Raw genomic sequence first — 55,976 nt, 5'->3', positions numbered from 1 at the left:
GGTCGCCGGAGACGGCGGACGAGATGTCGGCGAAGAGTGCGGCCGTACCGCCCACGTGGACCTCCGTGCCGTCGGGCCGGTGCGCGGCCGCCGCGTCCCTGAGCGGTCCGGACACCAGGTCGCGGGCCTGCTGCCCCTGCGGGTCGGCGGTCAGGAACACGTCGATCCGCGCCGCCCTGCCGTCCGCGCTGGGTACGGCCGGGGCGACCTGGCCGACGCCGTCGACCGCCGAGAGGGCCTTCGAGAGCCCGCCCAGCGCCCCGGTCGCGACCTTGCCGCCGTCGGAGGCGGTGACGAACACGGTGGTGGGGTCCGACACCCCGGCGGGCAGGGAACGCGAGATCTCGGCCGCCGTGCGCGCCGCCGCCGTACTCGTGTCGCCTCCGCCGCCCGGCCCGTAGTCGGTGTGCATCCCGGTCAGGCCCGCCGCCAGCGCGCCGAGCAGTGCGAGCGAGGCAAGCACCATCGTCACCGGACGCGCGGCCACCCGGCGGCCCGTCCGCCCGGCCAGCCCCTCCGGGGGTTCACGGCGCAGGGCGCGCGAGGGCCAGAACATCTTCCGCCCGGTGACGGCCAGCAGCGCCGGCATCAGGGTGAGACTGCCCAGCAGCATCACGAGGACGGACACGGCGATGGCCGGGCCGAGCACCCGGAACTGGCCGAAGGACGCGACCGCGAGGGTGGAGAACGCGGCGACGATCGTCAGCGCCGCGGAGGTGACCGCCGTGCCCACCCGGCCGGCGACCTCGGCCGCCGCGGCGCGCCCGGTCTGCTCGGGCCGGCTGCGCAGCTGCTCACGAAAGCGGAACAGCAGGAAGAGGAAGTAGTCGATCCCGATCCCGATCAGCACCACGCCGATCAACTGCGGGGTCGAGGCGTCGAGTCGGATGCCGGTGAGCAGCGAGACCCCGACCACCACCCCGGCGGCCGCGCCGCCGATCACCGACACCACGAGCAGCGGCAGCAGTGCCGCGAGGAGACTGCGGAACACCACCACGTGCAGCAGCACGATCACCATGAGCATGGCGATGCCGACGATCGTCGAACGGGTCTTCTCGGCGTCGGCGGTGTCCACGCTGTCCGCGAGCCCGGCCGTGAACCCGGTCCGCAGCCCGGCCTCGGTGAACCCGGCCCGGGCCTGGTCCCGGAAGGCCCGGTACAGGTCCTGCATCCCGGGGTCCAGCGGATTGCCGGTCAGTTCGACCGACAGCAGCCGGAAGCTCCGGTCGGGGGCCGTCATCGCCGGGCTGACCCGGGGGACCTGCGTATGGTCCTCGGCCAAGGGCGGCGTGTCCTTCGTCCTCGGCATCGCCACCTCGCGCCGTGCGAGCTTCGCGGCCTCGGCGTCGATGCTCCGCTCGTCGGACTCGGTCAGCTTCGCCCCGTCCGCCCGGGCCACCAGCATGGTGAGCGGGTTGGCCTCGGGCTTGAAGCCGAAGTGCTCCTCGGCGACCTTCAGCGCGGCCGCCGAATCGTAGGTGGCGGGCAGGAACTCGCCCGCACTGGGCTGGGTGGCGCGGAAGAGGAACGCCTGGCCGAGGACTGTCATGGCAATGCCCAGCACCGCCCACAGGGCGATGACCTTCCAGGGACTTCGAGTGGCGAAGCCGGTCAGGGCGCGGATCACAGGGTCCTCCGTAACTCGATCGACCGGGTGTTCCCGGACGTTGTCCAGCTCATCAGCGCCCGCACCGCGAAACGTCGTGACCAGGGAGGAACCCGCACCCGGGACCGGGGGCCGGCACACCCCCCGGACCAGGACCGGAGTCCTGGTCCGGCCTCCCCCTGCGGGTCGGGGGTCCGCCGCACCGGCGCTGCGAGAATGGTTCCCGTACGCGAATCGCGGTGCCCCGGTACGGATCCGGCGGGCCGGTGACGGAGGGGGACCGGCGGGTATGCCGATACGCAGTGGGGGCCGGGCCGGCGAAGGCGGGGCGAAGGCGCGCGGGCCGGTATTCGACTGGACCCGCAATGACGCGCTCGTGGCCATCGGGGCGGCCGTCAACGACCTGATCGGCTATTCGCTCGGCGCCGCGGACGACGGCCGGCCCCTCACCGTGCCGGCTCTCGTCCTCGTGGTCCTCGCCGCGCCCTGCCTGCTGGCCCGCCGGGCCAGGCCGGTGACCGTGCTGTGCGCCGTCCTCGCGCTCGGCGCCGCGCTGAACCTCACCACCCCGCAGGGCCCGCACTTCTCCGCCGCCTACATGGTCGCGCTGTACACCGTGACCCGCCTGCGCAGCCCTGCGGTCACGGCTGTGGCCGCCGTCGCGACCGTACCGGTCACGATGATCAGCGGCGGCTACGGTGACTCGTCCGTCCTGACGGGCGTGCTCGGCAACACGGTCGCGGTGGTGCTCGTCGTCGGCTGCGGAGTGCTGGTGCGGCGCTGGCAGCGCGAGGCCGAGGCCAGGCGCACCCTGCTGGCCGACCGGGCGGTGGCCGAGGAACGGCGCCGGATCGCGCGCGAGTTGCACGACATCGTCGCGCACCACATCACCACCATGCAGCTGATGGCCGGCGGCGCCCGGGCCAACCTGGCGCACGACCCGGGTGCGGCCCGCGAGGCGCTGGTCACGCTGGAGGGCTCCGGGCGGATGGCGCTGCGGGAGATGCGGCAGCTCCTCGACGTCCTGCGGGCCGGGGAGGAACCGGAGCGGGTCCCGCCGGCGCCGCAGCCCGGGACCGGGGACCTCGGCCGCATCATCACCGAGTCCCGGCTGGCCGGTACGCCCACCGAGTTCACCGTGCGCGGGGCGGCCCGCCCGCTGCCGCCGACCGTCGGCCTGACGGTGTTCCGGATCGTCCAGGAGGCCCTGACCAACGCCCGTAAGCACGCTGTCGGCGCGCGGGCGCACGTACGGCTGACGTACGGTCCGGACGGCGTCGAGGTGGAGGTACGGGACGACGGCGCGGGCGGCGCCCGCCCGGGGGCCTCGCGGCCGGCGGCTTCGCGGCACGGCGCCGGCAGCGGGTACGGTCTGATCGGAATGCGGGAACGCGTCGCGCTGCAGGGCGGCACCCTGGAGACCGGCTCGTGCGACGGCGGCGGATTCAGGGTGGCGGCCAGGCTCCCGGCGGGCGACCCGGGGGGACACCGAGAGGACCTGCGCGGATGATCCGTGTGCTCATAGCCGACGACCAGCCGCTGGTACGGCGGGGCCTGGCCCTGATCCTGGCGCCCGACCCGGCGTTCGAGGTGGTGGGCGAGGCCGAGGACGGTGCGCGGGCCGTCGCCCTGGCACACGAGCTGCGGCCCGACGTGGTCGTCATGGACATCCGGATGCCGGTCCTCGACGGGGTCCGGGCCACCGAGGAGCTGGCGCGGACGCTGCCGGAATCCCGCGTTCTGGCCCTCAGCACCTTCGACATGGACGAGTACGTGGTCGCCGCCCTGCGCGCCGGCGCGTACGGCTTCCTCCCCAAGGACGTCTCCCCGGAGGAGCTCATCGCCGCGGTCCACACCGTCCACACCGGCGAGGCCGCCGTCGCGCCCCGGCTGCTCAGCCGGCTGATCTCCACTTACGTACGGGCCTCCCCCGCCCGGCCGCGCCCGGCGGCGACGGCCCCGGCCGGCCTCACGCCGCGCGAGCTGGAGATCTGGCAGCTACTGGCGACCGGGTTCGACAACGCGGAGATCGCCGGGAACCTGGAGATCAGCGTCTCCACGGTCAAGAACCACATCACGGGCGTCTTCACCAAGCTGGGCGTCCGCGACCGCGCGCAGGCGGTCATCGCGGCGTACGAATCGGGCCTGGTGGCGGCGGGGCCCGGAGGAAAATGAACCCGGGCGGGGGCGGCCGCTCATATGATCTTCGGATGACGGATCCTCTCCACCCCGCGAAGCCCCGTCCCGGCGACCGGGTCGCGGTCCTTTCCCCCTCGTCAGGTCTGCCCGGTCTCCTCCCCCTGCCCTACGAGTTGGGGCTGCGCAGGCTCCGGGACGACTTCGGGTTGAAGACGGTGGAATACCCGACGACCCGCACGATGGGCGCGAGCCCCGAGGCGCGGGCCGCGGACATCCACGCGGCCTTCGCGGACCCCGACATCAAGGCAGTGATCGCCACCATCGGCGGCGACGACCAGATCACCGTCCTCCCCCATCTCGACGGCGACCTCCTGCGCGCGAATCCCAAGCCGTTCTTCGGCTACAGCGACAACACCAACCTGCTGCTCTTCCTGCGGAACGCGGGCATCGTCGGATACCACGGCGGCTCGGTGATGGTCGAGCTCGGACGCCCCGGCGCACTGCACCCGCTGACCGCGGATTCCCTCAGGGCGGCGCTGTTCACCTCCGGGGAGTACGAACTCACCGCGGCCGGCGCCTTCGGGGACGTCAACCGCCCCTGGGAGGACCCCCGTACGTTCGAGTCCGAACCAGAGCTGGAGCCCGCCGACGGCTGGATCTGGCACAACGGCGGCCGCGTGGTCGAGGGGATCGGCTGGGGCGGCAACCTGGAGATCATCTCCTGGCTGCTGATGGCCGACCGGGCCGTACTGCCGGTCGACGCGTACGCCGGCAACGTGCTCTTCCTCGAGACGTCGGAGGAGATGCCGCCCGCCGAAGAGGTCTACCGCATCCTGCGGAACATGGGGGAACGCGGGCTGCTCCGGCAGTTCCCCGCACTCCTGATGGGCAGGGCCAAGGCGTGGTCGTTCGAGAACCCGCTCGGCAGCCCGGAGAGGGACGGCTACCGCCTCCGACAGCGCGAGGCCGTGCTGCGGGCCCTGCGGCAGTACGCACCCGACACCATGGCGGTCTTCGACGTCGACCTGGGCCACACCGACCCCCAGCTCGTGATGCCCGTCGGAGGGCGCATCCGCGTGGACGGGCTGGAGCGCCGGATCACCGTCACCTACTGAGCCGGATCGCGGACCGGACGCCGGTGCCTACTTGTTGAGGCAGTTCTGGCGGAACGCCTCGTCGTACGCGGTGTCGTAGCCGACCGCGTAGCCGTTCTGGAAGGCGAGGATCAGCGGGTCGGGCTGCTTCGGCGGTATCAGGCGGGCGTGTGTGCGCGCCGTCACGCACGCCTTGCCCTCGTCGCGCCCCCAGTTCTCGCCGGCGGCCTGGCCCGCGGCCGCCATGCTCTGCTGGGTCTGGGCGGGCGGCTTGGGTGCCTGCGGCGTGTTCATGGCGGCGCACGCGGCCTTGTTGGCGGCTGCGGACTTGGCGTACGACTGGTTGTAGCCGTAGGTGTAGCCCTCGGCCTTGCCCTGGACGAAGGGGCTGGGGTTGGGCGGGACCAGCGGCGGAAGGGTCTTGCGGCAGATGGGCGGCTTGCCGTCGCGGTTGCCGACGCTCGAACCCTGGAGGTAGCCCTCCCGGCACCCGCGGTGGTACGGGTCGTTGCCCTGCGTCAGACCGTGGCAGATCGACGGAACGGCCGCGGGAGCCGGCGCCGTCTGACGGGCGGCGGCGGGGACGACCGCCAGCAACACGAGCGCGGGAGCGGACAGCAGGGCGAGCGGGGTGAGCGCCCGGCGTCGGACGTGGCGGGTCATGGGTCATCCTCCCGGACGGGTGGGTGGGTCCGGCCCCGGGCGGTCTGCCGGGCGCGCGGCCCACGGGCGGAGTACCTGGGCCCGCCCTCAGGCCTCCGGCGGCCCGCCGGAGCCCTTCCGGGCCGGTCCCCTTGCCGGGCCCGTACGCGGGCGGCCGACGCAGCCTGGGCTGAGCGCAGGACGTACATCCTCACTCTATTCCCGGCCACCGCAAGGCGCCTGTCCGGTCGGATCGCGGCTGCTGGATCCGACCGGATCCGGCGACGCGGCACGGGACTCGCCGCGGTGGGACCGGCTCGCGGCGGCGCGGGCGGGACATACTGGACCGGCTTTCAACGACTCGCCCGACAGCAAGTGGCGGCATGCGCGAACTCACCTTCACGGCTTCGAGGAGTCTCACGGCCGGGGGCCTCCTCTGGGCTTCGCTGGCCCAGGTCTTCGTGGTGAACAACGCCGTCGTCCTGCCCCGTGCTTCGAGCCGGAACGTGACGGAACACATCATCTCGGCGCTCGGCGTCACCCATTGCGGTCGTATCGGGGGGTTCCGCTTCTGTTCTCCCTGGCACGAGGCCGCCGACATCGCCTGGATCGTCGCGGGGGTCTGCCTCGTCGTGGGCGCGGGACTCAATGCCGCGGTCTTTCCGCCGGACCGTCTCAGGAACCTGGCGTTCGCCATCCTGGCCGTCAGCGGGCTGGGACTCGTGTCGACCGGCTTCAACCCCTACAACCTCCGTCCGTCCGTGCACCTGCTGTCCGCCGGAACCTGCTTCTTCTGCGGGGCCGTGGGCGTCCTGCTGCTGGGCTGCATGCTGCGACAGGCGCAGCGGCCGTTCTGGGGCACGATGGGCATCCTGTGCGGGGTCGTCTCGATCGCCTCGGCCACGCTCACGGCGCTCAGGCCGGACCCCTACGTCCAGGGCCTGTTCGAGCGGATCGCCGCCTGGCCCAGCGTCGTATGGATCATCTGCGCGGGGGCGTACATCGCGCTCTGCGCGCGGCGGGCGTCCCGCGGCCGCCGTCCGTGACCCGCGGGCCCGGGGCCGGGGTCACGTGGTCACCGTGGTCACGGACGAGTTCGCCTCTGTGAGGGTCCTTCCGGCTCCGCGGTCCCCTCCGTCGCCGCCGCCGTCACCCGCGTCCCCGGGTGCAGCAGCGTGCACAGACATGCCAGGCCCAGCGCTATGGCCATCCCGTAGAACACCCACTGGTTGGCCTCGGCGAAGTCCATGTGGACGGCCTGCAAGGAGTTCCGCATCAGCGTGGCGGTCGGCCCGGCTCCGGCGGGCACGCGGTCGTCCGGATGGCCGATGACCGACTCCGCGATGCCGTGGGCGGCGCCCTGGACTTCCGCCTCCGGCAGGCCCTTCGCCGTGAGCGTCTGCGCGACCCGGCCGGTGGTGACATGGGTGAGGAGCGTGCCGAACACCGCCATGCCCAGGGCTCCCGCGTAGTTGCGTACGGTCTGGGTGATGCCGGTGACCTCTCCGTACGAGGCGTCGATCGCGCGGTTCACGGCGTCGGTGGAGGCCGGGGAGAGCACGAGGCCCATGCCCGCGCCGGCGAGGCAGGCGTACGGCCACTGGTCGTGGGCCGACAGGTCCGTCAGTTTCCACGCCCACAGGGCGAATCCCGCGCAGGCGAGCGCCGTGCCCAGCTTCATCGTGGGCCGGGCGCCGTGCTTGTCGAGGATCCGGCCGCCCCACTGGGCCGAGAGGCCGAAGCCGGCGAAGAAGTAGAGCACGTAGAGCGCGGCCTGGTGCGGCGAGGAGCTGAGCGAGATCTGCGCGTACACGGATGCGAAGAACAGCACGGGGATGAACGCCAGCATCGAGAAGAAGAGCACCAGCGCGTCGGCCGTGAACGCCCGGTCGCGGAAGACGCGCAACTTGATGAGCGGTTCGTCGGTGCGCAGTTCGTACCGGCAGAAGAACGCGAGGACGAGGAGTCCGCCGATGATGCACGCCCAGGTGGCGGGGCTGGTCCAGCCCCAGGTGGACGACTGCTGGATCCCGAAGACGCTCAGTGCCATGCCGGTGGCGACGAGTACGGCGCCGGGCACGTCGAGGCGTTCGGGCCGCCGGGCGTCGTGGATGTGGGCGAGGGCGATCAGGACGAGCGCGATGACGGCCACGGGGACGTTGATCCAGAAGACGGCCCGCCAGGTCCAGGAGGTCAGCCAGCCGCCGACCAGCGGTCCGAGGGCGGTGAGCGCGCCGGCGAGGACGAAGAACAGGGCCAGCGCCCGGCCCCGTTTGCCGACGGGGACGACGCCGACGACCACGGCGAGGGCGGCGGGGAACACCAGCGCCGCGCCCACGCCCTGGGTGGCGCGGAAGACGACGAGCCAGCTCTGGGCGAAGTCCCCGGACGGCACCGAGCCGCACAGCACGGACGAGACGACGAAGACGAGCGTGCCCGCGACCACCATCCGGCGGTGCCCGAGGACGTCCGCGAGGCGCCCGCCGAGTGCGAAGCACGCGGCGAGCGCGAGGAGGTACGCGTTGACGACGCGCTGCATTCCGGAGGCCGAGAGGCCGAGTTCCCCGACGATGCTGGGGGCGGCGATGCTGACGATCGTCTGGTCCACGAAGACCATCCCCACCGCGAAGACCATGGCCGCGAGGGCGAGGGCCTGCCGGTGTGTCCCGCCTTGGCGGCCGGACTCCCCCGGCGGAGCACCGGTGCCGACCGGAGCACCGTGGGAGGACTCCCCGTAGGACTCCCCCGTAGCGCTCCCTCTGTCCTGCACAATCCTCATCCTCCCCGCCGGTGATCCGTTCCGCACGCCGGTACGGTCGGGGCCCCCGTTCGTTGGGAATCAGGTGTCGCCTCCGCATCGCCCTTCGCCCGAAGTCCCTCCTCCGCCCCGCAAGCACTTCGTCCTCGCGGCGATGGGGTGCGCCGGGGGGATGGTCCTGCTGGACCAGACCGTCGTCGCGGTCGCACTCGACCCGATGGCGCGGAGCCTGGGCCTGACCACGTTCGCGATGCACGGTGTGGTGCTCGTCTACGTGCTGTCGCTCGCCGCGTTCGCGCCGGTCGGGGCCATGGCGGCCCGCAGGTTCGGCATTCTGCGCGTCTTCCGGTTCGGGACCGCGCTCTTCGTGATCTCCTCCGCGGTCTGCGCACTCACGCCGTCCGGTGGCGCCGCCGAACCCTTCCTGCTCACGGTGCGGGCCGTCCAGGGCGCGGGGGCCACGCTGATGATCCCGGTGGCCACCACGGTGATCACCGACGTGTACGGGGAGCGGGAGCGCGGCAGGGCGCTGGCTGTGTACGCGGGGCTGGCGCAGGTCTTCTTCGTCCTCGGCCCCGTCGTGGGGGCGGTCCTCACCCAGTTCCTCGGGTGGCGCTCGGTCTTCCTCGTCAACGTGCCCGTCGGCGTGGCGATCCTGTGGGTGATCGCCCGGGCACGGCTGCGCGGGGAGGCGGAGGGCGGCGCGCTCATCGCGCTCCAGCCCCTCGTCGTGGTCTTCGCCCTGGTCGTACTCGTCTTCGGGCTCTACCAGTGCGGTGTATGGGGCTTCACCGACCCCAGGACGTTCGCCGCCGTCATGTCGGGCGCCCTGGCACTGGTCCTGGCGGTGCGGCTCGTCCTGCGCTCCCGCCGGCCGCTCGTCGATCTGCGGCTGCTGGGGATCCGCCCGTACGCCGTGGCGGTGGCGCTCACGTTCATGGTGCAGGCGCCGCAGCTGATCGTGGTGGTGCACGGCACGCTGTTCCTGCGGCAGGCGATGCACCTGTCGCTGCCGGCCACCGGGCTCTCCCTGCTCCCCCTGGTCACGGCCCTGGCGGTGGGCACGTTGTCGTCCGGGTACCTGTTGGAGCGCTCCGGGTCCGTCCGGGTGCCCGTACTGCTCGGCCTGGCGGCCGCCACGCTCGGCCTGGCGGCCTGGACGGCCGCCCTGCCCTCGCGCGAGTACCTCTGGCAGGTCCCGGGGATGGTCTTGGCGGGGATCGGGATGGGCATCCCGATCCCCGCGCTCAGCGCCGAACTCATGCGCGCGGTTCCACTCGCCAAGAGGGCCGACGCGTCCGTTCTCCGGCAGACGCTGCGGCAGTTGGGCGGGGCGGTCGGGCTGGCGGCGGCCGGGGCCGTCGTACTGGCCGCCAATGACGACGTGGCCGACGCATCGGGCACCGTCACCGCCGCGGCCGCCCCCGCGGGGTTCGTTGTCGCGACCATCGCCCTGGCCGGCGCACTGCTCCTCGCCGGCGTCATGCTGCCGCGCAGGGCGGGTACGGACGGAGACCAGACCTGGCCGGCATGAGAGGGGCGGCGTTCGCCGAAGATCGCCGAGCAGTGAGCTCGTTCCGCGACACGACTCGAGGCTGGAGGCACGTCGCCACCCACGTCGACCGGATCGAAGGCGGACCCCGTCGACTACCACACGCGGACGGCGCAGGCCCTCCGCTCCGCCCGTGGTTCGACGCTCAGGTGGCGGCCGAGTCACCGGCCGGCCGCCCGCCCGCCCGGACTTCTCGCCCCGGCACGAGGGCCCGACCCGAGACCTGTGGGACGCGGTCGTCATGCCCTGAGCGTGGCCATGCCCGGCCCGGCCGGGGCGCAGGTGCACGCCGCGTCCCAGGAGGGGTGGCCCGTGACCGGGAGCGTAATTCCGAGCCGCTCCGGGCAGCGGACGTGCAGACTCCCTCCATGGAGGACATGTGGGCGTTCCGGGACGCGGTCGGACGCTGGGCGGCCGGCGGGCCGGGCGGACCGGCGGGTGAACTGGCAGTACGACTGGGTTTGCGGACGGCGGTGTTGCTGGAAGGGCTGAGTGACCTGGCGGCCGTCGAGGCGCTCGCCGCGCGGCGCGGCCGGGACCTCGCCGCCGAGGGGGTGTGCGTCGTGTCGATGGGCGGCGCGATGAACGTCGGCCGCTACGCCGGCCTTCTCGGGCCTCCCGGGCTCGGCCTGCACCTGACCGGACTGTGCGACGAGCGGGAACGGCCTTTCTACGAACGGGGCTTGAAGCGGGCGGGGGCGCGCGGTTCGGGGTCCTTCGTGTGCGCGGCGGATCTGGAGGACGAGCTCATCCGCGCGCTCGGCACGACGGCGGTCGAGGAGATCATCCGTGTCGAGGGCGACCTGCGTCCCTGGCAGACCTTCCTGCGGCAGCCCGCACAGGACGGCCGGCCCCGGCAACAGCAGTTGCGGCGCTTCCTCGGCACGAAGAAGGGCCGCAAGATCCGCTACGGCGGTCTCCTGGTGGACGCCCTTGCCGCCGGTCGGGTCCCGGCCCCGCTCGAGGACCTCCTCACGAGCCTGTGAGGCTCAACGGGCCGACGCGACCGGGGACCACACGCCGAACCACTGCTCGGCGCCGTACTCCTCGAACCGCTCCACCTCGGTGAACCCGAGGCCTCGGACTGGCGGAGCACGAGCCGTTCGGTACCCAACGGGGCAGGCGCCCGGGCGACGGGTCCGATTTCGGTCATGGCAGGCGACTCATCGCACGCCCGCGAGAGCGATCGATCGAGGAGAAGGCCGGAAGCCAAGCGGCTCTGCTCCACAGCGGGTTGGCGCTGCCGCGTCGGCCGGTGCAGGTCGTCCCGGACCTACTGGGGGGCTGCTCGGCAGGCCGTTGCCGCGGTCGTGTCGGTCACGCCGCTTGCCGCCAGGCCCTTCACGCACTGGTTCTGGTCCCCGGTCAGCCCGACGTAGCAGGCCATGCGTACGGAGTCCGAGGCCTCGCCACCGTGGAGCTCCTGCTCGACCTGGTTGATGCAGGACGAGAGATCCGCGTGCGCGGCCGGGGCCGTGAAGGCCGCGCCCCCCAGTGCGAGGGTCAGGCCGGTGAGGACGCTTGCGATACGAGTGGACGCGCGCATGAGACGCACCTGCTCTCCGGGTCTTGCGTTCCGGTCCCCCCATCGACGCTAGAACAGCCCCCCGCACCCCGCACCCGCTGGGGCCGGCCCCGGGCTTTCCCGGCAAGCCCGGCCGGCGGCCGTACTGCGCCGGACGGCAGCGGCGGCGGTCAGGTGGCGGTGGGCCAGGTCCGCAGCAGTGCGGAGATCCTCCCGGCGGAGCAGGCGGGGCTGAGGAGGAGATCCCGGAGGGCGATGGCATCGTCCCGGGTGGGCTTGACACGGATCCCGGCGGCTTCGAGGTACATGACGCCGGTGGCCGCCGCGACGGCCAGGTTGGAGCGCTCCAGCCAGCGGCAGCGGGCAAGGGTGTGGACGAGGGCTGCCGCTTTCGCGTACGGACCGTCGTACAGCGGCTGCTCGAACAGCTCGGCCCGGTGGCGGGCGACCGCCGAGACGGGCACGCCGTAGTCGTCCGGGGCCGGGTCGCCCACCCCGGCCGCTTCGGCGACCTGCAGGATCCAGGCGACGTCGATGTGCAGTTCCATCAGGCGGCACGCGCCCCCGGCGAAGACCGCTCCGCATCCTCGGCCTCGTCGAAGACGCCCTGGTGCTCGGCGAGGAAGCGGGCGGCGGCGTCCACCGCCCGGGCCCGCAGCCCGCTGGCGTCGTCCTGCACGAGGCGTGCGAGGTAGTCGCCGATGCTCAAGCCCAGGTCGGCGGCGCGCTTCTTCGCCAGTTCCGCGATGTCCGCGTCGACGCGGGCACCCAGCTGTGTTTTCGCCATGCGCCGATGGTAACAGCTGTTACCAGCCGGTGGCGAGCGATGCGGACACCCCCCTACGACCGCGGGAGGGCCCGGGGGTCGGCCGGGCGGGGCACGAAGACCGGGGAGTCCGACTGGTAGAAGAGGTCGATGTCCGCCTCCTCCCCGCCGACGATCAGGGTGTCCCAGGCGCCGCTCTCCCGCAGGGTGCGCAGGGTGACGGGGGCGATCGAGGCGAGGTGGGAGCGGAGTTCCGCGTCCGTGGGCAGGCCGGGAAGCCGGGGCGCGAGCCGGTCTCGGATCCCGGACATACGGTCCAGCATCGCGTCCAGATCGCTCCCGCCTCCGACACCGGACGCGACAGCCGGTGCCGGCCCGGGCGCCGCACCGGATGCGCCGCCGCCGGCCTCCGCGCTGCGCGCGATGATGTCCCTGATGGCGCGGGTGACGCCCTGCTCGTCGGTGGTCACCATGGCGTTCCATGCCCGGCTCTTGTGGCGGTACTGGAGCATGGACATCGCCGCCTCGTGCCGGATGAAGTCGGCGTCCCGCAGGGGCTTGCCCTGCCAGGCGCGGCTGAGCGAGCGGGCCAGTGAAGTCGCGGAGGCGAGACCGCTGTTGAGACCGCGGCCCGGCCAGAAGTGGATGGCGTTGGCCGCGTCCCCGAGCAGGAATCCGTACGTACCGGGCCTGGTCGCGGTCGGGCGGTGCAACTGCGCGGTGAACCGCGGGCGCTGCACCATGTCCAGCCGGAACGAGGTGATCGCGGACAGGTCGTCCTCGGCCACGCCGAAGAGGCCGAGGCCCTGCCGGATCTCCTTCCACAGCGGGGAGCTGCGCAGCAGGGCGGGCAGGAACAGGGTGCCGTGGGTGGGGCAGCGGAACTCGTTGTCCTCCTCCTGCCGGCTCATCAGGCAGGGGCGGGTGGCGATGCACTCCTCGAACACCTGGCGCACCGGGTCGATGCCGATGACGTTCCTGGCCTCTTCGCGGGTGAGCCGCATGTTCAGGAAGCCCTCGCCGCGCAGCGAGTTGAGGAGGAACCGGTTCTGCGACACGGTGAGCAGTACGCTCATCGGGTCGGGCAGCTTCGACTTGACGCGCAGGCCCAGGACGATGTCCTGGAGGTGCTCGCCGTCGAGGGAGTAGATCGAGGCGTCGGCCGCGCCGAAGCGGTCGGCGTAGTGCTCGCGGGTGCGGGAGCGGCCTCCCTCGCTGACCACCAGGACGTGTTCCTGGGTGAGCCGGTTCTGCTGCTCCTCCACGTCGAAACGCCTGGGGACGAGGCGGATCGCCGACCGCCGGTTCGCCAGGTCCAGCAGTCGGTCCTCGATGTGGGCGATCCGGATGTTGCGGGGCGGGCGGCCGTCGACGGAGTCCGGGCCGACGGGCCACATCTCGGAGTAGGCGCCGTCGTCGTCGAAGAGCGCGGTGAGCACCTCCTCGGACAGGGCGAGGTACTGCCGGCTCTGGACGGTCACCACCTGCTGTCGGCGGAAGTTGCCCTGCGTCTCGTCCTTCCAGACGACCGAGGCGCCCTTCCTGGTCCACCGGCCGTCGTAGAGGGTGATGGCGGTGCGGCCGGGCATCATCTCGTCGAGCGCCAGGGCGAAGGCGAGTCCGACCGGTCCGCCACCGGTGACGGTGACCCGCAGCGTGCCGGGGTCCGCGGCGCTCGGCCGGGGGACGTCCAGGAGGGAGAGGTCCATGACCGTCTCCATGGAGTCCTGCGCCTCGTAGAGGAAGGTTTCGTCCCCGATGCGGATGCAGTCGTTCGCACGCAGGACGTGCCGGGTGACGCGCTGGTCGTTGACGAATGTGCCGTTGCGGCTGTCCCGGTCGTAGAGGACGAACCCGCCGTCCTCCGCGAGGACCTCGGCGTGCAGCCGGGAGGCGCTGGGGCTGACGATCACGACGCTGTTGTCGCTCTTGCGCCCGAAGCTGAGGGGCTCACTGTCCAGGACGACGCTCTGCCCGGTGAAGGGACCCGTGCGCCCGACGATGACCGATGGCACTGCACACTCCTCGAAAAAGCGATGCTGCTGACTGTTCCTACGACAGCAACACGCCATCGAGAAGGTGTTCGGTTCGGGCATCCCCGAAAATTTCCCCGCGCCCGGCTGAACCGGGGGTCCGGCCGGTACGTGATGTTCACGTCGGCCGCCTTGAGAGGAAGAACCGCCCCCATGCGCTACGAGGAAACCGAGACCGTGACGGAGACCGTGCTCGCGGGCACTCCGGACGCGTCGGCCGCACCCGGCGGCGAACGCCTGATCGCGGGCCGCTACCGGCTGCTGTCCCGGCTCGGCGAGGGCGGCATGGGCACCGTGTGGCGGGCCCGCGACGAGACCCTGCAGCGGGAGGTCGCCGTCAAAGAGGTGCGGCCGCCGGCCGGCCTGGGGGCGGGCGACATCGCGCGGATGTACAGCCGGCTCGAACGTGAGGCCTGGGCGGCGGCCCGGATACCCGACCGCCACGTGGTGACGGTCTACGACGTGGTCATGGACGAGGACCGGCCCTGGATCGTGATGGAACTGATCCGCGGGCAGTCGCTGGCCGATCTGCTGCGGGCCGAAGGGCCGCTCACCCCGCGGCACGCCGCGCACATCGGCGCGGAGGTACTGGGCGCACTGCGTGCCGCGCACGCCGTCGGGGTGGAGCACCGGGACGTGAAGCCGGCGAACGTGCTGCTCGCCGAGGACGGGCGGGTGGTGCTCGGGGACTTCGGCATAGCGATGGTCGAGGGCAGCACCGCCCTGACCATGACCGGCGAGGTGGTCGGCTCCCCCGAGTACTTGCCGCCGGAGCGGGCGCTGGGCCGCCCCTCGGGTCCCGAGTCGGACCTGTGGTCGCTCGGGGTGATGCTGTACGCGGCCGTCGAGGGCATATCCCCCTTCCGGCAGGACACCGCACTGAGCACGCTGCGGGCCGTGGTGGACGAGGAACCGCCGGTGCCCGCCCTGGCAGGCCCGCTCGCCCCGGTCATCGCCGGGCTGCTCCGCAAGGAGCCGGCCGAGCGGACCCCCGCCTTCGAGGTCGCCGAAGCCCTGCGGGCCATCGCCCGCGGACCGGGCGCCACCACGACGGCCGCCCCGGTGCTGCCGACTCAGGCGGAACAGGTGGCGGCGGCCGCCGCGGCCGGGGCGCTTCCGGAGCCGGAGCCCCACGTACCCGGCACCCCGCTCCGCAGGCGCCGTACGGCGGCCTTCGTCACGGCCGGCGCGGCCGCCTGCGTGCTGACCGCCGCCGGGCTGGCCTACGCCTTCACCGGCAACGACGGGGACACCGCCGCCGGCTCGGGCCTACGGATGTCGGTGGTGGGCGCGAACACGACCTACACCGGCCGCTGCCCGAGCCCCGAGAGCAAGGCCCCGGCGTTCACCGCGACCTTCACCGCCTCCGAGCCGACCCTGATCTCCTACCGCTGGGTGTCCGGCGACGGCTCGGTGGTGGACCCGCACTGGCGCACCATGAAGATCGGGGACAGGGCCACCCCCACGGGACAGGACACGGTGCACCTGACGGCCTACGCGAGGGCCGGCACCCTCACCACCGGGATGGCAGTGGAACTCCAGAGCCCCACACACGCCACCTCCAACCCGGTCCCCTTCTCGATCACCTGCACCGGTTGACCCCTTCCGTGCCGGCGCGGAGTTCAGGGGACGGGCTCACGCTTCGGGGCCGTTCTGGAGTTGATCGGCGATGGCACGGGCGATCGAGTCGGTGATCGAGCCGGGTTGCCATGCCCACTGGCCGTTGGGGTTGCACTCGAGGAAGTACCAGTCGCCGGCGGGCGTGACGGCGAAGTCGAATGCGCCGAAGGTGAGTCGGCAAGCGGTGAGGTAGGCGCAGACCCCGCGCGCGACCGGATCGGGGACCGCGATCGGCGCGCACTCCATCAAGGACTGCCGCTGCCTCCAGTCGAGATCGGGACTGTCGATCCGGACCGCGAACAGCCGGTTGCCGACGGCCGTGAGGCGTACGTCGAACGCCTTCTCCACCTTGGCCTGGAAGAGGTGCGGGCAGGCGGCCACGGCGGCGGTGATCTCGTGCGGGCGCACCTCCCGTACCCACACCTGCTGCGCTCGGCCGTCCACCGCATAGGGGGTGTTCCACAACGGCTTGTAGACCACTCCGCCGGCGTGGAGGGCGGCGAACTCCCGCGCTTGTCGCGGGTCGTTGGTGATCAGCGTGCTGGGGACCGGGAGGCCGCTGCGCTGAGCGGCGGCCAGCTGGGCCGGTTTGTACTCCGCCGCCCGGTTGTTCCACGGGTGGTTGACATAGTGGGCTCCGGAAAGCGACGCGAGGATGCCGCCGACACCCCACAGTGACTGGGATGCGGCGAACCGGCGTTCCTGACCATCCAGTTCGGGCGGGCCTTCGAAGCGTGAGGGACGGCGCGTCCAGACGGAGCGCACCCGGGTGAGGTCGAGCTCGCGGCTCGGCGTGCGCAAGGTGCCGCGCTGACCGCCCGTGCAGTACGTGGCGGTGAGCGCGGCACCCGCATTCAGGTCCGGGCCGGGGTCGAGACGGACCACCGGGACCCGGCGTTGCGCGAGGATGCGCAGCACCAGGTCGGCGGTCACGTCGTCGGGGCTGGTCAGCACCAGCACCGACCCGCGCGGTCCTGTCGTCATCAGTGGTCTTGGTCGGAGTCCGAGGAGTCATCGGAGTCGTAGCTGTCGGCGCTGCTGGTACTCGTGGAGTTCGAGGTGCTGCTGCTGGTTCGTGAGTCGTGGAGTTCGACCGTGCGGCCGTGCTCGTCAACCACGAAGGCGATCTGGGTTTCGGGGTCGATCACCGGGACGTACGAAGGTACCGGGGCGGTCTCGGCGTACGGCGCCATGCGGGTGGTGCCCCAGGGCGCGTCGAGGTTTCGCGTTTCCATCTTTCGACTCCTTTGTCTGCGAGTGGTCGTGCGGGGGGCCGTTCCGTCAGGCGGCGAAGGACCTTTCCAGCCTGGGGATCAGGTCGCGGAGGTCCTGTTCCCAGCAGCCGGCGTTGTGGCCGCCGTTGCACTGGGTGCCCCAGGCGGAACCGTCGCCGTAGTCGACGTAGTAGTAGGGCATCCGCAGGGCGTCCATGCTGTCCTTGACGTGCTTGGACGCGCTCTCGACCCAGAACTCCAGATCGGTGACGTCTCCGCGTCCGTTGCCCACGTAGAGGGAGACTCCCACTCCCGCGAGCTTGTTCATGTGCGCCGCCGGGTCGACCTCGTTGAACCTCCAGTCGGCGTTGAACACCGGGTAGGGCGAGCCGAACGCGGCGTCGCTGTCCACGCCGGGCTCGTAGGCGACGAGGGAGGCGACGACGGCCATCCGCAGGTCCATGGACCGGACCGACAGATCGATGTCGCCCGACAGGGAAGCGGTCTGGCTGAACAGGTCGGGACGGACCTGGGCGTAGTGCAGGGCCCCGAACCCGCCCATGGAGACGCCGGCGACGGCCCGGGCCTTCTTGGTGGCGATGGTGCGCAGGTTCGCGTCGATGAACGGGATCACCTGCTTGAGGTGGAAGTTCTCCCAGTTCTGGGCACCGGCCGCGGTCCTCTGGTTGAGCCAGTTGGCGTACCAGCCCCGAGCGCCGCCGTCCGGAATGACTGTGATCATCTGGTCGGAGGCGGTCAGCGCCGGGTAGTTCTGCTGGATCGGGTCGTCAGGGGACCCGTGCAGGAAGTACAGCACCGGATAGCGCCTGGCCGGGTCGTCGTAGTAGCCGCTCGGCAGGATGATCTTGATGTGGTGCTTGCCCGCGACCTCCGGTGTGGTCACGGTGATGTAGAAGTTGCGGGGACCGCCCGTCGCCGTGTCGACCTGGGTCAGGCCGAAGCCGTCCGCCAGCGGTGGCGGCCCGGTGGGCTCGGCAGCCTGTGCCGTGCCCGCCGGCGTGGCCATCGCCACGATGGCGGCCATCAGCGCCACCACCATGCGCCACCGACTCGTTTTCCTCATCACGCTGTTTCCCCCTTGGGAGCTTTGTCGTTGGAAATGCCGACGGAAGAGCCGCCTCATCAGGAAAGGACCTTGATCTCCAGTGCCGGCGAAGCCGCGATCTGGTCTTCGGTGAACCGTTCAGTCACCCACTGACCGGCCGAGAACAGCTTGGTCTGGTCGGCGTGGTGCGGTGAGTTCGGATTGGCCGACTGGGAGTAGGCGAGCACCGAGGAGGCCTGCGGCGGGCCGTCGGCGGTGAACTTCACCTGCTGGATGAAACTGGATCCGAAGGTGATGTCGAGCTTGCCGTCGACCAGGCCGGGAGTGACCACGTTCAGTACGCCCAGTTCACCGATCGAACCGTGGATCGGGATCTGCTCACCGCCTCGGGTGACCTTCTGGACGTCCGACAGCGGCGCGTTCAGCGGAACGCCCGCCCTGCGCAGCGCGAGGACCGCCCGGCCGAACGCGTCGCGGACGGCGGAGCTTCCGGAGTCCAGCGAATTGGGCGTGTGCACCGGGTCCTTGGGGTCGAAGGGCACCCGCCACGGCAGTTTCTCGATCGCCTGCCCGCCCAGCAGGAAGGCCCAGTAGTTCTCGAACAGCCACGACCCCCGGCTGTCCGCCGTGAAGTTGTGGTCCCGCCATGCGGCCAGGATCGGGCAGGCCTCGCTCACGTTGACCAGATTTCCGTCCACCAGGATGAGTCCGAAGGGGACGCTCCGGCACATCGCGACCGTGGCGTCGAGGGCCAGATCGGCCGCCCTGCTGTTGTCCGCGAAGAGCAACTGCCGCATGTTCTCCGGTGTGAAGCCCCTGCCCGGCAGGCCGTCGGTGCCGTTGATCCGGTTCTGCGCGGTCAGGATCAGCTCCTGGGTGCGCAGTGATCGGGGAGCCGCCGTATCGCCCATCACCCTCGGGAAGGACAGCGGCTGCTCGGGATGGGTGAGCCAGGCGCTGTCGTTGGCGTTGCCGACGAAGTCCTTGCGGATCAGGCGTGGCTGCTTGTGCGGGTCCAGCAGTCCCGGCGCGACCGCGTTCGGGTCGTCCGGCCAGTCACACGCACTGTGCTTGCCGTCGAGGACGGAGACCGGCGGCACGTTCGGCAGCCGCAGCTCCTGGTTGAACAGCAGCCTCCCGGTCAGGGTGAGGCACGACTGCGCGTGCTCGTCGGTGATGTTCGCAGTGGCCTGGATGTCCGCGTACAGGGCGTTGCCCTTGCGGTCGGAGGCGACGGTGTTGAAGAAGGGGACGCCCTGCGTGGTCTCCAGGGTGTCGACCACCTCGTTGACGTCCTTGGCCTGGTCGAGGTGGAACCAGGTGTTGAGCGCCCGCAGGTTGTCCATGTTCACGTCGCGTACGGCGTGCGCGCTGACCACCCACGGCAGCTGGACACCCAGCACCGAGGTGACGATCGGGCCGTACCGGGTGGACCAGAGCGTCCTGGTGACCTTGCCGATGGAGCCGTCCGCGTTCAATACGTCGACGGCGACCTGCTGCGAGGTCATCTGCCGCCAGGCACCGTCGACCAGGTAGTTGGTCGGGTTCAGCGGATCGACCTGTACGTCGAACAGCCCGAACGGAGCCACCGTGGCGACGGTGTGGCTCCAGGCGACATCGTCGTTGTGCCCGATGTTCACCGCGGGGAATCCGAGCAGGCTCGCCCCAGAGACGTTGATCTTCCCCGGGATCGTCAACTGGCTCTGCCACATCCGGTTCTTGCCCTGCCACGGGAAGTGCGGGTTGGCCAGCAGCATGCCGGTGCCCCCGGACACGCCCTGCGCGCCCACCGCCAAAGCGTTGCTGCCCATGCTCTGTTGACGGCTGACGGCCAAGGCGTCGCGGATCTTCGCCGCCGTCTCCCCGGGTGAGGATGCCGGCGGTGCGGCGGCCGAAGCCCCCGGGGGTGCGGCGGTCACCTGGCCGTCCAGCAGCGGATCGGCGCTGCCCATGATGATTTCGGCGTGCGCGTGCCGGTAGACGTCCAGTTCCGTGATCGGCCGCACCCAGGCCGCGCCGCGGCAGGCCGGGTCGGAGATGTTGTTCACGCCCGTCTCGGCCAGGTACCTGTTGTATCCCCGGACATAGCCGCGAATGGCTTCCCTGACCTCCGGCTCCGGCCCGTTGGGGGCGGGCTGGTCGAGCAGTCGCTCCACCACCCGGTTGTCGTTGATCCGCTGGAAGTACAGGTCGCTGTTGAGGTTGGTGGTGGTGTTCTGCTTCTCGCCGGGGCTGGCCTTGCCGTCGGGGCCCAGATAGCGGGACTTCTGGGCATTGACCATCAGATAGGTCTCGGCCAGGGTGCAGACGTTGTCCTTGGCCGCGGCGTATCCGTAGCCCGTTCCCAGCCCCTCCCAGTCCGAGGCGATGATGTGCGGGATGCCGTACTCGGTGTAGCGGATCGTCGGCTTGTCCGGCCCCCCTACGGCGATGGCCGACCCCGCGGACGATGACCCGGCGGACGGTGACCCGGCCGGCGATCCGGCGGCTGCCATCGTGCTCATCACCGCCACCGCGGCCACGGCCGCCACCGGCAGCCTCGCCATGAATCTCCTCCGCGCCATCGAACCTTCCTTCCCCTGTGGTCGAGGCCTTGTCCGAACGCACCCACGCTAGGAAAGGGCGATGAAATCCCGATGGTGTCGCCGCGCCGTCGCGGGTTTCATCGGGATGTCATCGGACGCTGCGACGGTCGTCCGGTGACCTCGGCCCGCGGCGTTCCGCATCGGAACGCGGACGCGTGGGCCGACTATCCGGGAGGATCGAATGCGAGCCAAAAGGATCTCGGCCGTGGCAGCCGGGTTTTTGCTGACGGTCGGGCTTTCAGCGGTACAGGGAGCCACCGCACAGGGGGCCGCGGCGAGAACGGCGGCTTCGTGCGAGGGCACGTACACGATCGTCGTCGGGGGTACCGGCAGCTCGTGGAACGACGACGGCTTCTACGGCAACATCCAGCAGCACGTCGGGTACCCCACCCGGATCCCCAACGGCGCGAGCGCCCGTGCGGGCGTCAATGAGCTGAACCGGCTGGTCCGCGACCAGCGCGCCGCCTGTCCCTGGCAGCACGTCAAGATGGGCGGGTACTCCTTGGGCGCCGCGGTGGTGCACACGTGGGTCACCGAGAACTGGCAGACGTTCGGCAACGTCAACGCCGTTCTCATCGCGGACCCCAAGCGCCAGGGCCCTCCCGGCGCCAACGGCGGATCCGTGCCGTTCGGCGGGATCGTCGGCGCGCCGCTCGCGGGCGCCGACCGGTTCTTCGGCAACGTGCCCGTCAAGACCATCTGCCACTGGGACTACGTCTGCGACGAGTCCGCGGGCATCTGGACCTACCCGAACAACCACGTCAGGAACTACCCCGAAGACTTCAACATGGACCACCACAACGACAGTGCCAGCGAGCAGTGGTACAACGGCGCCTGGTACGCCTGGTCACCACGCGGCGGAAGTGTGGGACTGAACCCGGGGAGAGCCCCGCCGGACGCGAGTCGGGCGGGGCTCTCCCCGGGTTCAGTCCGTACGGGCTACCAGGGCGGCAGCGGCAGGCCCGCTGCGCGCCTCGGCTCCAGGAAGTCCTCCCGGAAGATCTCCAGGGAGGCCCTGAGCAGCGGGATGCCGACCTCCGCACCGAGGTGGGCCGGCGCTGCCGACTCCTCGTCCATGCGGAACTCCATCAGCAGCCCACCGCGTCCGGCATCGGTCATCTCCACCACTTCCATGGCGTCGAAATCCTCGCTGCCGAGCACGGTGAGGGCCGCGTACTCCCGCCCCTGCACGGTGAAAATCCTCATGGCCATCCCTGCCGCGCCCGCGCGCACGTGGTTCGTATCCGTATCGGTGACCGTCAGGTTATGGACACGCGGGCCTGCGTCCACGCCGCCACCGAGGTGACCTGCACCCACGTCCCCGAGGACGTCCGGAGCCACTGGCCGTCCTTCAGCTCGCCGGCGTGGCCCAGGGCCCCGCGAAAGAGGGAATCGGAATTCTTGACCGAGGCGCGAAAACATGTCTCCGGCGATGCACCGAGACCATCGGTTCATTCACGGGGAATGAATTGACAAGAGCCCGGCAATATGGCCTCGCCAAGTCGCCTCAAGGGGAGGGCCATTGACCGGAAATCGGAAATTGACAGGGGCGTGAAGGTGGCCTACGGTCCGGACCCGTCGCCAGATCTTTTCCGATCGAATCCGAGGGTATTGATGGCCGAGTCCCCTACGCTGCCGAAGTCCAGGCAGCAGTTGATCCTTGCCGTTCTCATGTTGTGCTCGCTGCTGATCTGGCTGGACAACACGGTGCTGAGCACCACTCTGGAGACCCTCGCGGACCCGGTCCGCGGGCTGGATGCCGGCCCGGCCGGGCTGCAATGGGCCACAGGTTCGTACACTCTGGCCTTCGCCACCTTGATGTTCACCGCAGGTGCGCTGGGCGATCGCTTCGGTCACCGGACCGTGCTCGCGACCGGACTGGTGATTTTCGCCGGGTCCTCGGTATGGGCGGCGTACGCGGGCGACACGGGCCAGCTGATCGCCGCTCGAGCCGCGATGGGCGTGGGCAGCGCGCTGATCATGCCCGCCAATTCGGCCATCCTCATGTGGACGTTCACCGGTCCCGCCCGGGCAACCGCGGTCGCCATTTCGTCGACAGCGGCCGGCGTCGGAATGGCTGTGGGTCCGGTATTGGCCGGCCTGCTTCTCGACCATTTCTGGTGGGGATCGGTCTTCCTGGTCAATGTCCCGGTCGTGGTGCTGGCGTTGGCCGGGATCGCCACGCTGGTCCCGAATTTCCGCAGCCCCGTCCCGCGGCCGCTGGACCCGGCCGGAATGCTGCTGTCGATCAGCGGACTCGCGGCGCTGGCTTACGGGCTGATCCGTGCGGGGCAGGCGGCCACCTGGAGTCGTACGGACGTGTGGGCTCCGATCGCCGTCGGTCTGATCGTGCTGGCCGCTTTCACGTACGTCGAATTGCGGATCAAGGCACCTGGCTTCGATCCCCGACTGCTCGCGCAGCGTGCGTTCGGTGGCGGTAATGCGGCGCTCGGACTGCTCCTCTTCGCCATTGCCGCCGTCACCTTCTACAACGCGTTCTACCTGCAAGGTGCACGCGGCTTCTCCCCGATGGAGGCGGGCCTGGCCGGTCTTCCGACCGCGCTCGGCGCGATCCTGGGGGCGCCCCTCGGCGCGCGGCTGGTCCGCCGCTGGTCGCTTCGCTCCGTCTCCGCGCCGGCTCTCGCCGTGGCCGCGCTGACCATGGGCGCGTACGGGTTGCTCGGCCTGCGGACCCCACTCGCCCGGGTCGAGATCCTGCTGTTGGTCCAGGGCCTCTCCATCGGCATGGTGCTCGGCCCGGTGACGGCGGCGTTGATCAGCTCCCTGCCGTTGGAGCGGGCCGGCGCCGGGTCGGCCGTCACCAACACGGTGCGACAGGCCGGCAGCGTGATCGGGATCGCGGTGGGCGGCACGATCATGTCCATCGTCTATCGGCGCGCGATCGAACCCTCGCTGGGCCCGGTACCCGAGGCGGTGCAGGACCAGGCGCGGGTCTCCGCCGAACAGGCACGGCATGCCGCGGACGCCATTCACCGGCCCGCTCTCGCGCGCGCTGCCGATGACGCGTTCATCCACGCCATGCACGTCGGCGCGGTCTGGATCATGCTCGTCGCACTCATCGGAGCGGCTGTGCTGGCGGTTGCCCTGCGGCCTGCCGGAAAGCCCACGGGACCGGCACAGGAGCCGGACGGTCGGCCGGCGGGGAACGGAGCCGGCGCGAGGTCCCATGCGTCAGCCGCGTGAAGGAGGGCCGCGGCATCCACGTGGAGCTCCACGAAGCACCGGTGGATGTGCTCCGCGTCCTCGTCCGGCTGCCATGGGGGTGCCGCTTCCAGGGACAGGTGCGGGCGGATGACCGGCCCGGTCCCTCATCGGTCGGCGATGCTGAGGGCCGGGACCGGCTCGAGGCACGGGCCCCGTGGGCAGGCGCCACGGGATGGGGGGGGCCGGTGTGAGGGGACCCGCTCAGTCGACGCCGAGCAGGCGCCGTCGGTCGTCGGGGCGGGAGGCGAATTCCGCACAGGGCGCCCGGTGGACGATGCGGCCCTTCTGCATCACCGCGACGTCCTGGGCCACGGAGAAGGCGAGGCCCAGGTTCTGCTCGACGAGGACGACCGCCGTCCCCTGCGCACCCACCTCCAGGATCACCTCGCCCACCTGGGCGACGATCGCCGGCGCGAGGCCGTCGGACGGCTCGTCGAGCAGGAGCAGGCGCGGATTGCCCAGCAGGGCCCTGGCGATCGCGAGCATCTGCTGTTCCCCGCCGGAGAGCTGGTCCCCGCGGTGCCCGAGCCGCTCCCCCAGCCGCGGCAGCAGCTCGAGGACGCGGGCCCTGGTCCACGGGCCCGTCGCCGGACGCCGTGAGGCGATCGTGAGGTGCTCGGCCACGGTCAGCGGCGCGAACACCCGCCGCCCCTGCGGGACGATGCCGACCCCGGCGCGGGCGATCACGTCGACGCGGGCTCCGGCGATCTCCCGGCCGTCGAGGGTGACGCTGCCCCCGTACGGCCGTACGAGCCCCGTGACGGTCGAGATGAGGGTGGTCTTCCCGACCCCGTTGCGCCCGAGGACGGCGACGATCCCGCCGGCGTCGAGGTCCAGGTCGACACCGCCGAGGACGAGGCCCCCGGCGTAGCCGGATCGCAGGTCGCGCACGCTGAAGAACGGTTTCACGAGGAGGCCTCCGCGGTCCCGAGGTAGGCGCTCTGGACTGCGGCGGAGGACCGCACCGCGTCCGGGGTCCCGGTCACCAGGTGCCGGCCGAGGTGCATGACGGTCACCGTGTCGGCGAGCTCGAAGACCATGTCGAGGTCGTGTTCGACGAGGAGTACGGTCACCTCGGCGGGCAGGGCGGCGATCAGTGCCGTGAGCCGCGCGGTCTCCGCGGGAGACATGCCGGCGGCCGGCTCGTCCAGGAGCAGCAGCCGGGGATCGGTGGCCAGCGCGACGGCGACCTCCAGCTGCCGCCGTTCGCCGTGCGAGAGTTCGGCCGCCGCGAGCTCGTGCCGGGTGGGCAGGCCCACCTGGTCGAGCAGGGCGTGTGCCCGGGCGATCGCCTTCGGCCGGGCGGTGACCTTCCGCCAGCCCCCCAGCCCGCCCCCGGGCCGCCGCAACAAGGCGAGCAGTACGTTTTCCAGCACGGACTCCCGCATGAAGAGGCTGGAGTGCTGGAACGTCGCGGCGATCCCGAGGCCGACCCGGCGGTGCACGGGCAGCCGGGTCACGTCCTGCCCGTCGACGAGGATCGATCCGGCGGTGACCGGCAACGTTCCGGAGATCAGGCCGAACAGGGTGGACTTGCCCGCGCCGTTCGGGCCGATGATCGCGTGCCGCGCCCCCGCCCGCACCCGGAGGGAGACCTCGTCCAGGGCCCGGAAGGACCCGAAGTGCCGTGAGACGTCGCGTAGTTCCAGGAGGGAGGAGTGGCCGTGGGTCCGGTCTGTCACGTCGTTCTCTTTCGGGTGGTCATGAGCGGCAGCCGTACGCCGGCCAGCCCGCGGGGCAGCGCGTACACGGCGACGACGAAGAGCAGTCCGAGCAGCAGCGGGCCTCGCCCGGCGACGGCTTCGAGGTTCCCGAGGCAGTCGCGGGTGAGCCAGACCAGCGCGGCGCCGGCGCAGGCTCCCCACAGGGAGCCGGAGCCGCCGATGACCACGGCCAGCAGCGCCAGGGCCGCGATCTCGAATCCGGCGTCGCCGGGCGAGACGAACCTCTGCACCGAGACCCACAGGGCTCCGGCGGCGCCCGCCAGTGCCCCGGCCCCGCAGTACGCGGTCAGGGCGTAGCGCCGCGTCGGGTAGCCGATCGCCCTCATCCGCGGCTCGTTGTCGCGGATTCCGCGCAGGGCGAGGGCGAAGGGGGTCGAGCCCAGGCGGGAGACGGCCGCGAGGAGCAGCAGGAACACGGCCAGCACGTGGAAGTAGACCAGTCCGTCCAGCGCCAGTGCGGGCATGCCGGGCAGTGGCACGACGGGCGGGATGCCCGATATGCCGTCGGTGCCGTTGGTCACGGGCTTCCAGTTGACGGCGGCGCTGTACGCGATCTCGCCGATCGCCAGGGTCAGCATCAGGAAGACCACGCCCCGCGCCCTCACCGCCTGCCACCCGGTCGGTACCGCCACCAGCGCCGAGACGCCTGCGGCGATGAGGAGTTGGAGGAGTCCGATGTCGGTGAGGCGCGTCGCCACGATGGCGGCCGTGTAGGCGCCGACTCCGAAGTAGGCCGACTGGCCGAGGGTCGGCAGTCCCGTCAGGCCGGTGAGCAGGTTCACGCTGGCGGCGAGGAGTCCGAACACCAGGATCCGCGACAGGGTGCCGATGGCGTACGGGCCGAGGACGAAGGGGGCCAGGGCGAGTGCGAGGACCACGGCGGCCCCGGACAGCCGCCGCCCGGCGACGCCCGCGGTTCCCGCTGCGCCGGTGGCTGCGGTCCGGTTCATGCGCGCACCGCCGACGGGAACAGGCCGTTCGGCCGGACCACGAGCACGATCAGCATGGTGCCGAAGAGCAGGAAGGGCGCGTACTCGGGGAGCAGCGCCACCCCGAGGGTCTGCACCTGCCCGATGAGGAGCGCCCCGGCGAGCGCACCGCGCACGGATCCGAGACCGCCGACGACCACGACCACGAGGGAGAGGACGAGCACGGTCTCGTCGACGCCCGGCCCGGGGCCCAGGATCGGTGCTCCGAGGACGCCGCCGACCGCCGCCAGGGCCGCGCCGGAGGCGAAGACCCCGTACAGCACCTTGCGGACGTCGACCCCGAGTGCGCGCACCATGTCCCGGTCGGCGACGGCGGCCCGCACCAGCGCGCCGAGCGGGCTGCGCTCGAAGACGAGGTGGACGAGGAGCGCGAGGCCGGCCGCGACGCCGATGAACACCAGCCGGTAGACCGGATAGGCGTGGCCGATGAGGTCCACCGTGCCGCGCAGGGCCGTCGGCGGGTCCGTGGGCAGCACGTCGCCGCCGAAGGCCGCGGCCAGCAGGTCCGCGACGATGAAGGTGATGCCGAGCGTCAGCAGGGCCTGGTCCAGGTGCCCGCGCCGGGCCAGCGGCCGGGTGAGGAACGTGAGCGCGGCCCCGCCCGCACCGCCCGCCAGGGCGCCTGCCGCCAACGCGAGGACCAGGCCCCACAGGCTGCCGTCGGACAGCGCGTAGGCGACGTACGCCCCGGTCAGGTAGAGGGTGCCGTGGGCCAGGTTCAGCACGTCCATCATGCCGAAGACCAGGGAGAGTCCGACGGCTATCGTGAACAGCAGCAGACCGAAGGCGATCCCGTCGACGACGCTGATGAGGTTGCCGTTCAACCATCCGGTCATGTCAGCCGCCCAGCCGGCCGAGCTCGGCGGTGACGGTGTTGGCGCCCTGCCTGACCTCGCGCAGGTACCACGGCTGGACGGGCGTGCCCGCGTTGTTGAACTTCCAGGTGCCGCGCGGGCTGTCGATGTCCCCCACCTTGGCGATGGCGGCGTTGACCGATTCCGAGGTCACGGTGCCACCGGCCGTCTTGATCGCCTTGTCGAGCACCTGCGCCGCGTCCCACGAGGCCATCGCGTAGGTGGTGGCGGGCGCTCCGTAGGCGGACCGGTAGGCGGGTGCGAATTGCCTGTTGGCCTCGTTGTCCAGGTCGGCGCTGTAGTTGAGCGCCGTGAAGATGCCTTCGGCCGCCTCTCCCTGCCCCTTCAGTACGCCGCCCTCGGTGAGGAAGCCGGGCCCGTAGAGCGGGATCTTGCCGGCCAGCCCGAACTCCCGGTACTGCTTGACGAAGTCGACGGCGGCGCCGCCCGCGTAGAAGCAGAAGACCGCCTTCGCCCCGGAGTTCTGGATCTGCGCCAGGTAGGGCTGGAAGTTCTTCGTACCCGGGAAGGGGGTGTAGACCTCCTCCCCCGCGAGCTTGCCGCCGGCCGGGAGGAAGGTGGACTTGAACCCCTCCACCTCGTCCTTGCCCGCCTGGTAGCCCGCGGCGACCAGGAAGACGGGGCCGCCGGCCTTCCCGGCGACGTACGTGCCGAGCGCTTTGCCCGGCTCGTCGTTGACGTACGACGTGCGCCAGATGTACTTGGTCCCGGTCAGCGTCGTCGGCGAGGCGTTCGAGCCGACGAGCGGGACCTTGCCCGTCTCGAAGAGGTCCTTGACCCCGTTGACGGTGGCCGAGCTGACCACGCCGCTCACCGCCAGTACCCGGTCCTGCTTGACGAGTTTCTCCGCCGCCGCCTTGCCGGAGTCGGCCGTCTCCCCTTCGTCGGCGATCACGATCTCCACTTCCCGGCCGCCGAGTTTGCCGCCGTGCTGCTTGACGTAGAGCTCGAAGCCCTGCTTCATGTCGTCGCCGAGCGCCTTGTACGTTCCGGACTGCGGGACGAGCAGCCCGATCTTCACGGGCCCGTCCTGCTTGTCGCCGTCGCCGGTCCCGAGGCTGGCACCACCGCACGCGGTGGTCAGCAAGAGGCCCGTCGTGACGGCGATCAGACCAATGGGGCGATACCGACCTGCCATGGAGACTCCGTACGTGGTCAGCCGGCCCTGGTGGACCGGGTGTTGCCGATGGGGTGCCTGGAGGGTGACACGTGTCTATCGTGTAAATGAGACGGCCGTCAATAGTTCGCAAGACACCGAACGATGAGACCCTCCCACCCCTTGACCCCACTCACAAATGTGCCGTAACACTTGCGGTCGTCAAATCTCCGCTATGCCACTTCTCGGCGGCGGTCCCGCGATCAGTCAGGGAGCGAAGCACCATGACCGACGATCCATCGCGACGCAAAGTCCTCAAGAACAGCACGGTGTTGGCCGGAGCCGCACTGCTCTCCTCCGGGATTCCGAGTGGGTACGCGGCGCAGGCGGCAGCGAAGGCGGACGATCCCTCCCCCGTCGTGGACCTGCCCGCGGGCCGACTGCGCGGAGCCGTCGAGGGAGGCCTCGCCGTCTTCAAGGGCGTTCCCTACGCGGCGCCGCCGGTCGGCCCGCTGCGCTGGCGCCCCGCCCAGCCCCATCCCGGCTGGTCGGGAACGCGCGACGCCACCGCGTTCGGCCCCAGTGCACCGCAGCTCTACCGGGAAGGCGGCGACCCGGTCCTCGGATCGCACGGCTCGCCCCCGTTCGACGAGGACTGCCTCACCCTCAACGTCTGGACCCCGCGGGCCGACGACGCCAAGCGGCCGGTGCTGCTCTGGATCCACGGAGGCGGCTTTCTCTCCGGATCCGGCTCACTGCCCGTCTACTCCGGCGACACCTTCGCGCGCGACGGCGATCTCGTCGTGGTGACCGTCAACTACCGGCTCGGGCCGCTGGGGTACCTCTACTTCGGCGAGGACGGCGCCGGCGGGAACTTCTGGCTCACCGACCAGCTCGCCGCCCTGCGCTGGGTACGGGACAACGTCGCCGCGTTCGGCGGGGACCCGGACGACATCACCCTCGCCGGTCAGTCCGGCGGCGCGTTCTCGGTCGCGGCGCTGGCCGGTGCCCGGCCCGCGGGCCGCCCGCTGTTCCGCCGCGCCATCCTCCAGAGCCCCCCGCTCGGGCTGCAGGTCCCCACGCGTACGGAGTCGTTGCGGCGCAGCGCCACCTTCCTGGACGTCCTCGGGGCCAAGGACGTGGCACAGCTGCGGACCCTGCCCTGGCAGCAGCTGGTGGGCGCCACCATCGAGATGTTCCGGCGCACCGGGCGGTGGGGGTACTGGTCCACCCCGTTCCTGCCGGTGATCGACGAGGTGACGCTGGACCGCCACCCCTGCGAACTGCTGCTCGGCGGCCCTGGGGCGGACATCGACATCCTGATCGGCTGTACCAGGGAGGAGGCCAACTTCGCCTTCGCGCTCGACCCGGCGTACGCCGCCGCGACCAAGGAACAGGTGCTCGCACGGGCACGGGACACCTTCGGGAGCCGGGCTTCCGAGGCGTACAGCGAGTACGAGGAAGCCCGGCCGGGCGCCCGGCCGGTGGACGTGCTGATGGACCTGATCAGCGACGACCTGTTCCGGATGCCCGGCCTGGCGCTCGCCGAACGGCGGGCGGCGGCCCGCAGGCGGCCGGTCTGGGCCTACCAGTTCGACCTCCCGACGCCCGCGTACGGGGGCAAGCTGGCGGCGCCGCACTGTCTGGAACTGCCGTTCGTCTTCGACAACTTCGACAAGTGGTCGCAGGCCCCGTTCCTGACCGGGCTCGATCCCCGGATCCGTGAGGGGCTGGCCTCGACCGTGCACGCGGCATGGATCTCCTTCATCCGTACCGGCGACCCCAACCACCCGGCCATGCCGAACTGGCAGCGCTACGAACGGGACACCCGGACCACGATGAGCCTGGACTCGGTGACCACCGCGACGAACGACCTGGCCGGCCACTGGCGGCGCCTGCGCCGGCCGACGGGCTCCTGACGCGTCGGCGAGACGCCGGCCCGTGCGCATCGGTGTGTACGAGCCGGACCTCGTGCGTCATCGGTGCAGTGCAGGAGTTCCCGGTCGGTTGGAGCCGGGGCGGGTGGCGCGGGGGTGGGCCGCTTCGAAGCGGTGGAAGGCCGCTTCCTGACGCCACTCGACCTGCGCCTTCGGGCTGCCGGCGAGGAAGCCGGCGCACCGCGCGCCCGGGTGCTCGGCGCCTTGGCGCTCGTCCGCACACGGCCCGGCCGGCCGGTAGCCGTTGCGCAGGTCGCGGTTCCAGAGGCTGCGGCCGGGCAGGAACGAGTGCTCCAGGGAGGCCCGGGCCAGGTCCCTCAGTTCGGGGTAGCCGAGCCCGTACATCTGCGCGGCCCGCCGGTACTCGTCGGTGATCTCGATCCGGGACACGCCAGGGTCGTCGGTGGCGAGTACGACCGGCACGCCGTGGCGGCGATAGGTGGCGAAGGGGTGTGCGTCGCCCGAGACGCGCAGGATCTGCTCGTTGCTGTGGAAGGGGACCTCGACCGCGATCCGCCGGTCGGCCATGTAGCGCATGAGCGACTCCCAGCGGTCCTCGTGCAGGACGGACACGCCGTGCCCGATCCGCTCGGCGCGGCCGGTCTGGGCGGCCTCCCTGATGTGGAAGGTGAGGTCTTCCGGCTTGACCAGGCCCGGTACCAGCTCGCCCGCGTGCAAGGTGATGTGCGCCTTGGGGTACTGGGTCTTCAGGTAGTTCAGCATCCGCATGTGCAGGCGGTAGTCGCGCAGGGCGACCTCCCCGTCCTCCGGCTGCACCAGGTTGACGGCGACGAAGCGCGGGTCGCGCTCGGCCAGCCGCATCCCGAGCGCCATCTGGGTGAACACCCGCTCGGGCGTGCCGAGACGGGCGACCTGGGAGATCCAGCGGTACGGAAGGGAGCACGCGGCGTCGGGCCGCGGGGTGTCGCAGTGCGCGGCGGCGCGGAACTCGGTGTCGGTGGTGTCGGCATCGGCGCGGGCCTGCTGGACGACCGCGTCGAGGCCTCCGTCGGCGAGGAGCTTGTCGTGCATGCGGTCGAGGTCGGCGTCGTAGCCCACCCGGTCGGCGAGGGCGCGGGCCTGGCCGGAGGCCGGGGAGATCATGGTCTCCAGGTAGAACTGATGCTGGCGGGCGGCCGTGTTGGTGACTTCCGCGAGAATGCGGCCGGGGTGGCGCCAGGGCACCTCGCCGAACTTGTCGAAGGTCGCGAAGAAGTGGTCGTGGCCGTTGCCGTCGGCCGGGAAGTCCTGCATCGACCAGGCCTGGATGACCTGCCGGCGAAACGCGGCGTCGGTGACGGCGTCGGTGGCGGGGCGGGTTCCCGTCCCGCACGGCGGGGGCTTCGCGGTGGTGGTGTCGGTGGTGATGCAGAGTCCGTCTTCGGCGGCGAGTTCGATCAGGAACTCGGTGGTGACCGCTCCGGACAGGTGGTTGTGCAGGTCACCACCCTTGGGGAGGTCGGCGAAGAAGTCGTTCGGGCGGGGAGCGGCCGCGGGTGCGGCGGGGGCCGGGGCGGCGTACGCGGAGGCGGGTGCGAGCAGGGCGAGTGCGGAGAACGCACCGATCAAGTGGGATGGGATCACGGCCACATGGTGGTCAAGCGGGCAGCCGCACCACGCGATGCCGTGCCGGGCGCCGCCCTGCGTCACCCGGGAGGCCCCGCGGAGGATCGTTCCTCCTGACGGGGACCTTTCAGGAGATCAGGCCACCGGTAGGCCGGCCGGGTAAGGCCCTGCGTGTTCGTGGACGTCGGTGAACCCGACGTCCGCGAACCCTGCGCCCTGCAGGATCTCCCGCACGGCAGCCGGATCGGCGAACGAGAACGGGCCCGGTCCCCCGCAGACACCGGCTGGCCGGCCCTGTGGCCGCTTCGAGGGACCGGCGGACGGCGACGTCCCACGCGTTGGGCCCGGGGGCCCGCCGGGCCGTCATCACCAGGCGCCCCGCCGGACGCAGCGCCCGCCCGAGGTCGGCGAACGCGGCGACGGGGTCGTCGAGGAACATCGTGGCGAACCTGCTGACCGCCAGGTCGAAGCGTTCCGGCGGGAAGCGGTGGACCTGGGCGTCGGCCTGCTCGAAGGCGACGTTGCGGAGCCCTTCGGCCCGGGCCGGCCGGCGGGCGGGCGCGCTCGATCGCGGGCGCCGAGACGTCGATGCCGAGCACACTGCCCGCCCGGGCCGCACGCGCGGCCTCGCGGGTGGTCTGCCCGGTGCCGCAGCCGATGTCGAGTGCGCGGTCCTGGAGCCGGACCCCGGCCGCCCGGCGCAGCGCCGCCGGTCACGCGGTCACCGTGGTCGGACGCGACCCCGACCGGGGCGCCCGCGCGGTCGAGCGCATCAACGCGACCGGCCCGGCCCACCCCGCCCGGTTCCTGGCCGCCGACCTCGCCTCCCTCGAAGGGGTACGCGTGCTCGCCGACCGCGTCGCCGCCGAGCACGCCGCCTCGGGCGAACCGCTGAACGTACAGGTCAACAACGTCGGCTCGATGTTCGCCGACCGGCGCAGCCTGGGCGGTGTCGAGGCGTCGTTCGTCGTCAACCACCTCTCCCCCCACCTGCCGACCGAGCTCCTGCTCCCCACCCTGACGGCCGCCGCTCCGAGCCGGATCGTCAACGTCACCTCGGCAGCGGTCGGGGTGGCCAAGCGGGTGTTCGACAACGTCGAGCCGCCCGGCGGCTACTACGGTCTCCACTGGCACGGCCGCGCCAAACTCGCCAACCTCGCCTGCACCCTCGACCTGGCCGCGCGGCTCGACGCCACCGGCGTATCGGTCTTCGCCGCCGACCCCGCCTCCGTCGCGGCCAGACCCTCGATCGTCGCCGCCACCGGCAGCACCCTGACGGGCCGTACCGGCCTCGTCATCGGCGCCCGGGCAACCCTGGTCGCCCCCTTCCGGGGGGGGCGACCGACCCCCGCATCGCCCGGGCCGTACGCCGGCTCGGCGAACAGCACGCACCGCTCGTGACCGTCTGACCCGGCATCCGGTGCCATTCTCGGGGCCGCGCGCCGCCTCGCCGGGATGCGGCCCGGGGAATCACGCGGCTGATCAGGGAAAACCGGGCCGACACCCTCGATGTGCCCTGCACGAGGCCGCCGGGTGCGGGAACATGGCCCGGCAAGCGCCGGCCGACACGTCCCGACGATGCCGTACACCGGGCCCTGTTGCGCCGGCGATCCGGGACGCCCGTGGTGAGAGGAGCCGAAGATGTCCTTCCTCGTGTCAGCGCTCACCGCGTCCCTCGCCGCCCTCCTGCCCCTGGGCGCGGTCACCGGCCAGGACGTGACGATCGAGGAGACGTTCCGGGCGGCCGGCGGACCGCCCGCACACCAGGCGGTCACCTTCGACACCGAAGCCGTACCGGTCGGCGGCAGGGTCACCGTCACCGAGCGGGTCGGCGACGACACCCACGTGGAACTGCGGCTCCAAGGTGTGGGGGCGAACCGGACGTTCGGTGCCCACGTGCACCAGAAGCCCTGCGGCAGCAAGCCCAGCGACTCCGGGCCGCACTACCAGAACGCCGTGGACCCCAAGCTGCCCTCGACGAACCCCGCATACGCCAATCCCCGCAACGAGGCGTGGCTCGACATCACCACCGACCGGAACGGCGACGGCGCCTCGGCGTCCACCCTGGACTGGCGGTTCCGCACGGATCAGGCCCGCTCCGTGGTGATCCACGAGCACGCCACCCACACGGGAACCGGCAGCGCCGGTACGGCCGGGGCGCAGCTGGCCTGCGTCAATGTGCCGTTCAAGTAGGAACGTCCGCTTCCCTCTTGCGTCCGCGACCGGGCCTCGAAACTGCATGCCATGTCCCTGACCAGCTGAGATATGTTGTCCGTCCCACAGGGGGACGACATACGGAGCATGTGCATGACGCAGAACAACTGGCCGGGAGCACACGGGGGCGGCTGGGGTGGCGCCCCGCAGTGGGGAGGCCCGCCACCGGCGCCGAAGCCGGGGGTGATACCCCTGCGACCGCTGGCCCTCGGGGACGTCATCAGCGGATCGTTCGCGACCATCCGCGGCCACTGGAAGACGCTCGCCGGTGTGGTGCTGGCCGTGCAGGCGATCGTCCTGCCGGTCATGGCCCTCGTGGTGGGCATCGCCGTGGCCGCGGTCCACGACCACTTCGACCCCGTCTTCGATCCGCCGTTCGGCGAGGATCCGGCGTCCGAGCACGTCGTGCCCCTGGTCGTCGCGGCCGTCGCCGTGTTCGTACTGCTCTTCGTCATCGGCGTGCTGGGCATGTCGGTCATCGCCGCGCTGTGTCCGGCGGTCCTCAAGGAAGCCGTGATGGGCCGCCCCACCACCTTCCGCGCGCTGTGGTGGTCCTCGGTCCGGCGGGCTCCCGCGGTGGCCGGCGCACTGTTCCTCAGCATCGTGATCGCCGGCGCCCCGGTGTTCCTCGTCCTGGCGGTGTGGGTGCCGCTGGTGGCCTCCGCCGGATCCGGGGACGGCGCGGTCGCGCTGCTCGGCCTCCTGCCACTGCTGCTGTTGGCCGCGATGCCGCTGGCCGTCTGGCTCAACATACGGTTCGGCCTGGCCCCGGCCGTCGTGGTCCTGGAGGGCGCGGGTCCGGTCACCGGACTGCGGCGCTCGTCGGCGCTGGTACGGGGCGACTGGTGGCGGATCTTCGGCTACACCATCGTCGCCGTCATGCTGGCGGGGGCGATCGCGTACGCGATCCAGCTGCCGTTCAACTTCATCGGCATGTTCGCGATCATGCCCGCCCTCCAGGGCATCCCCGAGGGTGGCGGCGCCCCCTCGGCAGGGGTCGTCACCGCCCTGGTGTTCGCCTTCCTCCTCGTGTTCCTCGGCGGCGCCGCGAGCCAGGTCTTCCAGATCGGCTACAGCCAGCTGGCGAGCGCCATGCTGTACGTCGACCAGCGGATCCGCCGCGAGGGCCTGGCCGAGGCCATCCTCGCCGACCTCGCCGCGGCACCGGCCGCCGGCGCCGCACCCACCGCTCCGCCCCGGCCCGGCGGCGACGCGGATTCCTGAGGAACGGCCGACACCGCCGACACGGCCGCCCGCCGCGCCCCCTACGCCGCGTCCGCCGAGCTGATCAACAGGTCGAGGAGGGCGAGGAGCACGTCGCGGGCGTCCGTGCGGGCGCGGGCGTCGAGCAGCAGGACGGGCGTCCCGGGGTCGCGCAGGTGCAGCGCGGCGCCGATCTCCTCGGCGGTGTACGGCTGTTCGCCGTGGAAGCAGTTCGCGCCCACGACGAACGGCAGCCCGCGGCTCTCGAAGAAGTCGATGGCCGGGAAACTGCGGTCCAGGCGACGCGTGTCGACCAGGACGAGCGCGCCGAGGGCTCCGCTCAGCAGGTCGTCCCACAGGAACCAGAAGCGTTCCTGGCCCGGGGTGCCGAACAGGTAGAGGACGACGCCCGCGTCGGCGAGGGTGAGCCGGCCGAAGTCCATCGCCACCGTGGTGACCGCTTTGGACTCGATCCCGTCGAGGTCGTCGACGCCCACTCCGGCCGCGGTCAGCCGCTCCTCCGTACGCAGCGGCTCGATCTCGGAGATCGTCTCGACCAGGGTCGTCTTGCCGACGCCGAAGCCTCCCGCGACGAGGATCTTGACAGGCGACACCTGTCCGGCAGCGGTGACAGACGGGTCATATCCATCATATCCGGGCAAGGTTGTCCCTGATTCTCATGAGCATGTGGACGTTGGTGGTCTCCGCCCCCTGCAAGGGCGGCTGATGGTGGATCAGCCCGCGGTCCGCGAGCTCGCCGAGCAGCAGCGTCATCGGCGTGAGCCGGATCCGCATACGCGCCGCGATCTCGGCGACCGCCAGCCCGCCCGGCGGGGCGCACATGGCCAGGACGGCCTGCCACTCGGTGGGCAGGCCGCCCCGGCCCTCGGCGCCGACGGCCGCCGTGATCGTCGTGTCCATGGTGAGCACCGTGTGCGGCGCGGCGGTCCGGCCGTCCGTCAGCGCGTACAGCCGGGTACGGCGGCGGCCGCCGCGCCGCGGCTCCTCGGACGTCTCCCGTGCGGACGGCTCGGTCTCCGAGGTCTCGGATTCCGAAGCCGGGGAATCCGACGCCGGGGATTCGGGTCTTTCGGGCTCCGACATCTCGGGCTCGGGCATTACGACTTCGGCGCCGCGGGACGCTCGGGCGTGCCCAGCCATTCACCGAGCGCCTGTGCCGTACGTACGGCCTCGCCGCCCAGCTCGCCGAGGCGGGCCTTGCGGGAGGTCACCACGAGGAGCGTGCTGCCCTCCCCGCACCCCACGACGCAGAGGTACCGGTCGTCCATCTCGACCAGCTGGCGGATCACGCGGCCGCCGTCGATCTCCCGGGATATCGCCTTCATCGTGGCGGCGATCCCGGAGGCGGCGGCCGCCATGCGTTCCGACTGGTCCCGGTCGAGGAGATAGGCGGTGAGCGGGATCCCGTCGTTGGAGAGGAGTACGGCGCCCTGGATGCCGGCGATCCGGTTCAGATGGTTCTCCAGAACACTGAAGATCGCGTCGTTCGACGTCGAAGTGCCGGACGTCGCGGAGTTGGGGGTCGTCGTCATCGCTGATCCTGTTCCTGTCTGAGCTCGGCTTCCACCTTCTGCGTCCCCTCTTCATAGTCCGCCCAGGCGTCGGCGACCTCTTCGGGGGTGTCCGTGCCGGGGCCCGGCTCCGGCTCGGGCGCTCGCGGCGTGCGCAGTTGCCTGGTCATGTGGGTCTGCGGGACGCGCTCCGGGAGGGCGGGGCGGGTGCCGCTCTCCGCGGTCACGGGCCGGAGCGCCGGCGTACGCTCCGCCAATGCCGGGGACGGGGCCGGGGTCGGCTCCGGCCGCTCGGCGGCGGTCGGCTCCGGGACCGGTTCGGGCGCAGCCCGCCGTACGGGTACGGGTACGGGAGCGGGGACGGGCGCCGACACGGCCGCGGCGGCTCCGGCCGGGGCGGCCGCCCGTGCAAGCAGGTCGTTCGGCAGCACGACCACCGCCGAGGTCCCCCCGTACACCGAGCGCCTCAGCGTGACCTTGGCCTTCAGCCGGTCGGCCAGGTGGCCGACCACGAAGAGGCCCAGCCGGTGCGCGTTCTCGGCGAGTTCGGAGTAGGGCGGGGCCGAGTGGAGGCGCCGGTTCATCTCCTCGTAGCCGGCCACGCCCACGCGCGGCCCACGGTCCTCGATCTCCACCGACAGCCCGTCCGCGACCAGTTCCGCCCGGATGACCACCTTCGACCGCGGCGGCGAGAACCGGGTGGCGTTGTCCAGCAGCTCGGCCAGCAGATGGCTTATCTGGCTGATCACGCTCGGTTCGACGCTCGCCTCGTCGAGCGCGTGCCGTTCGATCCGCCGGAAGTCCTCGACCTCCGCCGCCGCCTCGCGCAGCAGGTCGGCGACCCGCATCGGCTCGGTGTGCGGGTCGGGGACCTCTCCGCCGGACAGGATGAGCAGGTTCTCGACCTGCCGCCGCATGCCGACGGTCAGCTGGTCGGACCGCATCAACTCGGCGAGCAGTGCCTCGTCGTGGCCGAACGTGTCCTGGATTTCCTCGGTGAGGCTCAGCTGGCGGCTGACCAGGTTGCCGGTGCGCGAGGCGATGCCGGAGGCGAACATGCCGAAGCCGTGCCGTTCGGCCGCGAGCTGCCGGTGGCCGTCGACGGACACGGCGACGACCCGGGCGAACGCGTCGTTGATCCGCCCGACTTCGTCCTGGTTCCCGCTCACCGACGGCAGCATGGCGTCGTCGACGGGCTGGCCGCGGTGCAGCCGGGCCACGACATCCGGCAGCGTCTGCTCGGCGATGGCCACGGTGCGCTCGTGCAACCGCCGCAGACGGCGGAGCACCGAGCGGGTGGTGACCACGACGACGGCCACGACCAGCAGCAGTGCGCCGGCGCTTCCGCCGACCAGCCAGTAGACCTGGGTCTCCAGCTCGCCGGCGTTCGCGTCGGCGTGCGCCAGCAGGTCCCGCGAGCGCTGGGTGCCCAGCTCGACCAGCTGAGCCGCGAACTCCTGGTACGCCGCCGGCCAGGCGCCGACATCGGCCGGGAGCTTCATCCCGGCATCGGTGACCTTGTGCTGCGCGATGATGGCGTTCTCGACGCGGAGCTTGGTCTTCCAGGCGTCCGAGGAGGTGACCTTCTCGTACGTCTCCTTCTCCGCGGGCGGCAGGTACGGCACGATCCAGGTGTCGTACAGGTGCCGGTGCGCACCTGCGTCATCGAGGAACTCCCCGAAGGCGGCGGGCGTCAGCTCTCTGGAAGGCCCCGCCAGCGTGAGGATCGTGTCCTGGCGGGCCAGCATCTCGGATGCGGAGATCATCGCGACGACCGGGCGGCTCTCCTCGACGAGCGCGGCGTCGTCGGTGCGGCTGAACGCCCCTTGGTAGAGACCGGTGATCCCGTCGATGACGCCGTTGTAGTACGCGATCGTCTGCGCGGCGACACCGGTACGGGCGTCCGTGCGCGAGCGGAAGGCGGTCAGCTGGTCGAGGCGGGTCTTGACGTCGCTCACGTGTTCCGCGGCCTGCGCGGACTCCGGCCGGCCGCCCGTGTCGGCCGAGAGCCGTCGGAACTCTGCCACGGCCTGATCGGTGGCGGCCCTGCGGTCGCGCAGATCGGCGTCGGGGACCGGGGTGCCCGCCCACCGTGCGGCGGTCGTCTTGCGTTCGGCCTGCAGCTCGGCCATGAGCCGGAACAGCGGCTCGCCGATCCGCTTGCTGGCCGCCAAGTCGTCGCGCAGGTGGTCGGCCTGTACCAGCAGCCGTTCGGCGGTCACCGCCACCTGGGTGCCCATGGCCACGGTGGGGACGACCGCGAGCCAGATGAGCATCGTACGGAGGCGCACGGTGCGCCGTCTTCGGGCCTTCGACGGCCCTGGGGTGCCTTCGGGTATGGGAGACATCGGTCCTCGGGATGCGGCGGGGCAGGATCGCGCGAGCGACAGGCGCCGATCATATCCAGCCACAAAGAACACATACAGCCGCACCCGGCGGTTGATGTACCGACAGTCGCTCACTCGCGGCGAGGCCCGTTGAAAAAGGTCCGGGCCCTGTTCGCCGTCGCCCCTAGGGTGGGCGGATGGACGAGATGGGGATGGTGGCCGGTCAGGCCGAGTGGCGGGGCGGGTTCGAGGAGCGGGTGCTGGCCGGGTACCGGGCCGCGGGGTGTTCGGAGCCGCTGGCCCGGGCGCTGCTGGAGCGGGCGGTGAAGGGCATCGACGACTGGACGGTGGCCACGGACGGCACCGGCTGGATCGCGGTCGGGGTGACGGAGGAGAACGGGGCGCTCGTGGGCCGGATCCACGACCTGACGGTGCCCCGGGGGCGGGAGTGGGCCGAACGGTGGTGCGCCGAGCAGGGTGCGGAGCGGGTGGAGGTCCGGCTCACCGGCGGAGCGGGGGCGGAAGCGTTCGCGGACTATCCCGTGCGGCGGCAGAACCGGATGCGGGCCGCGGCCGAGCACCCCGAGCTGCCTGCGGGCCTGACGGTCCGCCCGCTCACCGAGGAGGAGTACCCGGGCTGGTACGCCGCCGAGGAGGCGGGGTACATCGCGGACATCGTCCGGGCCGGTGCGCTCACGCCGGAGCAGGCCAAGGAGAAGTCCGACCAGGACTTCGCGCACCACCTCCCGCAGGGGTACCTGACGCCGGGTCACGGCTTCTACGCGATGGAGGCCGACGGCCGGGTGGTCGGCACCGGCTGGGTGAACCACGGCTTCCTGCCGGGCGTGACCTTCGGCTGCTCGCTGGAGGTGTACGAGGAGCACCGGGGCAAGGGGTACGGCCGGGCCGCGATGACCGTAGGCGAGTGGGCCACGCGGCACGGCGGCGACGAGGTGATGATGTTCAACGTGTTCGGCGGGAACGAGGTCGCGATGGGCCTTTACGACAGCACCGGCTTCGCCGTGCTGGACGAGTACCGCTCGATCGACCTCTGACGGCGGCCCGCGGGGCGGACCTCCGCGGCCGCCTCGTGGGCCCGTGCACCCGGCCTCAGGGTGGCCGTCCCCCGCCCCCGCCGGGTCAGTCGGATGCCGACGCGGTGATCCCGGCGAGGACGAGGTCGATTCCGGCGAGGAACTCGACTCGGTCGTCATGGTCGCGGAGTTGTTCCGCGACGTCACGGGTGAACGCGTACTCGTCGGGATCGAGATTCGCCCATGCGGCCGAGACGGTGTCGAGGAACTCCGTCCGGCTCTTCTCCGATTCCCGGCCATGGGCGTTGGCCGCGTTCTGTCCGCCCACTCCGAGGATGTAGTTCAGGAGCGCGGACGCGGCGGTGAACTGGGCGGCCCGGGGTACCCCGAGCGCCCGGACCTGGCGCCCGAGGTGTTCGAAGACCCTCAGCATCGGCGACTGCCCCGGCGAGCGGGCGAGCTGGTTGCCGATCCACGGGTGCGCGTCGATCGCGTCGAACAACCGGAGCGCGAGGGCGCGGATCGCCTCCTGCGGCGTCTCCGCGGAAGCGCCGCCGATCACGGTGCCGGCGACGACGCCCTCGGTGGCGGCGGTGAGGAGCTCGTCCTTGCCCGAGACATGCCAGTAGATGGCACCCGGCCCGGTGGCGAGGCGCTCGGCCAGCACGCGGAACGTGAGTCCGCCCTCACCCGCCGCGTCGAGGATCCCGATCGCCGCCTCGACGATCCGCTCCCGGGAGAGCGGTTCCTCCCGTCGCTCCGCACGACGCGTCCTGGTTGCCATGCATCCATCCTGGCATACGCCTGGAACCCCGTTCCACCTTGACATCGCTGGAACGGGGTTCCATTCTGATGTGGAACGGCATTCCAGAGATGCCGGCGATGCGAACGGCAGGGAACCACCATGACCACTCACGTCACGATCATCGGAGCCGGGCTCGGAGGGCTGACCCTCGCCCGCGTCCTCCACGTCCACGGAATTCCGGCGACGATCTACGAGGCGGAGCTCTCGCCGACCGCGCGCACGCAGGGCGGCATGCTCGACATCCACGACTACAACGGGCAGCTCGCCCTCAAGGCCGCCGGCCTCTTCGACGCATTCCTCGGACTCGTCCATGAAGGCGGTGAAGCGTCACGCGTGCTCGACCAGGACGGAACGGTGCTCCGCGACGAGCCGGACGACGGCACCGGCGGGCGTCCGGAGGTCCACCGCGGCGACCTGCGCCGCATCCTGCTCGACTCGCTCCCCGCCGACACGATCAAGTGGGGGCGCAAGGCCGCCTCGGTCCGCCCGCTCGGCGGCGGCCGGCACGAGGTGACGTTCGCGGACGGGGCGACCGTGACGACGGACCTGCTGGTCGGCGCGGACGGGGCCTGGTCGCGGATCCGCCCCCTGCTGTCCGACGCGAAGCCCGAGTACGTCGGAATCTCCTTCGTCGAGACCTATCTGTACGACTCCGACACCCGGCACCGGGACAGTGCGCGGGCGGTCGGCGGCGGGGCCCTCTTCGCGCTCGCACCCGGGAAGGGGATCCTCGCCCACCGGGAGCCCGGCGGCGTCCTGCACACCTACGTGGCGCTCAACAAGCCGGAGGAGTGGATCGCCGGCATCGACTTCGGCCACGCGGGCGCGGCCACGGCCCGGGTCGCCGCGGAGTTCGAAGGCTGGGCCCCGGAGCTCACCGCACTCATCACGGACGGCGAGACCCCTCCGGTTCCCCGGACCGTCAACGCCCTGCCGATCGGGCACCGGTGGGACCGCGTGCCCGGCGTCACGCTGCTCGGCGACGCCGCCCACCTGATGTCGCCGTTCGCCGGTGAGGGCGCCAACCTCGCCATGTACGACGGCGCCGAGCTCGCCAACGCCATCGCCGCACACCCGGACGACGTCGAGGCCGCACTCACGGCGTACGAGGAAGCCCTCTTCCCCCGGAGCACCGATGCCGCCGCCGAGGCCGCCCGGAACCACGAGTTGTGCTTCGACGAGAACGCCCCGCACAGCTTCGTCTCCCTGTTCACCGACCACGAGCCGGCCGGCTGAACGGGAACCCGCGGGCCGGGCCCGTTCGTCGTACACGCTGCCGGACGGAAGGGCGGGCAGGCAGGCAGGCGCGCGACGGGGACGGGGAGGCGGGCATGTCAGCCGGTACGGGAGGGGTGGACCTGGCGGAGATCTGGCGTGTGGGTGACGTGATCGAAGGCCGGTACGAGGTTCTGCCCGCGGACGGGCACGGGGACCGGGACGGCGAGGCCGACGGCGACGGCGACGGCGTCCTCCTGTACCGCGTGCGCCACCTCGACTGGGGGATCGACCTGGCGGTGAGGAGCCCCCGGCCCCGGCTCATGCAGAACGACGGCGCGAGGGAGCGGTTCGCCGAAGGGGCCGGGCAGTGGCTGGGGATCAGCCCCCATCCGCACGTCTGCTGCTGCCATCACGTCAGCACGATCGGCGGGGTCCCGCGGATCTTCGCCGAGTACGTGACCGGCGGCAGTCTGCGCGAGTGGATCGACGACGGTCGCCTCTACGCGGGCGGCCCCGAGCGGGCCACGGCCCGGATCCTCGACCTCGCCGTCCAGATCGCCTGGGGACTGGGGCACTCCCACGGTCAAGGGGTCCTCCACCGGAACGTCAAGCCGGCGAACGTCCTCATCAGCACCTCGGGCGACGGTCCGGCCCCTGTCGCGAAGGTCACCGGCTTCGGGCGGGTACCCGGGCACGCGACCGGGCAGCGGCACGGCAGCAGCCGCAGCGATTGGGTCGGCTTCGCGGATTCGGTCGTCGAGATGTTCGACGGTGGTGCCACCTGGATGCCCGGCTCGGCCGGCGCGGCTCTCCACACGCCGAAGTCCCTGGCCGGACTGCTGGAGCGCTGCCTGCGGGGCGACCCCGCCGACCCACCCCGCTCCATGAACGAGGTCGCCCACGATCTCATGCGCACCTACGCCGAGTTCACCGGCCACACGTACCCGCGCGCCTGGCCCGCCGCCATAGCCCTGCGCGCCGACGAGCTGAACAACCGCGCCCTGTCGCTGCTCGACCTGGGGCGGCCCGACGAAGCCGAGAACGCCTTCACCGCCGCCCTGGCCGCCGATCCCCGACACCGGCAGGCGAACTACAACACCGGTCTGCTGGCATGGCGGCGGGGCGACCTCACCGACGAGGGGCTCCTGGCCGCCCTCGCACGCGTACGGGAGGGCTCGGACGACCCGCCGGCGGTCGACCTGCTCTCCGCCCTGGTCCACCTGGAACGGGGCGACATGCCCTCGGCGAGCGCTCTCCTGGAACGGACGACACGGGAGCGCCCGGACGGGCCCGAGGCCCGCCAGGCTCGCCGTGTCCTCGCCTCCCGTGGGGCCGCTGACGCCCGGTGCGTCGCCCGGTGGGACCTGCCGTGGCAGACGTTCCCGGCCGGGAAGACGCCGCCGGACCACGACCTGCGGACCACCCCGGACTTCCGGCTCGCGGTGTGCGGCGCCGCGGACCACACGGTACGGGTCTGGGACACACGTACCGGAGCGCAGGTGAAGGCGCTCACCGGGCACACCGGCCAGGTCGACTCCGCCGACATCAGCGCGGACGGGCGCTACGCCGTCTCCGCGGGCCGGGACCGGACGGTGCGGCTCTGGGATCTGGCGCAGGGCCGGCTGGTGCGCACCGTCGGCATCACCCGCTGGGAAGACGGCGAGGGTCCGGTGAACGCACGCCGCCACGACAGGCGGAACGAGCGGAACGAGCGGGCGGGCCGGCCCTTCGTCGTGGTCCACCGGGCGCGCCCGGACGCCCTGGTGCTCAACATCGCCGCCTCCCCGGTACGCCTCGACGCCGACGGGAGCACCGCGGTGTGGGCGGAGGCCGACGGCCGGATCCAGGTCTGGGACCTCCTCGCCGGGCGCCACCTGGCGACCCTGCCCGGCAAATCCGGCGGTGCGCAGGTGGCGGTCAGCGCGGACGGGCGCCGCGTGCTCGGCGGCAACGGCACCGCGTCCGCGGTCCTGCGGCTGTGGGACCTCACGACCGGGGAGTGCGTCCGGCGCTGGGACGAATATCCCGGCGGGGTCCGGCAGATCTGGTTCGGGCAGCGGGGTGATCGCGCCGTCGTCCTGGGCCGGGACAAGGTCTTCCGGCTGTGGGACCTCTTCAGCGGACGCTGTGTCCGGCTGCTGAGGCTGCCGTCGGACTTCCACGTCCGCTCGGCGGCGCTCGACGCGGACGACGGCTCGCTGCTGGTGGGTGGCTGGGACGGATCCGTGATGTGGTGGGATCTCGACCGCGGCCGCTGCGTGCGCACCTTCCGCGGGCACGAGGAGCCCGTGACCGCGGTCCGGTTCGCCCCCGACGGGAGGCACGCCTTCTCCGCGAGTCTCGACGGCACCGCCCGCCAGTGGCTGCTGCCGAGGGGCTTCACCGCCCCGCTCCAACTGGGCCGCCCCGGCCGGTACGCCGAACTCGGCTCCCTGGAACAGGAATTGAAGGGACTGACCGCCGCGGCCGAGGAGGCCGCGACCGCCGGCCGGACCGCCGAGGCGCTCGAGCTGCTCGGGCGGGCCCGCACCCTGCCCGGCTGCGCACGCGCGCCTCGGGTCCTCTCCGCGCTGCGCTCCCTGGGCCCGCGTACCGAGCGCACCGGGCTGCGGGACGCCTGGGCCGCCCGGACCCTCCCGGCCCGGACCGGGGAGTACCGGGACATCGTCAGCGGGCGGGCGGTGGACCTGACTCGGGACGCCGCACTGGGCGTGTACGGCGACGTCGACAAGCGGATACAGGTCTGGGACCTCGCGTCCGGCACCCGCCTGCGGGTGATCGAGACCGGCGGCCGGCCCCTCGAAACGCTGCGGCTGAGCGCTGACGGCACGCGGGTCGTCTCCGGCTCGGCCTCGGGCATCCAGACCTGGTCGGTCTCCTCCGGCCGTTGCCTGAGCACGCTGCCGGTCGGGAGGGGCAACGGCATCAGGGTAGCGATCGATCCGGCCGCGCGGCTGGCGATGGCGGTCAACCGGGTCACAGCGACGATGACGCTGTGGGACCTGTGCGAAGGCCGTCGGCTGCGGGTCCTGCCGATGCCCGAGCGGCTCGTCACCTCCCTGGCGTTCGACGCGGCGGGCCGTCGGGTGGTGACGGCCGGCGACGACAAGGTGGCCCGGCTGTGGGACCTGGACTCGGGCGAGTGCGTACGAGCCGTCCGGATCGAGTCGGCGCTGACGGCCAAGGTGTGTCCGAGTCCCGACGGCACCCTGATCGTGGCTGCCGAGGCGGTCCGGTCCGGCGAGGAACTGCACGGTCGGATCCGGGTGTGGGACACCTCCGGCGGCGAGCAGGTACGGACCTTCGAGACGCATCCGCGGCAGGCCTCGCACCTGCGGTTCAGCGCCGACGGGCGCCATCTGCTCACCGGCGGCACCGGCTCGGCGGCGCGGGTGTGGGACGTCGCAACGGGCCGCTGCCTGCGGATCCTCGACGGCCACATGAAGACGGTCACCGCACTGGCCGTCACCCCGGACGCCGGCTTCGTGCTCACCGCGGACCGGGACGAGTCCCTGCGCCTGTGGGAACTCGACTGGGACCGGGCGCCCCGAACCTAGGAAGCGTCCCGTTTCCCCGTCGGGCGGCGTTGTCGGAGCCGCGTGCGACGATGCAAAGCATGATCGTCTCGTTGGAAGCCCTGCTGCCCACCGCCGGTGCCCACACCTCGACCACGTATGCCGACTGGGTCGCCGCCCACGACCCGGGCGCAGCCGGGACCGCCCGCGATCTGGTCGAGGACATGCGCACCGAACTCGGGCGGTCCTGGACCAAGCCCGGCCGGTTCGTGGACGCGATGGCGGCGCGGGCGCGGCGGCTGCCGGCGGCGCATCTGCCGTGGTTCTGGGACACCGTGGGCCATCGGCTGATCGGCTACGGGAGCCGTCCGGGCGGCCGGGCCTATGCGGCGGCGCGGTCGGCCGAGACGGGGCACGGGCTCCCGGTCGACGCCGGATACCGCAGGGCCAACGCGCTGCTGTTCGCGGCGGGCGGGGCCATGCCGGCCAAGGAGTTCGGGGCACACCAGCGGTTCCTCGCCGAGACGTTGGAGCCGTCCGCCGCGCACACGGCCCTGGAGGCGTTCCTGACCGCCTGGGCGGGTTCGCCGGCGGACCTGCCGGCCGATCTGGTGCGCCGGGTACGGGCCTCCGCGAAGGCCGCCGGGTACGGGGACGAGGAGGCTGCGCGGCTGGTGGGCGCGATCCTGTCGGTCACAAGGAAGAAGTCCGTTCCGGACGCGCTCCTCGACGCCGCGGGCACGGTCCTGACGGCCCATCCGCCGACGGACGCCCTCCTCGCCGGGCTGGTGGAGGTGTTCCCGGACGGAGTCACCGACGGCGGGGCCTGGTTGCGGATGCTCATCGGCTGTGGCGCCGCGGAGGCCATGGCGGCCGGGCGGGTGGTGCCCGAGGGCGGGCTGCACCACTGGGTGGGGAACTACGTACGGATGTACCAGTACGCGGCGCAGTCCGGGGGCGGGGTGGCCCGGCAGCCGCTGCCGGTGGAATTCCTCGATCTGGTGGGCCGGCTGGGGCCGTGCCTGCGGGCGGAGGGGACCGCGGTGACGGTGCACACCACCCGCCATCACTACCAGGGCTTCGACGCGGACGTGCTGGACGCCTGTCTGGCGGCCGGGGTGGCGGTCGTCGACCCGGGGCCGGAGACGCGGATGCGGTTCTGGGGCGAGCGAGCGCGGCGGGACCTGGCGGCGCTGGCCGCCGACCCGGTGTTCGGCCCGCGGCTGGAGGGGACCGTCCACGCGGATCTGCTGCAGCGGTGGGGGCCGGCGCGCGGGCGCCGGTCCGGTTCGGCGGTGACGCTGCTCCCGGGCAACGAGGGCATCGCGCAGGAGGTCGCCGTACGGGTCGGCAAGCTCGTCGACACCGTGGCCGGCGGCGGTATGGCCGGGGCCGAGGAGGCCGTGGCCGAGCTGGAGACCGTACTGGACCGGCCGACGGTGTCGGCGCTCGGCGGCATCGCCGACGCCCTCGCCGAGGCGGGGGCGGCCGGTGCGCTGCGGCGCTCGCTGGCGGCCGGGCTGCCAGAGGAACTGGCCTGGCCGGCCCTGGAGTCGGTGTACGCCGAGTTCGCGGCGGGCCTCGGCGCAGAGGGGGCGGACGGGGCGCCGCCGGGGCCGGCGGGGGTGGCAGGGGTGGCCGGGGTGACCGCCACCTGGCCGGTGCTGACGGTGTTCGGGCGGGACCGGGCGGTCGCCGTCGGACCGGACGGGGTGCGGGGATCCTGCGGGTTCGCGGTGCCCGACGGAGCGACGATGTACGCGGTGCACTACGTGGGCGGCTCCTTCCTGGTGAGCTGGACGGTCAAGCCCAGCCCCTACCACTGCGACACCGCCGCGTGGGCGGACCGTCCCTCGGAGGTGTTCGCACCCGACGAGGTGGACGGGCTGGTGCCGTTCGGCGGCAGTCTGGACGGGGCGTACGGCTTCCAGTTCGAGACCGCCGACGGGGGCGGGCGCCACGGTGGCCGAGGGGTCCTGCGTCCGGGTGGGACGGAGGGCATCGACCGGGACGAGCTGCAGCTCGGCGACGGCTCGCGGATCTGGACCAACGCCGTGTTCGGGCGCCGCCCGTGGGAGGTGGTGGACCCGGTCACCGGGGAGCCGCGGGGCGCGGTCGCGCTGCCGGACTTCCCGGGTCGCGCGGCGAGCGCCGATCCGGCCGCGGAGCCGTCCGAGGCCGGCATGTCCCTGGCCTCGGAGGCCCTGCAACTGGCGCCGCTGCCCGCCGGTCTGGCCACCTCCCCGCTGGGCAGCCGGGAGGGGCTGGTCGGTACGCGCGTGCTGTTCCGTACCCGGCACCGCGACCACGCGCCGGACCACTACCTGGTGGAGAGCGTGGACGGGCGTACGGCCCGGTTCGACATCGACCGGCCGGGGCAGGAGCCGTGGGGCCTGTGGGCGCCGCCGGAAGGTGCGGCGGCCGGCGGGGCGGAGGACGTGGTCCTCGCCGAGGCGCAGACGCGGACGGGCGTGCGCGCGTACGCCGCCGACGGCTCGCTGCTGTGGGAGCTGGACGGGCACCGGTCGCCGCGCCATCCGCGGGTGGCCCCGGTGCGCCGCGTCACCGCGTCGGGGGGCGTGGCCCTGCCGCCCGCCTTCTGGTACCTGCTGCGGACCCGGGACGCGGCCGGATCCCGGGAGCTGAGAGGGGTGGGCCGGGAGACCGCGGACGCCCTGCTGAAGGCGGCCCGCGCGGACGCGCAGGAGCTGCGTGCCACCGTGGCCCGGGAGCTGCCGGACGTCGGCGATCCGGTGCTGGTCGAGGCCGTGGTGGCGGTGGCCGAGCGGGCCGCCCGGGTGGAGGAGCGCAGGCTCGCCCTGCACCGGCGGGTGACCCTGCTCGCGCAGGCGCCGCCGGCCGTGCCTCGCCGGTCCGCGCCGGACACCGAGCTGATGCCCGCGCTGTTCGGGCTCGTCTCGGAGGGGGGCGACGACCCGTGGCGCCGGAGTCCCGATGTGAACCTGCCCGCGACGCTGGGCGCACTGGCCACGGACGGGGCCTGTCTGGCGGGGACCATCGCCGAGGAGGTGCGCCGGCTCTCGCCGCCGGCGCCCCCGCGGGACTGGTCGCAGCTGGTGGGTGCGATCGACGCCGCCGCCTGGCGCGCGGCGGTGGAGCCGACCGCGGACGGGGAGCGGGCCGCTCTGTTGGCGCTGCTGGACACCTGGGCCGACCAGCCGTTCGCCCGCGCGGGCGGCCGGTGGTGGGTGGGCCGCGCGTCCGCCGGGGTGGTGGACGGGCTGCGCGGGGGCGGGGTCGCGGCGGCGTCCTGGCCGGTGCGGGCCGGCGGCTCGGAGACCTGGTTCGTGGCGGCGGCCGCCCCTTCGGGTGAGGCGGGCGGGGACCCGGTACCGGCGGCGGTTCCGCAGGCCCGGCTCGTCCGGGTGGAGCGCGATGACGCCGCCCGGCTGCGGGCCCTGGTCGCGGCGGTCGAGGCGCACGGGCCGGTCCGGGTACCGGAGTCGGCTGCCGCGCGCTTCGCCGAGCTGACCGGCGTGCGCAGGGCGGTGGCCCGGCTCGTGGTGGCGGGCCTCGTCGGCCGCCCCGACCGTGACGAGGACCGCGCCCTGGCGCGCAGGGCCCCGTACAAGGCGACCCCGATGACGGCCGAGTCGTACGAGCGGCTGCGCGCGCGGCTCGGCGGGGCGGGTCGGCGCGCCGTCCTGGCGGCGGGCCTGCCCGAGGACCCGGCCGAGCTGTGGCGGGCGGGCGGGATCGAGGCGGCCGCCGAGCGCATGGCCGAGGTGTGGCGGGAGCGCCTCGGGACGCTCCCCGCCCCGGACGACGGGGCGGCCGACGCCCTGGAGGCCGAGCTGGGGCTGCCGGAGGTGTGGGCCCGGCGGCTCGCGGGCGGGTACGAAGCGGCCGCGGATGCCACCGTGGAGGCGGCCGGCTGGGAGCTGGCGGCGACACCGTACGGGGTGGGGGTGGAGGTCCGGGCGGTGCCGCGGGCCGGAGCGGAGCTGCCGTACCGCACTCCGGTGGGGCTCGCGCTCCGGCAGATCGCGAGCGCGCTGGTGTGGGCCTGGACGGACCGGCCCGTGGGTGATCCGGCGGTCGCCGGCGCCATGGACCTGTACGAGAGGCTGCGCACGGAGCTCGATCGTCCGGAGCTGCTGATGGCACTGGCCGGTGAGCGGGTCCAGGACACCGCGGAGCGGATCGCGGAGCATTTCGGGCCCGGGCGGCTGCCGGTGGCGACGGATCGCCGCAAGGAGGCGAAGCCGGTCGGGGTGACCGCGTACGACTCCGGGCCGCTGGTCGTGTGCGCGCCCGGCGGTGCCGCGTTCCTGCGGCCCGCGGCGGTGGCCGACCCGGAGGTGTGGCGGCGGGTGCGGGAGGTCACCGATCTGGCCGAGGAGCTGGACCGGGTGGCGCCGCTGTCGGCCGGCGGCGGTCTGGAGCGGATGATGCACCGGGCCCGCTCCGGAGCGGTGCCGGCCGGTTCCTACGAGGCGGACCCGCGGCAGTCGTGCCCGGAGCTGGTCGTACGGGTGTCCGAGCGGCTCGGGGTCGGCGCGGACGCGGCTGCCCTGTACCTCCAGCTGGCGGCGCTCGCCGCGCCCACCGACCGGAACGTGCGGCGCTGGAACGGCTGGTCGCCCAAGCAGCACGCCGCGGCCCGTACGGAACTGCTGGGCACGGGCCGGGTGGTGGAGGCCAAGCGGGCGCGGGCGGGCCGGACCCTGTTCCTGCCCGGGGCGTGGAGCGAGCTGAAGTCCCCGCACCTGCCGCTGGAGACGGTGAAGCTGCCTCCGCATGCGGTGCGCCCGCTGTGGCGCAACGAGATCCGCAGCCCGTTCGGGCGGATCCTGCCGACGGCACCGCTGCACGAGATGTTCGCCGCAGCCTGGGAACGTGAGTCCGGCGAGGCGAGCCCCGACGCCAACTGAGCCCGGGCGGCGAACCGGTAGCGACCCGCCGGCCGCGAACTCCGCCACCGCCCCGCACCGCCCCGCCCCGCCTGGTCAAGACCGGCCAGTACACCCCGAAGGACAGGCGCTAGACGGGGCAGGGCTTGTACTCGAGGCTCAGTTCGCGGTCGACGGCGTAGCTCGTCCGCATGGACGCGTCGATGACCTGTTGCCAGGTGCCGTACTTGGCGTACAGCTGGTCCGCCGTGGGCCCGAGCGGGTTACCGTACTTGGCCGTGTTCCGCTCCTCCAGGATGCGCACCTCCTCCGGGGTCATGCCCGCGCGGGTGATCGCCTTGGCCTGGTTGCGCATGTCGACGAGTTCCCTGGCGACCTCCTCGTCGGTGGCCCCGGCGTTCCGCATGTCGGCGGCGGTCCGGTGCATGTCCTCGAGGAGTCCGTGGTAGCGGATGCGGGTCCTCTGGGCCTCGACCTTCTCGTCCATCGGGAGCACGCGGATACGGCACACGACCGGGTCGGTACTGGGGCAGGGATCGTCGGCGGAGACGGGGGCGGCGAGGGGCGCGGTGATGATCGAACCGCACGCCTCCGCCGCGGCGGCCGAGGAGGACACGACGGTGGCCGACAGGGCCAGGGCGGCCACGAACGGAACCAGCGCACGGCGCAGTGACGAAGATCGAAGAGACATGCCGCCATCCTGGGCAGCCGCGCCCCGCCGCACACGCACCCACACCGATGATCACTCGGACGGGGAACGGACCGGGGTTGGATCGCGGGGCGGGAATGCATCGGGCCGGTCTCCTGTTGGAGCAGTCAGCTGGCATGCGCGAGTCAAACACCGCGCGGATGTCACCGAGAGGAGCACCACGTGGCACGCAACACCACACGCCCCGTCGTCCGGCTGAAGTCGACGGCCGGGACCGGCACCACCTACACGACGCGCAAGAACACCCGGAACAACCCCGACCGGCTCGTCCTGCGGAAGTACGACGCACTGGCCGGCAAGCACGTCGCCTTTCGAGAGGAACGCTGAGGCGTACCGGCAACACTCCGGCACGTGCGTGCCTGCGTACGCACGCACGCACACGAGCCGACGCTCGCACGCGGCCCACGCCGCCCACGCGCATGAGGAAGGACACCGCATGAAGCCCCGCATCCACCCCGAATCCCGCTCCGTCGTCTTCCGCGACCGCGCGGCCGGCACCGCGTTCCTGACCCGGTCGACCGCGCACGCGCCGGGCACCATCGAGTGGGAAGACGGCAAGACTTACCCTCTGGTCGACGTCGAGATCTCGTCGGCGAGCCACCCGTTCTACACGGGGACCGCGCGGATCGTGGACGCCGAGGGACGGGTGGAGCGCTTCCACCGGCGCTACGACCGCTGAGCGCCCTCCCGCGGTTGACCGCGGGCAGGAGCGATACTGGCGCCGGGTGGGCACACCACTGCCGATGACTCCGAGGGGAGCCGTTCATGACCACGGCGAAAGACCTGTTCATCATCGCCATGGATCCGCAGCCGGACCACCCCGTGGGACAGGGCGACTTGTCGCTCGCACTCGCGGGAGCCGAGCTGATCGATCTCATCGGCGCGCAGGTCGTCACCTTGGACGGTGACAGCATCGTTCCGGGCGGTCCCTCGGCGTCGGACGACCGCCTCCTGGGCGATGCGTCGGCCGCGCTCACCCGGCAGGTGCCGTACGAGCGGGTCGACGACTGGCTGTGGCGCAGGGGCCGTGACCTCGCCGCGGCGTACCAGGCCGCCCTCGAGGATGACGGTCAGCTGACGCGGGGACGCGGCGGCCGGTCGCTCTTCGGGGCGGAGCGCGTGGAGCTGGCCGATTCGCCCGCCCTCCGCCAGGCACGGCACCGCTGGGAGGCGGACGAGCCCGTGCTCGCCGCCCTCGCGGCGGTGGTGGGCGTGCAGAGCGACACGTCCGAGGAGGAGCTCGACCTCGACGACGAGGCGGTGACGACCGTGCTGGCCATCGTCAACGACGCGGTGATGGAGCTGGAAGCCGTACGTCAGCGGCGGTCCATCGAGAAGGCGGCGTTCGCCAACGTCTGGCGAGCACCCTAGACGGGCGCAAAAACGTTCGAATTGCCGGGCGTGTGCGAGAGCCGAAATGGAGTAGATCTCCGGACCGGCTCCCGGACCGGGGCGCGAGCTTTTAGGCTGGTCACATGCGCCACACGCTCACCAGCCTCGCCAACGCCTACGAGCTGGAGCACGTCAAGCGTGCCCCGGCCGGCGGTCGCGACTTCATGGCCCGGGCCGCCGCCTACCAGGAACGGCTGGCTCAGCGCCCCGACCTGCGCCACTGGTCCCTCATCGACGACACCGACCCCGGAGACGACGGTCCCACCCGTGTTCTCGACGCCGACCTCGACGCGTGGACACGGCTCGGTGAGGGCCCCAACCGCGGCGCGTGGAGGATGGCGCGGTTCGCCCGGCCCGGGCAGGAGGAGCAGGCCGGCGGCGCCCTGACCTGGCGGGAGCTCGCGTACCACTACGGGCCGCTCACCGAGGACAGCCAGTGAGGGGGCGGCATGGCGGATGAGCAGGCGTCGGTGCGGGTCGAGCGGGACGGCCCGGTCCTCACCGTGATCCTGAGCCGGCCCGAGGTCCGTAACGCCGTTGACGGTCCGACGGCGGCGCAGCTGGCCGACGCCTTCCGCCGGTTCGAGGCGGACGAGGACGCGGCCGTCGCCGTGCTCTGGGGCGAAGGCGGTACGTTCTGCGCCGGCGCCGACCTCAAGGCCATCGGCACCAAGCGCGGCAATCAGGTGCTCGCTTCGGGGGACGGGCCCATGGGGCCGACCCGGATGCGGCTGAACAAGCCGGTGATCGCGGCCGTGGCCGGGCACGCGGTGGCCGGGGGCCTGGAGCTGGCGCTCTGGTGCGATCTGCGGGTCGCGGAGGAGGACGCGGTCTTCGGCGTGTTCTGCCGCCGCTGGGGCGTGCCGCTGATCGACGGCGGTACGGTGCGGCTGCCCCGGCTGATCGGCGAGAGCCGGGCCATGGACCTGATCCTCACGGGTCGTCCGGTCGCCGCCGCCGAGGCGCACTCGATCGGGCTCGCGAACCGGGTGGTGCCTCCGGGGCGGTCACGTCAGGCCGCGGAGGCGCTGGCGCGCGAGATCGCCGCGTTCCCCCAACTGTGCATGCGCCACGACCGGTTGTCCGTCCTGGAACAGCACGGGCTGGAGGAGGCGGAGGCACTGGCCGGGGAGTACCGCCATGGCCTGGTCCCGCTGAGCGCGGGCGAGACGGCGGCGGGGGCGGACCGCTTCACCTCGGGCGCGGGGCGGCACGGCGCGTTCGGGGAGTGATCCGACGGTCGATCATGAGGTCGGCTCGGGACCGGGACGCCGGGGGCCGACGAGCGGGAGCGCCGGGAAGGTGTGGCCCGTCCAGATCCGGTCGGAGGCCTCTTCCGGATAGGCGGTGACCGTCGGTTGGGCGTCGAAGAGTTGGACCAGGCGCTCGGCGGTGTCGTACACGGGCCAGCCGGGGGCGCCGTGGGCGGCGAACCGCGTCCATGCGCCGCGCATACGGGCGGACACGGACTCCGCCGCCGGGGAGGGTGCCTCTCCGATCAGCACGGCCGGCCGGCCGCGGTCCAGGCCGCCGAAGACGAGGGGGACGTCCAGGCCGTGGCAGGCGCCGAAGACGCCGCCCATGCCCGGGGCCGGCCAGGTCAGCTCGTAGACGTACGCGCGGCCGCCGGCTGCCGTCTGCGCCTGGGCGAGGTGGAGCGTCGGCATGCGGAACAGCCAGTCCGAGTGGACCGACTCGTAGAGCTCCTCCGGGCCCGCCGTCGGGAAGGCCTCGCGGTAGCGGCGGGCGCCGTCCGGGCCCGGCGCGAAGAGTCGGAGGGCGGTCGCCGCCCGGTCCTCGGTCACCTGGCCGGACAGACCCTCGATCACGGTGAACAGGCGCTGCTCGTGCCGGGTGTGGCCGATGAGGAGTTCGACGTCTCGGCCGGCGCCGTCGGCCAGGGCCTGCCAGGGTGTGGCGGTCAGGACCTCGCCGTCGACGACGGGCGCGAAGAGGATCGACCGGTGCGCGGCCAGGCCCCAGCAGTGCGCGTACTGGTCCATCTTGGCGGCGACCGCGTCACCGGCGGTGGCCAGTCGGTGCGGGGCGACGGCGGACAGGTCGGCCACCGTCGGCCGCAGCCCGAGCTCGGCGGCGCAGGCACCCGCGATGTCCGCGGCGAGCTCCGGTGAGAAGTACGTGCCCGGCGCGCTCTGCACGACGGCCCGGCCGAAGAGCCCCGACGCGCGTTCCATCGCCAGCAGCGCGGCGATGGACCCCGCCCCCGCCGACTGGCCGAAGACCGTGACCCGGCCGGGGTCGCCACCGAACGCGCGGATGTTGTCGCGGACCCATTCGAGGGCGGCGACCTGGTCGAGGAGGCCGCGGTTGGCCGGGGCCCCCTCGATCTGCGCGAAGCCCTCGATGCCCACGCGGTGGTTGAACGTCACCACGACCACGCCGCCGTCCCGGGCGAGTCGGGCGCCGTCGTACTCGGGGAGGCCGGACATGCCGATCGCGTAGGCGCCGCCGTGGATCCACACCATCACCGGCAGGCCGGATCCCTGCTCGGGCTCGGGCGACCAGACGTTGACCGTCAGCCAGTCGTCGCCCGGGTCCTCCTGCGCCACCGTGTCCATCCCGAACACACCGGCCTGCGGGGGCGGTGGACCGTACGCGACGGCCTCCCGCACCCCGCTCCAGCCCTGTACCGGCCGCGGCGCGGCGAACCGCAGGGCGCCGACCGGAGGCTCGGCGAACGGAATCCCGCGGAAGACCGCCGCCCCCGCCTCACGGCTGCCCAGGAGGGCCCCGGCGGTCACACGCGCTTCGGGTCGGGCCCCGGAGGGCTCGGACACGGCAGGGCTCATCACGACATCCCATCGGGCATGTGGCTCACGGCTGCAGCGGACGTTGCGCATCATCCGCCGTCCACGGCCGCCGCACCAACCATTTACGGATGGCTCGCAGCGGCCGCGCACGGCTCTACCGGGCTTCTGTCACCACTGGCCGGTGACGGGCATGTCGCCCGGAACACCGAAGCGGGCCCGGTAGATGACGGTGTCGGAGTCCTTGGCCGCACCGAAGAAGTCGGACGCCTCGGACCGGTAGACACCGACCTTGTCGGTACCGTCACCGTTCCAGTCACCCTTGATCGGGACGTCCCCCGGGTTGCCGAACGTCGTCTAGTGATCCACATTC

47 protein-coding genes and 3 pseudogenes (2 of these 50 only partly in view) are annotated in these 55,976 nt (G+C 72.3%); 22 read left to right on the top strand and 28 right to left on the bottom strand.

Annotated features, from left to right (window positions below; all coding sequences use genetic code 11):
• Positions 1-1,627, bottom strand: the 5' portion of a protein-coding gene (locus ACFXGI_RS06400; protein ID WP_384704049.1) for an MMPL family transporter. 590 nt of this gene lie to the left of the window's left edge; the window shows 1,627 of its 2,217 coding nt (coding positions 1-1,627); the start codon lies at positions 1,625-1,627; the stop codon falls past the left edge of the window.
• Positions 1,628-1,895: 268 nt separating this feature from the next.
• Between ACFXGI_RS06400 and ACFXGI_RS06395 the strand changes: the two genes are divergently transcribed.
• Genes ACFXGI_RS06395 through ACFXGI_RS06385 form a run of 3 tightly spaced genes read left to right on the top strand, consistent with a single transcriptional unit; the run spans position 1,896 to position 4,860 of the window.
• Positions 1,896-3,116 carry a sensor histidine kinase gene (locus tag ACFXGI_RS06395; protein ID WP_384704047.1) on the top strand — a complete coding sequence of 407 codons (1,221 nt, stop codon included), beginning with the start codon at positions 1,896-1,898 and terminating at the stop codon, positions 3,114-3,116.
• Complete coding sequence (locus ACFXGI_RS06390; protein ID WP_384704045.1) at positions 3,113-3,781, top strand: response regulator; 669 nt, start codon at positions 3,113-3,115, stop codon at positions 3,779-3,781. Before ACFXGI_RS06395 ends, ACFXGI_RS06390 begins: the two co-directional genes overlap by 4 nt.
• A gap of 35 nt (positions 3,782-3,816) precedes the next feature.
• Entirely contained in the window at positions 3,817-4,860 is a 1,044-nt protein-coding gene (locus ACFXGI_RS06385; RefSeq protein ID WP_384704043.1) for a S66 peptidase family protein, read from the top strand.
• Positions 4,861-4,887: 27 nt separating this feature from the next.
• On the opposite strand, the gene ACFXGI_RS06380 is transcribed toward ACFXGI_RS06385, so the two are convergent.
• Complete coding sequence (locus tag ACFXGI_RS06380; RefSeq protein ID WP_384704041.1) at positions 4,888-5,502, bottom strand: hypothetical protein; 615 nt, start codon at positions 5,500-5,502, stop codon at positions 4,888-4,890.
• Positions 5,503-5,864: 362 nt separating this feature from the next.
• On the opposite strand from ACFXGI_RS06380, the gene ACFXGI_RS06375 reads away from it, so the two are divergent.
• A complete protein-coding gene (locus tag ACFXGI_RS06375; protein WP_384704039.1) occupies positions 5,865-6,527 on the top strand; it encodes a DUF998 domain-containing protein in 663 nt (220 codons plus the stop codon).
• Between the two features lie 38 nt (positions 6,528-6,565).
• Here ACFXGI_RS06375 and ACFXGI_RS06370 read toward each other — a convergent pair whose 3' ends face one another.
• On the bottom strand, positions 6,566-8,116 hold the full coding sequence (locus tag ACFXGI_RS06370; protein WP_384704108.1) for an MFS transporter: 1,551 nt from the start codon (positions 8,114-8,116) through the stop codon (positions 6,566-6,568).
• Between the two features lie 295 nt (positions 8,117-8,411).
• On the opposite strand from ACFXGI_RS06370, the gene ACFXGI_RS06365 reads away from it, so the two are divergent.
• Entirely contained in the window at positions 8,412-9,773 is a 1,362-nt protein-coding gene (locus ACFXGI_RS06365) for an MFS transporter (protein ID WP_384704037.1), read from the top strand.
• A gap of 386 nt (positions 9,774-10,159) precedes the next feature.
• Positions 10,160-10,777: a TOPRIM nucleotidyl transferase/hydrolase domain-containing protein gene (locus ACFXGI_RS06360; protein WP_384704035.1), complete on the top strand. Its 618-nt coding sequence runs from the start codon at positions 10,160-10,162 to the stop codon at positions 10,775-10,777.
• Between the two features lie 3 nt (positions 10,778-10,780).
• Here ACFXGI_RS06360 and ACFXGI_RS06355 read toward each other — a convergent pair.
• The 5 genes and pseudogenes from ACFXGI_RS06355 to ACFXGI_RS06335 form a co-directional block, all read right to left on the bottom strand.
• Positions 10,781-10,867 (bottom strand): annotated as a pseudogene (locus ACFXGI_RS06355) (GNAT family N-acetyltransferase); the annotation flags it as partial.
• 197 nt (positions 10,868-11,064) lie between these two features.
• The gene (locus ACFXGI_RS06350) at positions 11,065-11,337 is read right to left on the bottom strand and encodes a hypothetical protein (protein WP_384704033.1); all 273 of its coding nucleotides are present in this window, start codon (positions 11,335-11,337) and stop codon (positions 11,065-11,067) included.
• A 149-nt stretch (positions 11,338-11,486) separates the two neighbouring features.
• Positions 11,487-11,864 (bottom strand): fic family toxin-antitoxin system, toxin component, encoded by a 378-nt coding sequence (locus ACFXGI_RS06345; protein WP_229334295.1) that lies wholly within the window; start codon positions 11,862-11,864, stop codon positions 11,487-11,489.
• Complete coding sequence (locus ACFXGI_RS06340) at positions 11,864-12,103, bottom strand: hypothetical protein (protein ID WP_384704031.1); 240 nt, start codon at positions 12,101-12,103, stop codon at positions 11,864-11,866. Before ACFXGI_RS06340 ends, ACFXGI_RS06345 begins: the two co-directional genes overlap by 1 nt.
• Positions 12,104-12,156: 53 nt before the next feature.
• Positions 12,157-14,097 carry an FHA domain-containing protein gene (locus tag ACFXGI_RS06335; RefSeq protein ID WP_384704030.1) on the bottom strand — a complete coding sequence of 647 codons (1,941 nt, stop codon included), beginning with the start codon at positions 14,095-14,097 and terminating at the stop codon, positions 12,157-12,159.
• Positions 14,098-14,268: 171 nt separating this feature from the next.
• Here ACFXGI_RS06335 and ACFXGI_RS06330 point away from each other — a divergent pair, with 171 nt between their 5' ends.
• Complete coding sequence (locus ACFXGI_RS06330) at positions 14,269-15,714, top strand: protein kinase (protein ID WP_384704028.1); 1,446 nt, start codon at positions 14,269-14,271, stop codon at positions 15,712-15,714.
• 36 nt (positions 15,715-15,750) lie between these two features.
• Here the strand turns inward: ACFXGI_RS06330 and tgmB are convergent, their stop codons facing one another.
• The 4 genes from tgmB to ACFXGI_RS06310 are packed head-to-tail and all read right to left on the bottom strand — an operon-like array spanning position 15,751 to position 20,579.
• Positions 15,751-16,719 carry an ATP-grasp ribosomal peptide maturase gene (gene tgmB, locus ACFXGI_RS06325; protein ID WP_384704026.1) on the bottom strand — a complete coding sequence of 323 codons (969 nt, stop codon included), beginning with the start codon at positions 16,717-16,719 and terminating at the stop codon, positions 15,751-15,753.
• A complete protein-coding gene (gene tgmA, locus ACFXGI_RS06320) occupies positions 16,719-16,970 on the bottom strand; it encodes a putative ATP-grasp-modified RiPP (RefSeq protein ID WP_384704024.1) in 252 nt (83 codons plus the stop codon). Before tgmA ends, tgmB begins: the two co-directional genes overlap by 1 nt.
• A 46-nt stretch (positions 16,971-17,016) precedes the next feature.
• The gene (locus tag ACFXGI_RS06315; RefSeq protein WP_384704022.1) at positions 17,017-18,036 is read right to left on the bottom strand and encodes an alpha/beta hydrolase; all 1,020 of its coding nucleotides are present in this window, start codon (positions 18,034-18,036) and stop codon (positions 17,017-17,019) included.
• A 56-nt stretch (positions 18,037-18,092) separates the two neighbouring features.
• Entirely contained in the window at positions 18,093-20,579 is a 2,487-nt protein-coding gene (locus ACFXGI_RS06310) for a penicillin acylase family protein (protein ID WP_384704020.1), read from the bottom strand.
• Positions 20,580-20,781: 202 nt separating this feature from the next.
• On the opposite strand from ACFXGI_RS06310, the pseudogene ACFXGI_RS06305 reads away from it, so the two are divergent.
• Together ACFXGI_RS06305 and ACFXGI_RS06300 are read left to right on the top strand one after the other, a co-directional pair.
• A pseudogene (locus tag ACFXGI_RS06305) lies at positions 20,782-21,441 on the top strand (cutinase family protein); the annotation flags it as partial.
• A gap of 710 nt (positions 21,442-22,151) precedes the next feature.
• On the top strand, positions 22,152-23,804 hold the full coding sequence (locus tag ACFXGI_RS06300; protein WP_384704018.1) for an MFS transporter: 1,653 nt from the start codon (positions 22,152-22,154) through the stop codon (positions 23,802-23,804).
• 222 nt (positions 23,805-24,026) lie between these two features.
• Here the strand turns inward: ACFXGI_RS06300 and ACFXGI_RS06295 are convergent, their stop codons facing one another.
• The 5 genes from ACFXGI_RS06295 to ACFXGI_RS06275 are packed head-to-tail and all read right to left on the bottom strand — an operon-like array spanning position 24,027 to position 28,551.
• Complete coding sequence (locus ACFXGI_RS06295; protein WP_384704016.1) at positions 24,027-24,734, bottom strand: ABC transporter ATP-binding protein; 708 nt, start codon at positions 24,732-24,734, stop codon at positions 24,027-24,029.
• Complete coding sequence (locus ACFXGI_RS06290) at positions 24,731-25,507, bottom strand: ABC transporter ATP-binding protein (RefSeq protein WP_384704014.1); 777 nt, start codon at positions 25,505-25,507, stop codon at positions 24,731-24,733. Before ACFXGI_RS06290 ends, ACFXGI_RS06295 begins: the two co-directional genes overlap by 4 nt.
• Positions 25,504-26,499 (bottom strand): branched-chain amino acid ABC transporter permease, encoded by a 996-nt coding sequence (locus tag ACFXGI_RS06285; protein ID WP_384704012.1) that lies wholly within the window; start codon positions 26,497-26,499, stop codon positions 25,504-25,506. The genes ACFXGI_RS06290 and ACFXGI_RS06285 overlap by 4 nt, the downstream gene beginning before the upstream one ends.
• Entirely contained in the window at positions 26,496-27,374 is an 879-nt protein-coding gene (locus tag ACFXGI_RS06280; protein ID WP_384704010.1) for a branched-chain amino acid ABC transporter permease, read from the bottom strand. The genes ACFXGI_RS06285 and ACFXGI_RS06280 overlap by 4 nt, the downstream gene beginning before the upstream one ends.
• Position 27,375: 1 nt before the next feature.
• The gene (locus ACFXGI_RS06275) at positions 27,376-28,551 is read right to left on the bottom strand and encodes an ABC transporter substrate-binding protein (protein ID WP_384704008.1); all 1,176 of its coding nucleotides are present in this window, start codon (positions 28,549-28,551) and stop codon (positions 27,376-27,378) included.
• A 242-nt stretch (positions 28,552-28,793) separates the two neighbouring features.
• Between ACFXGI_RS06275 and ACFXGI_RS06270 the strand changes: the two genes are divergently transcribed.
• The gene (locus ACFXGI_RS06270; RefSeq protein ID WP_384704006.1) at positions 28,794-30,428 is read left to right on the top strand and encodes a carboxylesterase/lipase family protein; all 1,635 of its coding nucleotides are present in this window, start codon (positions 28,794-28,796) and stop codon (positions 30,426-30,428) included.
• A 57-nt stretch (positions 30,429-30,485) separates the two neighbouring features.
• Here ACFXGI_RS06270 and ACFXGI_RS06265 read toward each other — a convergent pair whose 3' ends face one another.
• The 3 genes and pseudogenes from ACFXGI_RS06265 to ACFXGI_RS06255 all read right to left on the bottom strand — a co-directional run.
• A complete protein-coding gene (locus ACFXGI_RS06265; RefSeq protein WP_384704004.1) occupies positions 30,486-32,030 on the bottom strand; it encodes an adenosine deaminase in 1,545 nt (514 codons plus the stop codon).
• Between the two features lie 109 nt (positions 32,031-32,139).
• On the bottom strand, positions 32,140-32,613 hold the full coding sequence (locus ACFXGI_RS06260) for a class I SAM-dependent methyltransferase (protein WP_384704002.1): 474 nt from the start codon (positions 32,611-32,613) through the stop codon (positions 32,140-32,142).
• A 4-nt stretch (positions 32,614-32,617) separates the two neighbouring features.
• Positions 32,618-32,671 (bottom strand): annotated as a pseudogene (locus ACFXGI_RS06255) (hypothetical protein); the annotation flags it as partial.
• Between ACFXGI_RS06255 and ACFXGI_RS06250 the strand changes: the two are divergent.
• The 3 genes from ACFXGI_RS06250 (at position 32,670) to ACFXGI_RS06240 (ending at position 35,450) form a co-directional block, all read left to right on the top strand.
• Positions 32,670-33,413 carry an SDR family NAD(P)-dependent oxidoreductase gene (locus tag ACFXGI_RS06250; RefSeq protein ID WP_384704106.1) on the top strand — a complete coding sequence of 248 codons (744 nt, stop codon included), beginning with the start codon at positions 32,670-32,672 and terminating at the stop codon, positions 33,411-33,413. The pseudogene ACFXGI_RS06255 and the gene ACFXGI_RS06250 sit on opposite strands and share 2 nt — an antisense overlap.
• A 240-nt stretch (positions 33,414-33,653) precedes the next feature.
• A complete protein-coding gene (locus ACFXGI_RS06245) occupies positions 33,654-34,205 on the top strand; it encodes a superoxide dismutase family protein (protein WP_384704000.1) in 552 nt (183 codons plus the stop codon).
• Between the two features lie 114 nt (positions 34,206-34,319).
• Positions 34,320-35,450 (top strand): hypothetical protein, encoded by a 1,131-nt coding sequence (locus ACFXGI_RS06240; protein WP_384703998.1) that lies wholly within the window; start codon positions 34,320-34,322, stop codon positions 35,448-35,450.
• A gap of 41 nt (positions 35,451-35,491) precedes the next feature.
• Here ACFXGI_RS06240 and ACFXGI_RS06235 read toward each other — a convergent pair whose 3' ends face one another.
• The 4 genes from ACFXGI_RS06235 to ACFXGI_RS06220 are packed head-to-tail and all read right to left on the bottom strand — an operon-like array spanning position 35,492 to position 39,252.
• Positions 35,492-36,043 carry an ATP/GTP-binding protein gene (locus ACFXGI_RS06235; protein ID WP_384703996.1) on the bottom strand — a complete coding sequence of 184 codons (552 nt, stop codon included), beginning with the start codon at positions 36,041-36,043 and terminating at the stop codon, positions 35,492-35,494.
• 34 nt (positions 36,044-36,077) lie between these two features.
• Entirely contained in the window at positions 36,078-36,548 is a 471-nt protein-coding gene (locus tag ACFXGI_RS06230; RefSeq protein WP_384703994.1) for a DUF742 domain-containing protein, read from the bottom strand.
• A complete protein-coding gene (locus ACFXGI_RS06225) occupies positions 36,548-36,982 on the bottom strand; it encodes a roadblock/LC7 domain-containing protein (RefSeq protein WP_030856876.1) in 435 nt (144 codons plus the stop codon). Before ACFXGI_RS06225 ends, ACFXGI_RS06230 begins: the two co-directional genes overlap by 1 nt.
• Positions 36,979-39,252 carry a nitrate- and nitrite sensing domain-containing protein gene (locus ACFXGI_RS06220; protein ID WP_384703992.1) on the bottom strand — a complete coding sequence of 758 codons (2,274 nt, stop codon included), beginning with the start codon at positions 39,250-39,252 and terminating at the stop codon, positions 36,979-36,981. Before ACFXGI_RS06220 ends, ACFXGI_RS06225 begins: the two co-directional genes overlap by 4 nt.
• Positions 39,253-39,485: 233 nt before the next feature.
• On the opposite strand from ACFXGI_RS06220, the gene ACFXGI_RS06215 reads away from it, so the two are divergent.
• Entirely contained in the window at positions 39,486-40,343 is an 858-nt protein-coding gene (locus ACFXGI_RS06215) for a GNAT family N-acetyltransferase (protein ID WP_384703990.1), read from the top strand.
• Positions 40,344-40,428: 85 nt separating this feature from the next.
• Here ACFXGI_RS06215 and ACFXGI_RS06210 read toward each other — a convergent pair whose 3' ends face one another.
• Positions 40,429-41,106: a TetR/AcrR family transcriptional regulator gene (locus tag ACFXGI_RS06210; protein ID WP_384703988.1), complete on the bottom strand. Its 678-nt coding sequence runs from the start codon at positions 41,104-41,106 to the stop codon at positions 40,429-40,431.
• Positions 41,107-41,226: 120 nt separating this feature from the next.
• On the opposite strand from ACFXGI_RS06210, the gene ACFXGI_RS06205 reads away from it, so the two are divergent.
• The 3 genes from ACFXGI_RS06205 to ACFXGI_RS06195 all read left to right on the top strand — a co-directional run bounded on the left by ACFXGI_RS06205 (position 41,227) and on the right by ACFXGI_RS06195 (position 50,755).
• Positions 41,227-42,363 (top strand): FAD-dependent oxidoreductase, encoded by a 1,137-nt coding sequence (locus ACFXGI_RS06205; protein WP_384703987.1) that lies wholly within the window; start codon positions 41,227-41,229, stop codon positions 42,361-42,363.
• Positions 42,364-42,458: 95 nt separating this feature from the next.
• Entirely contained in the window at positions 42,459-45,902 is a 3,444-nt protein-coding gene (locus ACFXGI_RS06200; RefSeq protein ID WP_384703985.1) for a tetratricopeptide repeat protein, read from the top strand.
• Between the two features lie 59 nt (positions 45,903-45,961).
• On the top strand, positions 45,962-50,755 hold the full coding sequence (locus ACFXGI_RS06195) for a hypothetical protein (RefSeq protein WP_384703983.1): 4,794 nt from the start codon (positions 45,962-45,964) through the stop codon (positions 50,753-50,755).
• A 109-nt stretch (positions 50,756-50,864) separates the two neighbouring features.
• Here the strand turns inward: ACFXGI_RS06195 and ACFXGI_RS06190 are convergent, their stop codons facing one another.
• Positions 50,865-51,425, bottom strand: coding sequence for a hypothetical protein (locus ACFXGI_RS06190; protein ID WP_384703981.1), 561 nt, complete (start codon positions 51,423-51,425; stop codon positions 50,865-50,867).
• 180 nt (positions 51,426-51,605) lie between these two features.
• Here ACFXGI_RS06190 and rpmG point away from each other — a divergent pair, with 180 nt between their 5' ends.
• From rpmG to ACFXGI_RS06165, 5 genes are all read left to right on the top strand, one after another.
• Positions 51,606-51,770 carry a 50S ribosomal protein L33 gene (gene rpmG / locus ACFXGI_RS06185; RefSeq protein ID WP_366101853.1) on the top strand — a complete coding sequence of 55 codons (165 nt, stop codon included), beginning with the start codon at positions 51,606-51,608 and terminating at the stop codon, positions 51,768-51,770.
• A 109-nt stretch (positions 51,771-51,879) separates the two neighbouring features.
• The gene (locus ACFXGI_RS06180) at positions 51,880-52,122 is read left to right on the top strand and encodes a type B 50S ribosomal protein L31 (protein ID WP_384703979.1); all 243 of its coding nucleotides are present in this window, start codon (positions 51,880-51,882) and stop codon (positions 52,120-52,122) included.
• 86 nt (positions 52,123-52,208) lie between these two features.
• On the top strand, positions 52,209-52,814 hold the full coding sequence (locus ACFXGI_RS06175; protein ID WP_384703977.1) for a GPP34 family phosphoprotein: 606 nt from the start codon (positions 52,209-52,211) through the stop codon (positions 52,812-52,814).
• Positions 52,815-52,918: 104 nt separating this feature from the next.
• The gene (locus ACFXGI_RS06170; protein WP_384703975.1) at positions 52,919-53,275 is read left to right on the top strand and encodes a hypothetical protein; all 357 of its coding nucleotides are present in this window, start codon (positions 52,919-52,921) and stop codon (positions 53,273-53,275) included.
• A 9-nt stretch (positions 53,276-53,284) separates the two neighbouring features.
• Positions 53,285-54,067 carry a crotonase/enoyl-CoA hydratase family protein gene (locus ACFXGI_RS06165; RefSeq protein WP_384703973.1) on the top strand — a complete coding sequence of 261 codons (783 nt, stop codon included), beginning with the start codon at positions 53,285-53,287 and terminating at the stop codon, positions 54,065-54,067.
• Between the two features lie 12 nt (positions 54,068-54,079).
• Here ACFXGI_RS06165 and ACFXGI_RS06160 read toward each other — a convergent pair whose 3' ends face one another.
• Together ACFXGI_RS06160 and ACFXGI_RS06155 are read right to left on the bottom strand one after the other, a co-directional pair.
• Entirely contained in the window at positions 54,080-55,645 is a 1,566-nt protein-coding gene (locus ACFXGI_RS06160) for a carboxylesterase/lipase family protein (protein WP_384703971.1), read from the bottom strand.
• A 315-nt stretch (positions 55,646-55,960) separates the two neighbouring features.
• A protein-coding gene (locus tag ACFXGI_RS06155; RefSeq protein ID WP_384703969.1) for a hypothetical protein crosses the window boundary here: on the bottom strand, positions 55,961-55,976 show its final stretch. Its footprint extends 767 nt past the window's final position; only the last 16 of its 783 coding nucleotides appear in the window; its start codon lies off the right edge, out of view; the stop codon is at positions 55,961-55,963.

Origin of the sequence: Streptomyces sp. NPDC059355, from assembly GCF_042752335.1 — a bacterium.
Classification (GTDB): Bacteria; Actinomycetota; Actinomycetes; order Streptomycetales; family Streptomycetaceae; genus Streptomyces.
Note: the sequence above shows the minus strand (reverse complement) of the source record. Positions and strands in the feature narration are given on the sequence as shown.

What these genes read in the sequence shown, in the direction of transcription:
- ACFXGI_RS06395 (WP_384704047.1), top strand. Translation starts at nt 1,896, where the DNA reads ATGCCGATACGCAGTGGGGGCCGGGCCGGCGAAGGCGGGGCGAAGGCG.
- ACFXGI_RS06390 (WP_384704045.1), top strand. Translation starts at nt 3,113, where the DNA reads ATGATCCGTGTGCTCATAGCCGACGACCAGCCGCTGGTACGGCGGGGC.
- ACFXGI_RS06385 (WP_384704043.1), top strand. Translation starts at nt 3,817, where the DNA reads ATGACGGATCCTCTCCACCCCGCGAAGCCCCGTCCCGGCGACCGGGTC.
- ACFXGI_RS06380 (WP_384704041.1), bottom strand. Translation starts at nt 5,502, where the DNA reads ATGACCCGCCACGTCCGACGCCGGGCGCTCACCCCGCTCGCCCTGCTG.
- ACFXGI_RS06375 (WP_384704039.1), top strand. Translation starts at nt 5,865, where the DNA reads ATGCGCGAACTCACCTTCACGGCTTCGAGGAGTCTCACGGCCGGGGGC.
- ACFXGI_RS06370 (WP_384704108.1), bottom strand. Translation starts at nt 8,116, where the DNA reads ATGGTCTTCGCGGTGGGGATGGTCTTCGTGGACCAGACGATCGTCAGC.
- ACFXGI_RS06365 (WP_384704037.1), top strand. Translation starts at nt 8,412, where the DNA reads ATGGTCCTGCTGGACCAGACCGTCGTCGCGGTCGCACTCGACCCGATG.
- ACFXGI_RS06360 (WP_384704035.1), top strand. Translation starts at nt 10,160, where the DNA reads ATGGAGGACATGTGGGCGTTCCGGGACGCGGTCGGACGCTGGGCGGCC.
- ACFXGI_RS06350 (WP_384704033.1), bottom strand. Translation starts at nt 11,337, where the DNA reads ATGCGCGCGTCCACTCGTATCGCAAGCGTCCTCACCGGCCTGACCCTC.
- ACFXGI_RS06345 (WP_229334295.1), bottom strand. Translation starts at nt 11,864, where the DNA reads ATGGAACTGCACATCGACGTCGCCTGGATCCTGCAGGTCGCCGAAGCG.
- ACFXGI_RS06340 (WP_384704031.1), bottom strand. Translation starts at nt 12,103, where the DNA reads ATGGCGAAAACACAGCTGGGTGCCCGCGTCGACGCGGACATCGCGGAA.
- ACFXGI_RS06330 (WP_384704028.1), top strand. Translation starts at nt 14,269, where the DNA reads ATGCGCTACGAGGAAACCGAGACCGTGACGGAGACCGTGCTCGCGGGC.
- tgmB (WP_384704026.1), bottom strand. Translation starts at nt 16,719, where the DNA reads ATGACGACAGGACCGCGCGGGTCGGTGCTGGTGCTGACCAGCCCCGAC.
- tgmA (WP_384704024.1), bottom strand. Translation starts at nt 16,970, where the DNA reads ATGGAAACGCGAAACCTCGACGCGCCCTGGGGCACCACCCGCATGGCG.
- ACFXGI_RS06310 (WP_384704020.1), bottom strand. Translation starts at nt 20,579, where the DNA reads ATGGCGCGGAGGAGATTCATGGCGAGGCTGCCGGTGGCGGCCGTGGCC.
- ACFXGI_RS06285 (WP_384704012.1), bottom strand. Translation starts at nt 26,499, where the DNA reads ATGAACCGGACCGCAGCCACCGGCGCAGCGGGAACCGCGGGCGTCGCC.
- ACFXGI_RS06280 (WP_384704010.1), bottom strand. Translation starts at nt 27,374, where the DNA reads ATGACCGGATGGTTGAACGGCAACCTCATCAGCGTCGTCGACGGGATC.
- ACFXGI_RS06275 (WP_384704008.1), bottom strand. Translation starts at nt 28,551, where the DNA reads ATGGCAGGTCGGTATCGCCCCATTGGTCTGATCGCCGTCACGACGGGC.
- ACFXGI_RS06270 (WP_384704006.1), top strand. Translation starts at nt 28,794, where the DNA reads ATGACCGACGATCCATCGCGACGCAAAGTCCTCAAGAACAGCACGGTG.
- ACFXGI_RS06250 (WP_384704106.1), top strand. Translation starts at nt 32,670, where the DNA reads ATGTCGAGTGCGCGGTCCTGGAGCCGGACCCCGGCCGCCCGGCGCAGC.
- ACFXGI_RS06245 (WP_384704000.1), top strand. Translation starts at nt 33,654, where the DNA reads ATGTCCTTCCTCGTGTCAGCGCTCACCGCGTCCCTCGCCGCCCTCCTG.
- ACFXGI_RS06240 (WP_384703998.1), top strand. Translation starts at nt 34,320, where the DNA reads ATGACGCAGAACAACTGGCCGGGAGCACACGGGGGCGGCTGGGGTGGC.
- ACFXGI_RS06230 (WP_384703994.1), bottom strand. Translation starts at nt 36,548, where the DNA reads ATGCCCGAGCCCGAGATGTCGGAGCCCGAAAGACCCGAATCCCCGGCG.
- ACFXGI_RS06225 (WP_030856876.1), bottom strand. Translation starts at nt 36,982, where the DNA reads ATGACGACGACCCCCAACTCCGCGACGTCCGGCACTTCGACGTCGAAC.
- ACFXGI_RS06215 (WP_384703990.1), top strand. Translation starts at nt 39,486, where the DNA reads ATGGACGAGATGGGGATGGTGGCCGGTCAGGCCGAGTGGCGGGGCGGG.
- ACFXGI_RS06210 (WP_384703988.1), bottom strand. Translation starts at nt 41,106, where the DNA reads ATGGCAACCAGGACGCGTCGTGCGGAGCGACGGGAGGAACCGCTCTCC.
- ACFXGI_RS06205 (WP_384703987.1), top strand. Translation starts at nt 41,227, where the DNA reads ATGACCACTCACGTCACGATCATCGGAGCCGGGCTCGGAGGGCTGACC.
- ACFXGI_RS06200 (WP_384703985.1), top strand. Translation starts at nt 42,459, where the DNA reads ATGTCAGCCGGTACGGGAGGGGTGGACCTGGCGGAGATCTGGCGTGTG.
- ACFXGI_RS06195 (WP_384703983.1), top strand. Translation starts at nt 45,962, where the DNA reads ATGATCGTCTCGTTGGAAGCCCTGCTGCCCACCGCCGGTGCCCACACC.
- ACFXGI_RS06190 (WP_384703981.1), bottom strand. Translation starts at nt 51,425, where the DNA reads ATGTCTCTTCGATCTTCGTCACTGCGCCGTGCGCTGGTTCCGTTCGTG.
- ACFXGI_RS06180 (WP_384703979.1), top strand. Translation starts at nt 51,880, where the DNA reads ATGAAGCCCCGCATCCACCCCGAATCCCGCTCCGTCGTCTTCCGCGAC.
- ACFXGI_RS06175 (WP_384703977.1), top strand. Translation starts at nt 52,209, where the DNA reads ATGACCACGGCGAAAGACCTGTTCATCATCGCCATGGATCCGCAGCCG.
- ACFXGI_RS06170 (WP_384703975.1), top strand. Translation starts at nt 52,919, where the DNA reads ATGCGCCACACGCTCACCAGCCTCGCCAACGCCTACGAGCTGGAGCAC.
- ACFXGI_RS06165 (WP_384703973.1), top strand. Translation starts at nt 53,285, where the DNA reads ATGGCGGATGAGCAGGCGTCGGTGCGGGTCGAGCGGGACGGCCCGGTC.
- ACFXGI_RS06160 (WP_384703971.1), bottom strand. Translation starts at nt 55,645, where the DNA reads ATGAGCCCTGCCGTGTCCGAGCCCTCCGGGGCCCGACCCGAAGCGCGT.